General features: G+C 42.0%; 47 protein-coding genes and 1 pseudogene (2 of these 48 running past the window's edge). 21 read left to right on the forward strand and 27 right to left on the reverse strand.

Translation table 11 applies throughout. The annotated features are described in order from the left end of the window. The 8 genes from DYH63_RS17195 to DYH63_RS17230 all read left to right on the forward strand — a co-directional run. Nucleotides 1-270: the final stretch of an alpha/beta hydrolase gene (locus DYH63_RS17195; RefSeq protein WP_116789970.1), read on the forward strand. 576 nt of this gene lie to the left of the window's left edge; 270 of the gene's 846 nt are visible here — the last part of the coding sequence; the start codon falls outside the window, past its left edge; its stop codon occupies nt 268-270. 6 nt (nt 271-276) lie between these two features. Next, the gene (locus tag DYH63_RS17200; protein ID WP_116789971.1) at nt 277-615 is read left to right on the forward strand and encodes an avidin-fold protein; all 339 of its coding nucleotides are present in this window, start codon (nt 277-279) and stop codon (nt 613-615) included. A 143-nt stretch (nt 616-758) separates the two neighbouring features. Further along, nucleotides 759-1,499, forward strand: coding sequence for a hypothetical protein (locus tag DYH63_RS17205; protein WP_116789972.1), 741 nt, complete (start codon nt 759-761; stop codon nt 1,497-1,499). A gap of 180 nt (nt 1,500-1,679) precedes the next feature. Further along, complete coding sequence (locus DYH63_RS17210; protein ID WP_116789973.1) at nt 1,680-2,336, forward strand: hypothetical protein; 657 nt, start codon at nt 1,680-1,682, stop codon at nt 2,334-2,336. Between the two features lie 23 nt (nt 2,337-2,359). Next, nucleotides 2,360-3,136, forward strand: a complete 777-nt coding sequence (proC, locus tag DYH63_RS17215) for a pyrroline-5-carboxylate reductase (protein ID WP_116789974.1) — start codon at nt 2,360-2,362, stop codon at nt 3,134-3,136. 285 nt (nt 3,137-3,421) lie between these two features. Further along, nucleotides 3,422-4,195 (forward strand): Bax inhibitor-1/YccA family protein, encoded by a 774-nt coding sequence (locus DYH63_RS17220; protein WP_116789975.1) that lies wholly within the window; start codon nt 3,422-3,424, stop codon nt 4,193-4,195. 151 nt (nt 4,196-4,346) lie between these two features. Further along, nucleotides 4,347-4,793 (forward strand): T9SS type A sorting domain-containing protein, encoded by a 447-nt coding sequence (locus DYH63_RS17225; protein WP_116789976.1) that lies wholly within the window; start codon nt 4,347-4,349, stop codon nt 4,791-4,793. Between the two features lie 6 nt (nt 4,794-4,799). Further along, complete coding sequence (locus tag DYH63_RS17230; protein WP_116789977.1) at nt 4,800-5,801, forward strand: DUF8740 domain-containing protein; 1,002 nt, start codon at nt 4,800-4,802, stop codon at nt 5,799-5,801. Nucleotides 5,802-5,852: 51 nt separating this feature from the next. Here DYH63_RS17230 and dusB read toward each other — a convergent pair whose 3' ends face one another. Next, complete coding sequence (dusB, locus tag DYH63_RS17235) at nt 5,853-6,845, reverse strand: tRNA dihydrouridine synthase DusB (RefSeq protein ID WP_116790873.1); 993 nt, start codon at nt 6,843-6,845, stop codon at nt 5,853-5,855. Between the two features lie 209 nt (nt 6,846-7,054). On the opposite strand from dusB, the gene DYH63_RS17240 reads away from it, so the two are divergent. From DYH63_RS17240 to DYH63_RS17265, 6 genes are all read left to right on the forward strand, one after another. Next, nucleotides 7,055-9,706 (forward strand): RemA C-terminal-like gliding motility protein, encoded by a 2,652-nt coding sequence (locus DYH63_RS17240; protein ID WP_116789978.1) that lies wholly within the window; start codon nt 7,055-7,057, stop codon nt 9,704-9,706. 607 nt (nt 9,707-10,313) lie between these two features. After that, nucleotides 10,314-14,054, forward strand: a complete 3,741-nt coding sequence (locus DYH63_RS17245) for a RemA C-terminal-like gliding motility protein (protein WP_162927077.1) — start codon at nt 10,314-10,316, stop codon at nt 14,052-14,054. Nucleotides 14,055-14,260: 206 nt separating this feature from the next. Beyond that, nucleotides 14,261-14,554 (forward strand): hypothetical protein, encoded by a 294-nt coding sequence (locus tag DYH63_RS17250; RefSeq protein ID WP_116789980.1) that lies wholly within the window; start codon nt 14,261-14,263, stop codon nt 14,552-14,554. A gap of 226 nt (nt 14,555-14,780) precedes the next feature. Then, the gene (locus DYH63_RS17255) at nt 14,781-19,094 is read left to right on the forward strand and encodes a beta strand repeat-containing protein (RefSeq protein WP_162927078.1); all 4,314 of its coding nucleotides are present in this window, start codon (nt 14,781-14,783) and stop codon (nt 19,092-19,094) included. A 202-nt stretch (nt 19,095-19,296) separates the two neighbouring features. Beyond that, nucleotides 19,297-21,093: a translation elongation factor 4 gene (gene lepA / locus DYH63_RS17260; protein WP_116789982.1), complete on the forward strand. Its 1,797-nt coding sequence runs from the start codon at nt 19,297-19,299 to the stop codon at nt 21,091-21,093. Between the two features lie 102 nt (nt 21,094-21,195). Then, nucleotides 21,196-21,777, forward strand: a complete 582-nt coding sequence (locus tag DYH63_RS17265; RefSeq protein WP_162927079.1) for a hypothetical protein — start codon at nt 21,196-21,198, stop codon at nt 21,775-21,777. Between the two features lie 12 nt (nt 21,778-21,789). Here DYH63_RS17265 and porZ read toward each other — a convergent pair whose 3' ends face one another. Together porZ and DYH63_RS17275 are read right to left on the reverse strand one after the other, a co-directional pair. Beyond that, nucleotides 21,790-24,078: a type IX secretion system anionic LPS delivery protein PorZ gene (gene porZ / locus DYH63_RS17270; protein ID WP_116789984.1), complete on the reverse strand. Its 2,289-nt coding sequence runs from the start codon at nt 24,076-24,078 to the stop codon at nt 21,790-21,792. A gap of 168 nt (nt 24,079-24,246) precedes the next feature. Further along, nucleotides 24,247-25,392, reverse strand: coding sequence for a cystathionine gamma-synthase (locus tag DYH63_RS17275; protein WP_116789985.1), 1,146 nt, complete (start codon nt 25,390-25,392; stop codon nt 24,247-24,249). A 102-nt stretch (nt 25,393-25,494) separates the two neighbouring features. Between DYH63_RS17275 and DYH63_RS17280 the strand changes: the two genes are divergently transcribed. Further along, a complete protein-coding gene (locus tag DYH63_RS17280; protein ID WP_116789986.1) occupies nt 25,495-26,289 on the forward strand; it encodes a DUF3298 and DUF4163 domain-containing protein in 795 nt (264 codons plus the stop codon). 45 nt (nt 26,290-26,334) lie between these two features. Here DYH63_RS17280 and DYH63_RS17285 read toward each other — a convergent pair whose 3' ends face one another. Then, entirely contained in the window at nt 26,335-26,790 is a 456-nt protein-coding gene (locus tag DYH63_RS17285; protein WP_116789987.1) for a DinB family protein, read from the reverse strand. Nucleotides 26,791-27,043: 253 nt separating this feature from the next. Here DYH63_RS17285 and amaB point away from each other — a divergent pair, with 253 nt between their 5' ends. Then, nucleotides 27,044-28,591 carry an L-piperidine-6-carboxylate dehydrogenase gene (gene amaB / locus DYH63_RS17290; protein WP_116789988.1) on the forward strand — a complete coding sequence of 516 codons (1,548 nt, stop codon included), beginning with the start codon at nt 27,044-27,046 and terminating at the stop codon, nt 28,589-28,591. Between the two features lie 167 nt (nt 28,592-28,758). After that, nucleotides 28,759-30,216: a hypothetical protein gene (locus tag DYH63_RS17295; RefSeq protein ID WP_116789989.1), complete on the forward strand. Its 1,458-nt coding sequence runs from the start codon at nt 28,759-28,761 to the stop codon at nt 30,214-30,216. Between the two features lie 59 nt (nt 30,217-30,275). On the opposite strand, the gene DYH63_RS17300 is transcribed toward DYH63_RS17295, so the two are convergent. From DYH63_RS17300 to hemA, 17 genes are all read right to left on the reverse strand, one after another. After that, on the reverse strand, nt 30,276-31,841 hold the full coding sequence (locus DYH63_RS17300) for a hypothetical protein (RefSeq protein WP_116789990.1): 1,566 nt from the start codon (nt 31,839-31,841) through the stop codon (nt 30,276-30,278). A gap of 118 nt (nt 31,842-31,959) precedes the next feature. Beyond that, complete coding sequence (locus tag DYH63_RS17305; protein WP_116789991.1) at nt 31,960-32,742, reverse strand: enoyl-CoA hydratase/isomerase family protein; 783 nt, start codon at nt 32,740-32,742, stop codon at nt 31,960-31,962. Nucleotides 32,743-32,754: 12 nt separating this feature from the next. Next, nucleotides 32,755-34,263, reverse strand: a complete 1,509-nt coding sequence (locus tag DYH63_RS17310; RefSeq protein WP_116789992.1) for an ATP-binding protein — start codon at nt 34,261-34,263, stop codon at nt 32,755-32,757. A 3-nt stretch (nt 34,264-34,266) separates the two neighbouring features. Further along, entirely contained in the window at nt 34,267-34,818 is a 552-nt protein-coding gene (locus DYH63_RS17315; RefSeq protein WP_116789993.1) for a CopD family protein, read from the reverse strand. Nucleotides 34,819-34,825: 7 nt separating this feature from the next. Beyond that, nucleotides 34,826-35,518: a hypothetical protein gene (locus tag DYH63_RS17320; RefSeq protein ID WP_116789994.1), complete on the reverse strand. Its 693-nt coding sequence runs from the start codon at nt 35,516-35,518 to the stop codon at nt 34,826-34,828. A gap of 66 nt (nt 35,519-35,584) precedes the next feature. Next, nucleotides 35,585-36,925 (reverse strand): MATE family efflux transporter, encoded by a 1,341-nt coding sequence (locus DYH63_RS17325; RefSeq protein ID WP_116789995.1) that lies wholly within the window; start codon nt 36,923-36,925, stop codon nt 35,585-35,587. Beyond that, a complete protein-coding gene (gene hemH, locus DYH63_RS17330; protein ID WP_116789996.1) occupies nt 36,925-37,962 on the reverse strand; it encodes a ferrochelatase in 1,038 nt (345 codons plus the stop codon). The genes DYH63_RS17325 and hemH overlap by 1 nt, the downstream gene beginning before the upstream one ends. A gap of 105 nt (nt 37,963-38,067) precedes the next feature. Beyond that, nucleotides 38,068-39,027 carry a DUF4421 family protein gene (locus tag DYH63_RS17335; RefSeq protein ID WP_116789997.1) on the reverse strand — a complete coding sequence of 320 codons (960 nt, stop codon included), beginning with the start codon at nt 39,025-39,027 and terminating at the stop codon, nt 38,068-38,070. Then, nucleotides 39,018-39,920, reverse strand: coding sequence for an oxygen-dependent coproporphyrinogen oxidase (gene hemF, locus DYH63_RS17340; protein WP_116789998.1), 903 nt, complete (start codon nt 39,918-39,920; stop codon nt 39,018-39,020). Before hemF ends, DYH63_RS17335 begins: the two co-directional genes overlap by 10 nt. A gap of 22 nt (nt 39,921-39,942) precedes the next feature. Then, nucleotides 39,943-40,341 carry a DUF1801 domain-containing protein gene (locus DYH63_RS17345; RefSeq protein WP_116789999.1) on the reverse strand — a complete coding sequence of 133 codons (399 nt, stop codon included), beginning with the start codon at nt 40,339-40,341 and terminating at the stop codon, nt 39,943-39,945. Then, nucleotides 40,338-41,120 carry a DUF6896 domain-containing protein gene (locus DYH63_RS17350; protein ID WP_205528261.1) on the reverse strand — a complete coding sequence of 261 codons (783 nt, stop codon included), beginning with the start codon at nt 41,118-41,120 and terminating at the stop codon, nt 40,338-40,340. The genes DYH63_RS17345 and DYH63_RS17350 overlap by 4 nt, the downstream gene beginning before the upstream one ends. A 6-nt stretch (nt 41,121-41,126) precedes the next feature. Beyond that, on the reverse strand, nt 41,127-41,672 hold the full coding sequence (locus tag DYH63_RS17355; protein WP_116790000.1) for a GNAT family N-acetyltransferase: 546 nt from the start codon (nt 41,670-41,672) through the stop codon (nt 41,127-41,129). Nucleotide 41,673: 1 nt separating this feature from the next. Then, complete coding sequence (locus DYH63_RS17360; protein WP_116790001.1) at nt 41,674-42,039, reverse strand: hypothetical protein; 366 nt, start codon at nt 42,037-42,039, stop codon at nt 41,674-41,676. A 155-nt stretch (nt 42,040-42,194) separates the two neighbouring features. Continuing rightward, on the reverse strand, nt 42,195-43,220 hold the full coding sequence (hemE, locus tag DYH63_RS17365; RefSeq protein ID WP_116790002.1) for a uroporphyrinogen decarboxylase: 1,026 nt from the start codon (nt 43,218-43,220) through the stop codon (nt 42,195-42,197). Between the two features lie 78 nt (nt 43,221-43,298). Beyond that, a complete protein-coding gene (locus tag DYH63_RS17370; RefSeq protein ID WP_116790003.1) occupies nt 43,299-43,994 on the reverse strand; it encodes a uroporphyrinogen-III synthase in 696 nt (231 codons plus the stop codon). Between the two features lie 2 nt (nt 43,995-43,996). After that, nucleotides 43,997-44,920, reverse strand: coding sequence for a hydroxymethylbilane synthase (gene hemC, locus DYH63_RS17375; protein ID WP_116790004.1), 924 nt, complete (start codon nt 44,918-44,920; stop codon nt 43,997-43,999). Between the two features lie 30 nt (nt 44,921-44,950). After that, nucleotides 44,951-46,213, reverse strand: coding sequence for a glutamyl-tRNA reductase (hemA, locus tag DYH63_RS17380; protein ID WP_116790005.1), 1,263 nt, complete (start codon nt 46,211-46,213; stop codon nt 44,951-44,953). Between the two features lie 227 nt (nt 46,214-46,440). Between hemA and DYH63_RS17385 the strand changes: the two genes are divergently transcribed. The 3 genes from DYH63_RS17385 (at nt 46,441) to DYH63_RS17395 (ending at nt 49,049) form a co-directional block, all read left to right on the forward strand. Next, nucleotides 46,441-47,313, forward strand: coding sequence for a helix-turn-helix transcriptional regulator (locus DYH63_RS17385; protein ID WP_116790006.1), 873 nt, complete (start codon nt 46,441-46,443; stop codon nt 47,311-47,313). Nucleotides 47,314-47,455: 142 nt separating this feature from the next. Further along, nucleotides 47,456-48,451 carry a porphobilinogen synthase gene (hemB, locus tag DYH63_RS17390; RefSeq protein WP_116790007.1) on the forward strand — a complete coding sequence of 332 codons (996 nt, stop codon included), beginning with the start codon at nt 47,456-47,458 and terminating at the stop codon, nt 48,449-48,451. 205 nt (nt 48,452-48,656) lie between these two features. Further along, nucleotides 48,657-49,049, forward strand: coding sequence for a c-type cytochrome (locus tag DYH63_RS17395; RefSeq protein ID WP_116790008.1), 393 nt, complete (start codon nt 48,657-48,659; stop codon nt 49,047-49,049). An 18-nt stretch (nt 49,050-49,067) separates the two neighbouring features. Here the strand turns inward: DYH63_RS17395 and DYH63_RS17400 are convergent, their stop codons facing one another. The 6 genes from DYH63_RS17400 to DYH63_RS17425 all read right to left on the reverse strand — a co-directional run bounded on the left by DYH63_RS17400 (nt 49,068) and on the right by DYH63_RS17425 (nt 55,797). Further along, nucleotides 49,068-51,224, reverse strand: a complete 2,157-nt coding sequence (locus DYH63_RS17400) for a M12 family metallo-peptidase (protein WP_116790009.1) — start codon at nt 51,222-51,224, stop codon at nt 49,068-49,070. Nucleotides 51,225-51,503: 279 nt separating this feature from the next. Beyond that, nucleotides 51,504-52,166: an ACT domain-containing protein gene (locus DYH63_RS17405; protein WP_116790010.1), complete on the reverse strand. Its 663-nt coding sequence runs from the start codon at nt 52,164-52,166 to the stop codon at nt 51,504-51,506. Nucleotides 52,167-52,238: 72 nt separating this feature from the next. Then, nucleotides 52,239-52,598: a YraN family protein gene (locus tag DYH63_RS17410; protein ID WP_116790011.1), complete on the reverse strand. Its 360-nt coding sequence runs from the start codon at nt 52,596-52,598 to the stop codon at nt 52,239-52,241. Then, nucleotides 52,598-53,494, reverse strand: coding sequence for a S66 peptidase family protein (locus DYH63_RS17415; RefSeq protein ID WP_116790012.1), 897 nt, complete (start codon nt 53,492-53,494; stop codon nt 52,598-52,600). Before DYH63_RS17415 ends, DYH63_RS17410 begins: the two co-directional genes overlap by 1 nt. A gap of 366 nt (nt 53,495-53,860) precedes the next feature. Beyond that, nucleotides 53,861-54,517 (reverse strand): hypothetical protein, encoded by a 657-nt coding sequence (locus tag DYH63_RS17420; protein WP_116790013.1) that lies wholly within the window; start codon nt 54,515-54,517, stop codon nt 53,861-53,863. A gap of 95 nt (nt 54,518-54,612) precedes the next feature. Next, entirely contained in the window at nt 54,613-55,797 is a 1,185-nt protein-coding gene (locus DYH63_RS17425) for an OmpA family protein (RefSeq protein ID WP_116790014.1), read from the reverse strand. 230 nt (nt 55,798-56,027) lie between these two features. Here DYH63_RS17425 and metG point away from each other — a divergent pair. Continuing rightward, nucleotides 56,028-57,671, forward strand: a pseudogene (metG, locus tag DYH63_RS17430) (methionine--tRNA ligase) (it continues 518 nt past the right edge of the window).

Raw genomic sequence — 57,671 nt, forward strand, 5'->3', positions numbered from 1 at the left:
AACGGATCACTATTAAACACAAATCCTGAAATACTTGGCGCAGATTTTAAACACCCCACAGAAGTTTACATTGGCGTAGGCAAAGAAGGCCTAGCACCCACTACTGCTCCGCATGTAATGGAGGTAGACGCAAACCTCCTGGCCGAGAAGATAAAAGGCAGTAAGAGCAGTACTGTAAAAGTAATTTTCGACTACCTGCCATCAGAAGACCATGCCACGATTATGCACCAGGCTACATTAAATGCTTTTAAGCTACTAATGGCTAAATAAAAAACAATGATAAACTACAACAACAAAATATTTCGTCCCGTAAGCAATACCGAAAATGGAGAGACATCGGGTGAAACCGTATTTGTCTATAAGCAGGAAGGCAACATACTAACATCTGAATATTCGGGAGGTAAAATAATAAAAGGGCACTTAATAGGCCTTGTAGACACCGCCGGAAATATAAGCATGCATTACCACCAGGTAAACGACAAGGGCGAAATCATGGCCGGGTTTTGTAAGTCGGTGCCAACGTTATTACCAAATGGCAAGATACAACTACATGAAACGTGGGAGTGGATTACGGGAGACCTTTCTAAAGGAAATTCGGTTATCGAAGAACAGTAGCGCCATAGCGCAAGCCATTTTTTCGCATAATTTCAATTCATTTTTGTGGTTTTTCCTCAATACTTTTGTTAAATAAATTTTGTTTTTATTGGTTCAGAGTTATATTTTCGCTTTCAAGAAAAATGACACTAACCCTATTTAAGATGAAAAACAAATTCCTTACCGCGCTTGCGGTATTGTCATGCATTGCCTTTACGTCATGCAGCGACGATTCTTCAGACTCTTTTGATAATGCTAATGGCGATGTTGCTAAAAAGTATATTACAAAAATTACCACCACTACATCTGAGCAGGGCGTTGAACCGGCAACACTTACTGTAAATTATGACGCGGCAGGCAAAGTAAGCAGTGTTACAGATGGCGAAGAAACCAGCTACTTTGCTTACGAAAGCGGCAGCCTAAAAAATATAAGCGGCGACGGCGATGTGCTTAACATTCCTAACCTGCTCTCTACCCCGCAGGATGCTTATGAGGTGGGCGATGTACTAAATTATGACAGTAAAGGAAACCCTGTAAAAGTGCGTATTTATGAGCGCGATTGGGATGGTAACATTTACGAGCAATATACAGGCGAAATTACTTATGAAGACAAGCCAAACCCTTACTTTTATACGCTACAGGCTGCCGGTATTATTGATGTTCTTGATAACCTGGACTTAAACTTTAGCCTTACACCACAAAGCGAAGAGCTTATAAAAGCAAAGTTGCTATTACCGGTTAGCAATCCTAAAAAAGTAGTTATTAAGGATGAGAACGGCAACGTAAAGAAAACCATAGTTAATGATTATGTTTACGGTGCAGACAATTATCCTGTTTCTGCTACAGCTACCGAAACCAGTGAGTATGGTACATGGATCTATACTACCACATATACTTATAAATAGAATAACCCGGTAATTAATATCTAAGGATGCTGTAAAAGGCATCCTTTTTTTATGCACTTCAAAAATCTGTATTAGGACAGTTAAACTGGCAGATTTTCTCTTATCACTGATGTAGAAAATTATTATCTTAGCAATAATCGATTTGCATACATTACTTTAACTGCACAATACAAAAACTAAATGATATTAAATTTTAGACGTACAGCCCTTACTCTCGCTCATTTAGTTGTTTTTGTCTCTTTAGTCTCGTGTAATAACAGCAGTAACACTAATTCTGATAGCGCCATACCTAAAGAGGATAATTCCGGTGTTACTACAAACAGGTCATTAATGGTTGAGGCATTGATAAAGCTTAAAACAACACTTGCATCTAAAGAGAAAGAAAAAATTGCAGGTATTTTTGATTTTCCGCTCTCAGATTCTATACAAATGTATACTGAAAGCGAAGCATATCAAAAAGAACGGGAACAGAATGGCGATAAGGTATCAAAGGAACTATTCCTTAAATATTTTGAGGAAATATCTGATGACATTCAGATGGAGGAGGTCAACGAACTGTTTAAACACATAAATGTTGAGCGTCTTATAAAGCAGGACAAACTGGATTATGAGAACATCATAGCTACAGAACCGTGTTACAGTTTTTATAGCATAGAAATTAAAAACAACCTTATAACATTATCTGTTGGGTCAGGATCGAATAAAAATTACAAAAGCAAAGTATCTAGCGATGAAGTTCCAGAAAATTCATCACAATTTTGCGAAAGCGTACTTTGGTGGATTTTTAGTTTTAATAGTGGCAAGCTAGAGCTTGTAAGTATAAATGGTGCCGGGTAAGTATTAACTAATAAACAAAGCCAATGAACATCCATATAATAGGCGGGGGTAACCTTGGTGCAGCCATAGCCATAGGGTTGGCACAATTTACCACAGGTAATACCATAACTGTTACCCGCCGCAATATAAAACTGATAGCACATCTTAGCCAGTATGGCATTACAACATCGGCAGATAATACTGCGGATATTAGCAATGCAGACATTGTAATACTGGCCATAAAACCATGGCAGGCCGATGCCGTACTCGACGAAATACTACCGCACCTTAATGGTAAAACCATAGCCTCGGCAGCCAGCGGGGTAACGTTAGAGCACCTGCACAGTAAAGTAGCAGGTAGTAATACGGTACTGCGCATTATGCCAAACATTGCCGTGCAGTATGGAGCATCGGCAACCTGCGTTTCGGCAAAGCCGGAAGACATAAGCAAAACAGGTTCTGTAATGGAGCTTTTTGACAAAGTGGGTACGGCAGTACTTATTGACGAAAAACTAATGGATGCCGCCACGGTACTGGGCGCCTGTGGTACCGCGTTTGCACTGCGCTACATTCGCGCCAGTATGCAGGCAGGCATAGAAATAGGTTTTGATGCCAAAACCGCACTCGCCATAGCGGCTCAGACTGCCCTGGGCGCTACCGAGATGCTTTTAAAAGAAAATGCCCACCCGGAACAACTTATAGATAAGGTAACTACCCCACAGGGGTGCACCATTGCGGGACTTAATGAAATGGAACACGAAGGCTTTAGCTCATCGCTGATCAAAGGAATCAAAACTTCACTAAAGCAAATAAAAGGATAACAATACACCTTATAAATGTTAATCTTATAACTTTTAACAGGTTACAACGAAACCCATATTGCATTTCATCGGGTTTTCTGGGTGTATATCTGATTTATTTTGTTAGAAGCAATAAGAATACTATGTTTGCATCATAAAATAGCATTAGTAAAATTTAAGTTTTACGGTATTTTTGGGGGCCGAAAAAGGGAAAACTAACCGTTTTCCCTTTTTTATTTTACACAGGCATACTATTTGATTATTCTTCTGTAAATAGTATATTTGAAATCTAATAGAATCAAACCAATGGAATTTAAATCAAAAAACCCGTTACTTACAGGAAAGTCATACGAAAAAAGCGGACAGCAAAACGTTTACAGCGTTGACGGCTCTCATATTATAGATTATAACGATACCATGACGGTAAAAGGCACCATCAACAAAACCTTTATTTTGTTTGGCCTGTTACTTGTTGGCGCAGTGGTACCTTTTTATATGGCACTAAATGGCATTAACCCTTATATTCCTGGCATCGTATCGCTTTTTGTAGCACTGGGTATGGTTATAGCCTGTACACTTTCTCCTAAAAATGCAGCCTTTCTTGCTCCGGCCTATGCCCTTTTTGAGGGTGTGTTCATTGGATCTGTATCTATATTTTTCGAAATGATGTACCCGGGTATTGTACTACAGGCGGTTGCAGGTACGCTGGTTACCTTTGGCGTATGCCTTGCACTATACCGCTTTGGTATTGTAAAGGTTACAGAGCAGTTCAGGTCTATTGTTATTGGCGCTACTGCCGCTATAGGCACTTATTACCTTATATCAGCTTTATTTTACTGGATAGGTGGCGTAAGCTTCTTCCACCGCGGTAACTCTTTAATGAGCATTGGTTTTAGCGTAGTTGTTATCGTTATTGCTGCCATGAGCCTTATCCTTGACTTTGACATGATAGATAAAGGTGTAAAGCAAAGAATGCCAAAACACATGGAATGGTTTAGCGGTATGGGGCTTATTGTAACCCTTGTATGGTTGTACCTTGAGTTTTTAAGGTTGCTAAGCAAACTGCAAAGTAGAAATTAAGTTAAGATTTTACTCACAATATAAAATCCTTACATTTAATTGTGTAAGGATTTTTTTATGCTTGTTTGAGGTGTGAAAATTATTTAATAGCGTTACTTGAAACTCTCAATTGTTAAATTATCTTTGCCCTCACCAAGTAACTGTTATAATAATGAAAAAACTCCTGTTTATTTTGTTTTTGGGTAATGCTGCTTTTGCACAAAGCATTATAGGACACAACAATTCCGGATCGCTGGTAACGCCTAATTACAGCTCCAGCGTTGGCGAAATTTATGTTGTACCTCAAAACCCTGATCGTGCCTCATCCGGTACGCTGGGCGCTTCTACCCAAATTGTACTGGGCAGCCTGGGGCTACAGGACTATGCCGAGACAAACGGTATTACCTACTACCCTAACCCGGTACAAAACTACCTAACCGTTGACCTGCAACAACAGGCTGACCTTAAAAAGGCACAGCTTTTTGATGCTAAGGGAACACAAATCAAATTACCTGCACCCGATGGCAACATGCTAAACCTATCAGGGTTACAGGCCGGAACGTACTTTATTGTACTGCCGGATACTAAACTAAAACCCATTAAAATCGTTAAAAACTAACCTAAAATGAAACACTTTTACTTTTTACTGCTTTTTATTTCTGCAAGCCTTATGGCGCAGGTACCACAGGGCTTTAGCTATCAGGCGGTAGCCCTTAACTCAGCTGGCCATGCTGTAGCATCGTCTCCTGTTAAACTGCGTGTAAGCATCCTTGACGGAAGTGCAACGGGCAGCGCTGCTTATGTAGAAACACACAACCCTACTACAAACAACGTAGGCCTTTTTACCCTGACCATAGGCATGGGAACCCCAACCAGCGGTACTTTTAATACTGTAAACTGGGCAGAAAACTCAAAATTCCTTAAAGTAGAAATAGATGTGGCTAACGGTACTAACTACATTACTGTTGGTTCATCTCAACTACTGTCAGTTCCTTATGCTATGTATGCAGGTGCGGTAGCAGGTATGGGGTCTGGCAGCAATGCGGGTATGTTTACCAGCTTGTATATGTATGGAACATTTAACTCTTACAACGCATCTACGGCAATAAGAATGGCTGGTAGCGATGGCTTTACATGTTACAAGTATCTTACAGCGGGCACACAGGTAAAATTCATACCATCTCAAAGTTCTACCGTTGCCTATGGCGATGGCGGCGGCTATCAGTTAGCAACAAATGGTGCGGCTTTCCCTATAGTGTCTGACGGTATTTACAATGTATATGTAAGGGTTACAGGCTCAACAAATGATACAAATATTTATAGTGCATATTTTGAATCGATAGCTGTAAAAGTTACACCTAGCTTTACAAACACAATTACACCTATGACTTATAATGCAGGTACTAATACGTTAAGTTGCGTTATAAACGTGCCCACTTATGTAGATGCTACTGAGCGCAGATTCAGTTTTATTATTGGTAGCGGAATTTTTGGAGACAACTTAGGCAATGGTTCTATTGATGCCGGTGGCACTGAGATTAGTATTCCCGGTACAGGAAATTATCGTGTTACACTTAACCTGAACACTACCGGAGATGGCAGCCCTTACACGGTTACAGCACAATAATCATCAGTCACTATATAAAACAGCAAAGCCCCTTACGGGGCTTTGCTGTTTTTAGGCAGGCTGGCTTTCGCCAAATTTTTGCAACACTTCATCCAGCACATTGTACACGTCCTGTGGTTCATCGCCGGTAACAAGTTTTTGCCTGTATTCTTTAAAATTAGGTATCCCTTTAAAATAGTTAGTGTAGTGGCGGCGGGTTTCAAAAACGCCCACGCGCTCCCCTTTCCATTCTATGCTCCACTTCAGGTGGTTACGGGCAGCTTCTACACGGTCTTCAATGGTTGGAGCCGGCAGGTTTTCGCCAGTGGCAAAAAAGTGCTTTATTTCATTAAATATCCACGGATAGCCTATGGCAGCACGGCCTATCATAAGTCCGTCTACGCCATACCTGTTTTTATATTCCAAAGCTTTTTCAGGACTGTCGATATCGCCATTACCAAAAATAGGGATATTGATTCGCGGGTTATTCTTTACACGGGCAATGTGGCTCCAGTCGGCCTCACCCTTATACATTTGCGCACGGGTACGGCCATGAATGGTAAGTGCTTTTATACCCACATCCTGAAGACGCTCAGCAACTTCATCTATATTAATACTGTCGTCATCCCAGCCCAGGCGGGTTTTTACGGTAACGGGCAGGTGCGTACTGTTTACCACGGCTTTTGTAAGGCGCACCATAAGATCGATGTCTTTTAGAACCCCGGCACCGGCACCTTTACATACTACCTTTTTTACCGGGCAGCCAAAGTTAATATCTACAATATCAGGATTTACAGCCTCAACTATTTTAGCAGAAAGCGCCATGGCTTCTTCATCACCACCAAATATCTGGATGCCCACGGGGCGCTCATAGTCAAAAATATCCAGCTTCATACGGCTTTTCATCGCATCGCGTATCAGGCCTTCGCTCGATATGAACTCGCTATACATAAGGTCGGCACCATGCGTTTTACAAAGCCTGCGAAACGGCGGGTCGCTAACATCTTCCATCGGGGCAAGCAAAAGCGGGAATTCGGGTAATTCTATGTTTCCTATCTTAACCATCATACAACATTTTGTGCAAAAGTACGAATATTAAGCCATTAACACACATTTAGCCATATCATCGATGAACGGAATGGTTATTAAGCTAATTTAACTTAAATAGTTAAAACACACTTAGCAAAAGTTTTACTTAACAGTGTTTAACAAAGACGCAACAAAATATTGGTTTTTTAATAATTTTCTTTGGTTAAAATTAAAAAATAGATATTATGAGGGCCAGAAAAATTACTTTACTACAATGCCTACTTCCGTTATGCACACTGTTTTTACAGGTACCGGCACAGGCTAATACATTATCCAGCAAAAAATCAACTGAAAAACATATTGAAGCCGGCTTTACACAACAGCCTACTTCTCAAACTGCCTGCAACGGATCGTCGGTGCAGTTTAAGGTAACCTACAGCGATGCTACCGTACTTTCCTACCAATGGCAAAAAAATGGCAATGCCCTGTTAAACGATGGCAATATCAGCGGTGCTAATACATCTATCCTAACCATTAACCCTACTGGCGAGAACGATAACGCAGCTTATACTTGTGTAGTAACACATAGTACAGGTATAGCTACCTCTGAAGAAGCATGGCTTAACAACCGTATAGAATCGGTATCGGGCGCAACTACCTGCCTTAATACAACAGCATCTGTATCTGTAGTAGCAGAGGGCAACGCACCGGGCTACCAGTGGTACCGTGCCAATGGCAACAGCAACAACGGTGGAAGTATTATACAGGGTGCTAACCTGGCAACATATACCCCGGATACTGATTCAGAAGGCACTACTTACTACTATGTAGTAGTAACATCAAATGGTGAAGCGTGTACAGCAGTAACATCGAGCACAGTAGCATTTACTGTTATAGGCAGTGTAAGCGCCGGCCAGGTTTCAGAAAATACCGCAGTATGTCCGGGTACTGAGGGCACTGTAAGTATTAGCGGTTACAATGGTGTAGCCATACAATGGCAACAATCTGCAAACGGCTTATACGACTGGAGTGATGTTACAGAGGGTACGGGCGGTACTACAGATACGTATACCACCCCGGGCTTAAATCAAATCATGTATTATCGTGCGGTTGTAAATGGCGCATTTTGTGGAACAGACACGTCAGGCATCGTATCAGTAACACCTACTTACACTTATGTATGGACAGGTGCTGTAAACGGCAACTGGCATGTAGCAGAAAACTGGTCTTGTGGTGTGGTTCCTACCACTATAAATGATGTTATAATACCATCTGCCACTATTTATAAACCTGTGGTTGCAGAGGGTCAGGCCGACGCTAAATCTATAATCGTACAAAGCGGCACAAGCGTTACTGTAGAAACAGGTGCTACATTACACCTTGTTAACATTATTCTTGTTGAAGAAGGCGGCAAGATGACTGTAAACAATAATGCCGCTTTAGTGCAGGACAATAACACCGCAAATAATGGTGAGGTTACTGTACTGCGCGATAGCAATCCGCTCTTCAGGCTTGATTATACCTTATGGTCTTCTCCGGTAAGCGGTCAAAAGCTTCAGGATTTTTCGCCGGCTACTGCCAGCAACCGTTACTATGAATATAAATATGCAAATGGCACAAACGGATGGGTAGAAGGCTACTGGGCTGTAGACCCTACCAGTAATTTTAATGCAGGAAAAGGCTATCTTATCCGTATGCCAAACGGAGATGCTACAACAGGATATAATGAGGGAACCAGTGCCATTACATATAACGGTACATTTAAGGGCACACCTCTTAACGGAACCATAGAGGTACCATTATCTACACAAAATAACAGGTTTACTGCTGTGGGCAACCCTTATGCTTCGCCTATAAATTTAGAAGCATTTTTTGGAGCTAATAATGGCAAGCTGGAAAATGGTACAGGCATTTACCTTTGGAGAAAGAAAAACAATGCCGAGATATCATCTTATGTAACGGTTACCCTGGCTGCATTTACAGCTAATGCAGGTACTGTAACGGCAACAGGGGATGAGCCCGAAGATGCTTATGCTTATGGCGGTCAGGATCAGGCAGGTTATTTTGCAGGTAACTATAGCAACTGGACATTATCTCAGGGGCAGGGGTTTATTGTAAAAACTGCGGAGAATGCACCTTCTACACTACTTACCTTTACTAACGACATGAGAAGGCCTGCACCACAAAGCGGAGGCCAGGCATTTTTTAGGCAGGCGCAAAGTACAGCATCAAGGCTATGGGTAAACCTTACTAATACAACAGGCGGATTTAGCCAGGCTGCTGTAGCTTATATGGATAATACTACTACCGGCATTGATTATGGTTATGATGGCAAAAGCATTGCAGACGCATCTTCTATAGCGGTATATACTGTAGCGGCAAACAACAACCTTAGTATACAGGCAAGGCCGGGCTTTACTCTTAACGATACCGTGCAGTTAGGTTATAATGCTGTAACAGCGGGCACTTATACTCTAAAACTTGACCGTAGAGATGGTGTATTTGCACAAGGGCAAAAAATATATCTTAAAGATAACATACAGGGCATTACACGTGAGCTAAGCGAAAACGCATATAGCTTTACTACAGATGCAGGTGTATTTAACAACAGGTTTGAAGTGCTATACACAACAACTGAAGCATTAAGTATTGATGCGAATAACTTTTCTGCAAATGAAGTTATAATCTATAATGATAGTAATGGTATAAACATTGTATCTGATACTGCAGAAATTTCTCAAATAACGGTTTATGACATTAGCGGCAGACAGCTTTATACTAATGGCAGTATTAATGATATTAAAACTGTAATAGCAGGGCTAACGGTTAAGCAACAAGTTGTTATTGTAGAAGTAAATACTATAAAAGGAAAAGCAACTAAAAAGGTATTACTATAGCAGTTTAAAATAAGACAGGATTAAACAAAAAGGGCATACTATGTATGCCCTTTTTACATTTCATAATATTCCACAAATACTTTTTATCGTCAAAATACATATTAAAACGACCAAATGCATATTTTATCGACAAAGTACAAGGCTGACAAATAGCAAGATTTTATGAAAAGTGTTTAAAATCAGTAGAAAAAAATTCACATATCTTCAAAACAGCACTGATTTTTATAAACAAAACATATAAGTAACTGATGGACAATATTTTGCTTTGAATTATCAGATTTGCCTTATAATTTTGAAAGACAAAAAACAAACCATACCATGCCGTTTCTTAGCAAATGAAAAAGCCTGATTCTGAATTAAATAATATCAATCGACAACCATTAAATATACGGCATTAATTGAGTTAAAAAACAAAACAAATCAAAATAATGAATGCTTAAAAATAAATAATAAGCATTTCAACGATAAATTAACACATTTTAACGATTGTTAAAACTGTGTTTTGGCTGTTAGCCTTTTTCTTTGTAATAAACAATCTAATATAAATAACATGAGGGTTCGAAAAATTACTTCTTTAGAGAGGCTGCTCTTCTATTGCCTAATTTTAATGCAATCGGCAGCATTCGCCCAAACTGTTACATCAATCGCACCAAACAATGTTACACATCGTACAACAGTGCTTATTAATGGTAGCGGTTTTACAAACACATCTACAGTACGGTTATATACCGGTACTGATGCTACCACCGGAAGCACGCTTTATGTTGCCCCTACAACAACAACTTTTGTAAATGCAAACCAGTTAAGGGTAATTTTCCCTGCTGTAATTGCAGCAGGTAATGATGCCGCTATACGCGGAATACGTGTTTACAATGGTACTGTTACTCCGGCAGGCAATGCATTTACATATACGTATACTCCACCGGCAACCACCCCTACCAGTGCAGGAATTACGCGTATAATTACAAACTACAACGGCTACTGGAGCAGTTCTTCAACAGCTAACAGCCAGACACAGCCAGATACAGGACATAGCCTTATGGCTTTTCAGTACAACGGTACTCTTTACAGCACCGGTGGAGAAGCAGCTGTTACAAACGTTTTGTCTTCAAGCACACAAACCGGAACTTATACAACCGGTAACTGGAGAGCTTTACCTATAAACAACATAATTGGTACAGTACCTACATCAAGTTCTGACCCAAACCTTATTGTACTGGCAAACAAAGTAGATGGCGACTCTAATCGTGCAGTACCTACTTCTCCGGCTGTTGCAGGACTTTCAGTTCGCGATGTACTTATTGATGGTATCCGCGGTTTAAATATTGGTACAGGTGTTACAAACCTTCCTTCATCATCAGTACTTACATTTCAGGCCACACGCATAGGCTTTAACGCTGCTAACCTTGAAGATAATACCGTTATTACAGATAACGTACCGGATATCATGGTATCTCAGGTAGCAGACCCTAGTAATGGGTCATTTTCGGTGTATTGCTTTGTAGATGCCAGCGGCAACGTGGTGGGCAAGCCGGTACAGGTAGCCTTAAACGGCGTTAGCGCACTGGGTACTTATAAAGTAGACTTTTTTACCTTAAATGCAGGTTCAGAATTAAGCACAGCCACAGTTAATGGTTCTACTACAGTAGGCCTTGGCACAAGGCCAATAAGGATGGTTGCTTACAAACTGTCAGATTTCGGAATCACACCAGATAACAAAAACCAGGTAGTACAGTTTAAAGTAATGCCTAGCGGTACCAGCGACCCTGCCTTTATGGCTTACAACAGGGATTCTTTCGCTATACCTGCACCGGAAATTGCAAACCAGCCGTCGAGCGTTGCAAAATGCCAGGGAACAAATGCTACCTTTAGTGTAACTGTTACCGCTACCGGTACTGAGCTTACTTACCAATGGGAGAAAAACGGTGTTGCCATTACTAACCCGGCAGCTAACGTAACAGGCGCTACATCTGCTACGCTTAATATTACAAATATCACTGCCGCAGATTATGGTATTTACCGCTGTGTAGTTACTAACCCTTCAGGAGCTGCATTTAGTAATAGTGCTTATCTTAACACGGTAATACTATCGTCTACAACAAGCCCTACAACTACTTGTTTAAACACACCGGCAACTATCGAGGTTAATGCTAATGGCAATACACCACTATATAAGTGGTATAAAAACACAACTAACAGCAATGTAGGTGGCGAGTTAATAGCTAATGCTACAAGCAGCTCTTATTCTCCTCCTGTAAATACAGCAGGCACACTATATTACTATGCAGAAACTTACCCAACAGGTTATGAGTGTGCTATAACAAAATCTACACCAATAGCATTTGTTGTACAAACTGCCACAAACGCAGGCTCAATAACTCCTAACCAAACGGTATGCCCTAATACTTCAGGAACTGTTACCCTTAGTGGCTACAACGGCACGATACAGTGGCAGCAAACTACCCAAACGGACGGAACCACAGGATGGGCAAACATTGTTGGCGCCACAGGTGCATCTTACACAAATAATGCTGTAACCGGTATTACATATTACAGGGCTGTTGTAACAAACGGCACATGTAGTTCTGCAACTTCGTCAGTATCATCGTTAACTGCAAATACTACTTATATCTGGACAGGTAATACCAGTGCTAACTGGAACACTAACAGTAACTGGTCTTGCAACCTTATACCTACAAGCACAGTAGATGTTACGATACCGGCTAACAGGCCAAATCAGCCTGTTGTAAATAATGACGGTACTGCACACGCACGCACGCTTACTATAGATGCGTCTGCATCATTAAACATTGCTACAGGTGGTACACTGCAGGTGGTTAACGATATTGCCGTAGCCCCTACTGCATCTTTTGTAATAGATAACAACGGTGCCCTGGTACAGGATAACGAAACCACAGATAACGGATTTGTTACCGTAAAACGTAACAGTAACCCACTCTTCAGGCTTGACTATACACTTTGGTCTTCTCCTGTAAGCGGACAACAACTTCTTGCATTTTCGCCTAATACAATTGCAAACCGTTTTTACGAGTACAAGTATGCAAACGGCAGTAACGGGTGGATAGAAGGCTACTGGTCTGTAAATCCTAACACAAATTTCTCTGCTGCAAAAGGCTACCTTATCCGTATGCCAAATGCCGATAGTGCTTCGGGCTACAATGCAGGAACGGGTACACTTGTACACCATGGTGTATTTACGGGTACTCCGTTTAACGGAACAATAGAAGTACCTCTTTCTACCGTTAATAACAGATTTACCGCTGTGGGTAACCCATATGCGTCGCCAATAAACGTTGAAGCATTTTTTAATGCTAACACCGGCAAGATTGATACAGGATCTGGTATATACCTTTGGAGAAAAAAGAATGATGCTAACATATCATCTTATGTAACAGTAACACTTGCAGCATTTACAGCAAACAATGGTACTTACAACCCAACTAATACGACACCAAATTCTTACGCTTATGGCGGAGGTGACCAGGCCGGATACTTTGCAGGCCTAAGCAATACCTGGACTATTTCTCAGGGACAGGGCTTTATTGTAAAAACAACTGCCGGACTTACAAACCCTAAGCTTGTATTTAATAATAGCATGAGAAGGGCAGTACCGCAAACTAACGGGCAGTCGTTCTTTAGGCAGGCTCAGGATACAGCATCAAGACTGTGGTTAAACCTTACAGATAGCAACAACGGATTTAGCCAGGCAGCCGTAGCTTACATTGACGGTGCCACTACAGGGCTTGATTATGGATATGACGGCAGAAGCATGATTGATGAAAATGCTATATCTGTATACTCTATTGCAGCAGATAATAAGCTTAACATACAGGCAAGGCCGGGCTTTAATGCAACTGATATTGTACAGGTAGGATATAATGCTTCTAAACCGGGTAACTATACTTTGGGTCTGGACCGTGTAGATGGTGTATTTACCCAAGGGCAGGATATATACCTAAAAGACAATGATCTTGGGGTAATACGTAACCTTAGCGATGAAGCATATAGCTTTACAACAGCTGCAGGTACTTTTGACAGCAGGTTTGAGGTAATGTATGTTAATAACAGCACGGCTGATGTTACAAATCCGGAGCTATCGTCAAACAGCATTATTGTTTATAAGAACGGCAAAGACATAAACATCACATCAGGCACTGCCGAGATGACGGGTGTTACAGTATATGACATTAACGGAAGAAGGCTATACAGCAACAGCAAAATAAATAGTACCGAAACCGTAATTTCAGGTCTTGAAATACAACAACAGGTAATTATAGTAGAAGTAAATACTGTAAAAGGCACTGTGAGCAAAAAGGTTGTTTTTTAACGGCTGATAATTAAAATCCCAAAATAATTTTAGGCACGTACTCATCTGTACGTGCCTTTTTTTATTCGTAGAAAGAACGGGTAACCTTAAATACCTTTCAATTATGCTTTTCGCCTGTAGAACGAAGCCAACACTCCATTCGTCGAAATTTGGCCCTGAAAGCATTGCAACAGACGTTACTTTGTACTGTGTTTAAAACAGTTACCATGAAAGCAATTACAATTACTTTATTAAAAACAGCGCTGTTCATCTTCCTTTTAACAGCATCAGCATCGGCAACAGCCCAGTCTGCTAACAGCATTAAACAGGAGCCTAAATCAGAAGTTATTACAAATAGCATTGATACTGTTTTAGTTACAAAGTATTTTACAGAAAAACAAACACAGCCGGGCATCAATAAAAACGCTTTAATAAGAGGATATCGTAAAGTTTTGCGCCGCCAAAAAGATCTTTATCTTATACCGTGGGAGTTACGTAAAAAACACTTTCGTATTTGTTAAATCCATTTTTTTATTTTTTTTATACTCAGGGCAAGCCACACGGCTTGCCTTTTTCTGTTCATCGGGTTTCGTAAACTCCCGACGAATGGTAAAAACGCAATTACAACACCTTTAAAATACAGCAGTTTACCATTTGTCGACACATAACCGTATGCTGCCGATTAACAGCAATTTAACATTTACAATCGCCCTTTCTTTGCTACAGTATTTAAAAAGAAGTAAAAAGATGAGGGTTCAAAAAATTACTTTAAAATTCAGGTTACTAGCAGCTTTACTGTGTATGACTACAGTAATGATGGCTCAGAACACACCTACGGTTACAGTGGTAGCTCCCACAAATGCCACCTACCGTACCACCATGAACATTACCGGAACAAACTTTGGTACTGCTACATCGGTTAACTTTTATGTTAGCGGAACAACCGGAACTACAGTACCGGCACTGTCTACTACAGTTAACTCTTCTACTTCGCTTACAGTTGTAGTACCGGCAGTAGTTGCATCGGGCGGTGCAGCTGCTACAAAATACCTTAGCATATCTAAAATAGTATCTGGCACTACATATACCAGTACTGCAATATCTTATACTTACACACCACCTGCACATACACCTGCAAACGCTGTGGTAGACCGCATTATTACAAACTACAATGGTTACTGGAGCAGTGGCATAGGCGGCACCAGCGGCTATGCTACAAGCAACGTGCAGCCAGATAACCAGCACAGCCTTATGGCCTTTAAATATGGCACTACACTTTACAGCACAGGTAGCGAAGCTGCTATTACCAATGTACTTGGCTCAAATGCCGGCACCGGAGCATATACTGCCGGCGACTGGAGAGCTATACCGGTAAACAACATAGCTGGAAACAACCCAGGAGCACAAGTTTATCTTGTATTAGGAAGCCTTATAGATGGTAGTGCTACACAACAAATACACACAGCACCATCTGTACAGGGTCTTTCTGCACGCGATGTGCTAATTGATGGCGTTCGTGGCCTTGGCCTTGGCACAGGTATCACTAACCTGCCTTCCACAAGTCCGCTTAGTTTTACTGCAGGTAATATTCTTGAAAATAAAGCCGGTGATGAAATTCCGGACATTCTTGTAACGCAGGTTGCAGACCCAACACAAAGCTCATTCACAACATATTGCTTTACAGATGCTGCAGGAAATATTGTAGGTGTACCGGTTGAAATAAATATGTATTCTGTCGCAAGACTTGGAATTTACAAAAGTGACTTCTTTACTCTGCAAACACAGGCTTTCAATACGGCAGTTGTAAATGGTACAGGAACACCGGGTGGTACTACAAGAGAAATCAGGATGCTTGCTTACAAGCTATCAGACTTTGGCATCACTGAAACAAACAGGACAAGTGTAACACAATTTAAAGTACTTACCAACGGTACTGACGATATGGCCTTCATGGCTTACAACAGGCAGACATTTATAATACCGGCACCGGAAATTACAGGCCAGCCTCTTAGCCAGGCAGTGTGCCCTGCTGACACGGCTACATTTAGCGTAACGGTATCTTCTGTAAGTTCAGGCACAGAAACAAACACGTACCAGTGGGAAAAAAATGGTATTGCACTTACTAATGGAGGAAGGATTTCAGGAGCTACAAGCCCTACACTTACTATAACTAACATTACAGCTACTGATTATGCAATTTATCGTTGTGTTGTATCTAACAGTGTAGGTGCTGCATTTAGTAACAGTGCTTACCTTAACTCTGTATTTCTTACTACAACTACAAGTGCTGCTACCTGTTTAAACACTGCTACCACCCTGGAGGCTACCGCTGTAGGTAACACGCCGCAATACCAGTGGTACACTACTGCTAACAATGGCACATCTACTTCTACAGCCGATGGTTCTGCAATATCTGGCGCTACCGGTACAACATATTCACCATCTGTTGCAACCGCAGGCACAAAATACTACTATGTACAGGCATACCCTCAGGGTAAAGCTTGTGCACCTGCAACTTCTGCCGCAATACCGGTTACGGTTTACAGCACATCGTCAGCAGGAACAATATCAGCAAGCCAGTCTATCTGTACAGGCAACACGGCAACCGTTTCTATAACAGGAAACACTGGAGCTATACAATGGCAGTCATCTGCAAACAACAGCACATGGGCAGACATTAGCGGTGCTAATGCGGCTAACTACACTACACCTGCCCTTACAGCTACAATGTACTACAGGGCTAATGTAACTAACGGAACCTGTGGTGCAGCAACCTCATCAGTAAGCACGGTAACGGTAAGCCCGGCATCAGTAGCAGGAACAACATCTGCAGATCAAACAATATGTGTAAACAACACAGCAACTATATCATTAAACGGTTACACCGGTACAATACAGTGGCAGGAATCTGCTAACGGCACTACAGGCTGGGCAAATGTAACAGGCGGTACAGGTGCTACAACAGCAACTTACACTACAGCAGCCCTTACAGCTACAAAATATTACAAAGCAGTAGTTACCAGCGGCGCATGCAGCACGGCAACATCTGCAACGGTTAAAGTAACGGTTAATGCTGCAGCAGTTGCAGGTACTGTTAGCGAAAATCAAACAGTATGCTCAGGCACATCAACATCGGTAAGCGTTAGCGGTTACTCAGGTTCTATACAATGGCAAAAATCTGCCGATAACAATATTTGGTCTGATGTTAATGGCGCTGTAGCAGCAACGCTAACAACACCTGTACTTACCGCTACTACATATTACAGGGCTACAGTAAGCAGCGGCGTATGCAACGCAGCTACAACCGGAGTGGTTACTGTAACGGTAAACACTACCTACACATGGCTGGGTACAACATCTGTAAACTGGAACACAGCTTCTAACTGGTCTTGCAACCTTATCCCTACAAACGTAGTAGATGTAGTAATACCGGCATCGGCTCCTAACCAGCCTACTGTAAATAACGATGGTACTGCACATGCACGCACACTAAATGTAAACGAAGGAGCAGCTTTAAAAGTAGCAACAGGCGGTACAATACAAGTAGTAAACGAGGTTACTGTAGCAACTACAGGTTCATTTGTAGTAGAGAACAACGGTGCACTTGTACAGGACAACGAGGCGGTAAACAATGGCATCATCACAGTAAAACGCGACAGCAACCCATTATACAGGCTTGATTATACACTATGGTCTTCTCCTGTAGCAGGACAGCAGCTTCTGTCATTTTCTCAAAACACCAGCGCAACCCGCTTTTACGAATATAAATATGCGCTGAACACTTCTGGTGTGGGTGTAGAAGGTTACTGGTCTGTAGATGCAGCAACAAGCTTTACAGCAGCAAAAGGATTCCTTATCCGTATGCCAAACGCAGATAATACTCCGGGATACAATGCCGGTACAACAACGCTAACACACCACGGTGTATTTACAGGTACGCCTTTTAACGGAACCATAGAAGTACCAATGTCTGTAGAAAACAACAGGTTTACAGCTACAGGAAACCCTTATGCATCACCTATAAACATCGAAGCATTTTTTGCTGCAAACGCAGGAAAACTTGAAACAGGTACAGGTATTTACCTTTGGAGAAAAAAGAATGATGCAGTAGTATCTTCTTATGTAACTGTAACCCTTGCAGGTTTTACTGCAAACAATGGCACAGTAAGCACAACAGGCTCTACACCGGCATCTTATGCTAACGGCGGACAGGAGCAGGCAGGTTACTTTAGCGGCAACCGCAACACATGGACACTATCTCAGGGACAGGGCTTTATTGTAAAAACAGCAGCAGGCCTTACAAATCCTAAACTTACCTTTAACAATGGCATGAGGGTTGCCGTTCCGCAAACTAACGGGCAGGCATTTTTAAGAGAGGCTGCAAATACAACCTCAAGGCTTTGGTTAAACCTTACCAATACTGCAAATGCGTTTAGCCAGGCAGCAGTTGCTTATATAGATGGCGCTACTACAGCACTTGATTATGGTTTTGATGGTAAAAGCATTGCAGATGCTGCATCTGTATCAGTATACACCGTTGCAGCAGATACTAAGCTAAGCATACAGGCCAGGCCGGGCTTTGAAGCTACAGATATTGTTCAGTTAGGTTACAATGCAACAACAGCAGGCACTTACACACTAACACTAGACCACGTAGACGGTATCTTTGCCCAGTATCAAAAAATATACCTGAAAGATAAAGTAGAAGGCATTACCCGAGAGATATCTTCACGCAGCTATAGCTTTACTACAGAAGCAGGTGTGTTTAACGACAGGTTTGAGGTAACGTATACTAACGGTGTTACCGCAGGTGTAGATAACCCTACTGCTATAGCAAATACAGTTATGGTTTACAAAGATGGTAACAACATTAATATCACTACAGGTACAGCAGAAATGACAAGTGTAAATGTTTATGACATACACGGCAGAAAACTTTACAGCAATGCAAAAGTTAACGGCACAGATACAGTAATTACAGGCCTTATGGTTCAACAACAGTTAATTATTGTAGAAGTGAATACGGTTAAAGGCTCGGTAAGCAAAAAAGTGCTATATTAGCCCCTGTTAAATTTAAGCCTTCATAAGCTTAACTACTGTTTAATTTACTCCTTCAAAGCACATGTTCCCCAGACATGTGCTTTGTGTTTTTACATTTGCCACCAAACCCCTTTGCAACTCGCTAACTTTAACTATATTTGCCGATTAATTCGCGTACCTTTATAGTACCGCATTCCCTGAAAAAGACTGATAACAGACGAAGATGAAGCATATTAGGAATTTTTGCATTATTGCACATATTGACCACGGAAAAAGCACACTGGCAGACCGCCTGCTTGATGCCACGCAAACCGTTACCAAACGCGAAAGCCAGGCACAGCTGCTGGACAATATGGACCTGGAGCGTGAGCGCGGCATTACCATAAAAAGCCACGCCATACAAATGGAGTACACGTATAAGGGGCAGGAATATATCCTGAACCTTATTGACACCCCGGGCCACGTAGACTTCTCTTATGAGGTATCGCGTTCTATAGCCGCCTGCGAGGGTGCATTGCTTATTGTAGATGCTGCCCAGAGCATACAGGCACAAACTATAAGTAACCTGTACCTGGCACTGGAAAACGACCTGGAAATTATTCCTGTACTTAATAAAATTGACCTGCCAAGCGCCAACCCTGAAGAGGTAAGCGATGATATTGTAGACCTTTTGGGCTGCAGGCTTGAGGACATCATTCCGGCATCGGGCAAAACAGGCCTTGGTGTAGAAGACATACTTGCTGCCATTATAGAGCGCATTCCGGCACCTAAGGGCGACCCGGAAGAGCCGCTACAGGCACTTATATTTGACTCTGTATATAACCCGTTCCGTGGTATCGAGGTTATCTTCCGTGTTAAGAACGGATCGATAAAAAAAGGCCAGAAGATAAAATTCATGGCTACCGGCAATGAATATTATGCCGATGAGATTGGCACCCTGAAACTAAACCAGGTACCTAAGCAAGAGGTTAGCGCCGGAGACGTTGGCTACCTTATCTCAGGTATTAAAGAGGCTAAAGAAGTTAAGGTGGGCGATACGCTTACCGATGCTAAAAACCCTACCAAAAATATGGTAAGTGGTTTTGAAGATGTAAAGCCTATGGTATTTGCGGGTATTTACCCTGTAGATACTGAAGATTATGAAGAACTGCGCAACTCTATGGAGAAGCTACAGCTTAACGATGCTTCACTGGTTTTTGCTGCTGAAAGTTCGGCGGCACTGGGCTTTGGTTTCCGATGCGGATTCTTAGGGATGCTGCACATGGAAATTATCCAGGAACGTTTAGAGCGTGAGTTCGACATGACGGTTATTACTACGGTACCCAACGTATCGTACCTTGCATATACCAAGAAAGAGCCTGAAAAAGGCCTTATCGTAAACAACCCGAGCGACCTGCCTGAGCCGTCTAAACTAAGCCATGTAGAGGAGCCATATATTAAAGCAACGATTATTACCAAAGCTGACTTTGTGGGTAACGTTATGAGCCTTTGTATCGAAAAACGCGGACTGATTACTAACCAGACGTACCTTACTACAGAGCGTGTAGAGCTTACCTTTGATATGCCGCTTGCCGAGATTGTATTCGATTTTTACGACAGGCTAAAAACGGTATCTAAAGGATATGCTTCGTTTGACTACTCTCCTATAGGCATGCGTACTTCAAAACTTGTACGTCTTGATGTACTGCTAAACGCACAGCCTGTAGATGCACTGTCTGCCCTGATACACGAAGACAACGCCTACAACATTGGTAAAAAAATGTGCGAAAAGCTTAAGGAGCTTATCCCGCGCCAGCAGTTTGATATTCCTATCCAGGCAGCCATTGGTGTTAAGGTAATAAGCCGCGAAACCGTTAAGGCACTCCGCAAAGACGTTACCGCTAAGTGTTATGGTGGTGATATATCGCGTAAGCGTAAACTTCTTGAAAAACAGAAAAAAGGTAAAAAGCGTATGCGCCAGGTAGGCAACGTCGAGATACCGCAGGAAGCGTTTATGGCCGTGCTTAAGCTGAACGATTAAATTGTATTAAGTAGCGAGTATTAAGTAGTAAGACTTGCAGACATAAGATGATAGATGAAGACCCGGTACAGTTGTGCCGGGTTTTTTATTTATTTTAGCGGTATGAAAACCTATACCAAAGCCACAATAGTTATCGGGATAATGTTAGGACTAATCAGTATATTAAGGGAAACAGATGTACTTGACTTTTACCTTTTGAAATCCAACGTCAAAGTTAATATTCATACCGATTGGAAAAATAATACAGGCACAATCACTACCATATTAGCCCCCTTAAGGATTGAAGGCAAGAGGTTACCAAGTGAAGCTCCCATAAACGTAAAAATAGATGATGAAATAGTATACAAAATAGGCGGCAAAGGCGATACACTTACCATTAATGTAGCTGGTTTAAGCACTCTTTTTGCATGGGTACCGCTCTACAAAGCTTCAGAATTTAAGACGAAAGCAACCGTTAACTACCATTTACATGGTTTTAAAACCGATGGTGTATTTTATGATGGCGAACCCGCAATTTCACAGATTAACGGTACTGTTACGGGCACTATAGATATTACAGGGAATGTTACAATAAAAGGAATTTGCTCCCATAATGAAGCAAAACAAATCCTGGGTGAAGAAATAGCAAAAAGACTAGTCGACGTCGTAGAACAAAATCTCGTTTCTATGGATAACAATCTATAATTCTGGATCTAATTACCTTACCACCATTACCTTTTTAACGGCAGTTTCGGTAGCATCTTCGGTAGAAATAAAGATCATATAAACGCCGCTACGCACTTTATATTTACCAAAGGCCGTGGTATTCCACAACACCGTTCCACCTTCGCTGGTGGCCTCGTAAACAAGGTTTCCTTCAATGTCGGTAATCTTTACGTTAGCACTATCAGTAAGATTAGTAATTTTTACATCGCCGTTAAAGTTAGGGCGCACCGGGTTAGGGTACACATAAACACCGCTAAGGTCGCCTGCACCCTGGGTAGATGTGCCTTTAAAAGACACCATACCCTTATTTGTAGCAAAAAACACCTCACCTGTAGCATTATCTATTGCAATATCATTAACAGTGTTACTGGGTAGCGGAGAGTTATCTTTGGTAAAATGGTATAAGGTAGCCTGTCCGTCAGGCGATACAAGGAAAGCACCGGCATCGGCAGTAGCGATCCATTTATTATTGGCACCATCTACCTCTATATCTTTAATGGTCTGCTCATACATTAGCTCTTGTGCTACACCATCTTCCAGTATAATAATCTGCGAAGCCTCTAATTTGTCTTCGGTTTCAAAACGCGACGTACTATATATAACACGCAGGCCGCGCGCCGTACCTATCCACAGGCGGCTACTGTTATCCAGAGCCACACAGGTAACATAATCAGACGGCAGGCCGGTATCGCTGGTAATACGCATAAACTTAGGCCCCATATTTTCGTTATACGCTATAAGGCCCGAGGTAAAACCGGGAATCCATTTTGTATTGCTGCGGTCTATAACCATCTTGCCATACTCTTCTTTAGAAAGGTTTGCCTGGCCTATAACATCGGTAAAATCATAAGACGACCATTGGTTACTTGTGTTAAGCTTTTTTAATGGTTTTGCAATACGGGAGTTGGTCATCCATAGGTTACCTTCACTGTCAAAGGTACCGCCGTTAATCCTTATGCTCCTGCTATTGGGGTCTGCGGTTTGGTTTTCCAGGGCACTGTTTCCTATACGATACAACACCTCCGGCACCATATCATTAAGCTTTAGCATACCCGACCCAAAAGAGTTAAGGTAAACCAATTTTTCATCTTTAGGATTTACAGTAATGTCGCTAATACCCAAAACATCCTGTGTAGTAGTGCCCGTACGGGTAAGAAAATCATAAGAAAGGTTTTGCCAGCCTCCGGTAGCTGTATATTTGCTGGCTCCGTATTTTTCAAGCTTGGGCTCATAATCAAACGAATAACTCCCATACACCGCCCACATAGCCCTGGGCGTTTTTTCGAGCGAAAAAATACTGCTGCGCAGCGGGCCGTTTGGGGTAATATTCAGGAATGCGTAATTAGTCATATTTACAGAAAACACCCCTTTATCTGACGTGCCTATGTAAATTTTTTGCCCTACAATGCCCGAACAGGTAAAGGTAGCCGGCTCGCCAACCGTGTTTATCTGGGTGTATAAGGCTAAATCGCTGTTATACACATTTACACGTACCGGTGTAGTAGCAACCAGGTAGCCATTACTTTCACGCAGGTCTACCATATTAGATTCTGTAGTTCCAAAATATGCAGTCGCATTGCCATCTATGCGATATATGGTATTGAGGTTGTTACCATGCCTGCAAAAAAGTGTACCGTTATAATTTACAATATTAACCCATGGCCCATCTAAAAAAGTAGTCCATTGGCTATAATCATTAAGGTTAGGGTTATTTAATGCCCCCCTACGCATTCCGTTAGAGGTAGCGGCATATATGTAGCCATTTAATATAGCCGCCTGGCTTACGGCTACCTCTGCCCCATTGGGACCTAAATGGTAAGTATCTCCAAATTGTAATGTACGAAGGTTAAACACCGCAATTCCAAAATCGCAGCATAAGTAAGCCAAACCATCGTTTTCAAAAATGTAATTGATTTTTTTTATGTTACCGGGAATGGTAGCCTCCTGTATAATATCTATTTTATTATTAATGCTGCCATCAGGGTTTACAACCAGCAACTGCCCGTTACTGCTGCCTACAAGTATACGTTGTGTAGTAGTACTATAAAATATAGCGGTAACATCTTCTGCTTTAAGTCCGTCTACAGAGGTTATTGTTTTTAGCTCTCCCGATGTTACATTTTGAGAAAACATAGCATTTGACGAAGCAGCATAAATACGATTATTACTTTGTGCAATGTCTACAATGTTAGTGTACGAAAAATAACTCCCCCATTCCTGATTCTGGGCAAAGCTAAAACAGGTAAGCAATAAAAGGGCAACGGTGAGTCTCAGTTTCATGAAGGCAATTATTTGCGCAAATATAGCTAAAACGCAGTTATTGCCGTTTTTGTATATTTCTCTAAAAATAAAGCAAGGGTTTGAAAAAAACAAAGCCACGAATTACACGAATCTGCACAAATTAATTCGCGCCGATTCTTGTAATTCGTGGCAAAACTAAAACTTATACTAAGCGTTAAAAGCCTGCTCAATATCGGCAATAAGATCATCAATATCCTCAATACCTACACTAAGGCGCACAAGGTCATCTGTAATGCCTATCTCTTTACGCTTTGGCTCAGGGATAGAAGCATGTGTCATCAACGCCGGGTGGTTAGCCAGTGATTCTACACCACCAAGCGATTCGGCAAGTGTAAACACTTCAACACTCTCCAGAAATTTGATCGCATCGGCTTTTTCACCACCTTTAAAGGTAAACGATACCATACCGCCAAAACCGCCCGTCATTTGCTTTTTGGCAATTTCATAATATGGGTGGCTTTCAAGCCCGGGATAAAACACCTTGTCTACTTTAGGATGGCTTTGTAAATACTCGGCAACTTTTTGTCCGTTAAAGCTGTGGCGCTCCATACGGATGTGCAACGTCTTGATACCACGCAGTACCAGATAAGAATCCTGCGGGCCAAGTGTACCGCCTGTAGCAAACTGTGCAAAATGCAGTTTCTCTCCCAGCGACTCATCTTTAACAATAAGTGCTCCTGCAATAACATCGCTATGGCCGCCAAGGTATTTAGTAGCACTGTGCATTACAATATCGGCACCCATATCTAAAGGGCGTTGCAGGTATGGCGTTGCAAAGGTATTATCTACCGCAAACAGTATACTCTTTTCTTTGGTTATTTGTGCGATGGCTCCAATATCGGCCAGTTTCATTAACGGGTTTGTTGGGGTTTCTACCCAAACCAGTTTCGTATTCTCATTAATAAGGCTGCGAAACTTTTCGGTATCATTCATATCCACAAAGTGGAATTTAATACCGTAGTCCTGGTAAATGCGGGTAAACATACGGTAAGTACCACCATAAAGGTCGTCCATGGCTATAACCTCATCGCCGGGCTTTAGCAGTTTCATAACCGTATCTGTCGCAGCAAGGCCAGACGAAAAGGCAAGGCCTCGCACGCCGTTCTCTATGCTGGCAAGTGCATTTTCAAGCGCGGTACGTGTAGGATTTGCCGCACGGCTGTACTCATAACCGGTATGCACACCAGGGCTCTTTTGGGCAAAAGTAGACGTTTGGTAAACGGGTGGCATAACAGCCCCTGTAGAAGGGTCGTGATGCTGGCCACCGTGTATGGTTTTTGTGTTAAATTTCATATAAACTTGATTTTCTTTCTAATACTATCCGGCAAATTTACTGTAATTTAGTTACACCATTAACTGTTTTTAACCTTTACAAAACAAATAAAACAAACACCCATGAAACGCTCCCTTATACTCTTAATGGCACTTACACTGCTAAGTGCCTGTAAGAAAGACAAAGAAGAAAACCCGGAAACCACATCATCTCAGGACAGCATAGCCCAGCCAGAAGCAATGACCTTTGGCAGTAAGATGTACCGCGAAAAATCTAAACTACCCGGAAAAGAACCTGTAACCTATGTAAGCATTGATGTGCCTGAAGCAGATAATAAAGATGCAGTGTCTGACAGTATAAACAATAAGATATTCCATGTAGTGCGCAGCATTGTATACTTTGGCGAAAAGCCTACCAATGCCAAGAGCTACCAGGAACTGATGGATTCTTTTATAGGGTCTTACGACAACTTTAAAAAACAGTACCCTGATGAAGATGTGCCGTGGGAAGCAAAAATTAAAGCTACAATTGAGTACCAAACGGACAGTATTATAAACATAAAGCTGAACAACTATATGTTTACCGGCGGTGCTCATGGCTATGAAGGTAACCGTTCGTTATTGTTTGATGCAAAAACGGGACACTCGCTTACGCGCAAAGATATCTTTAAAGATGAAAAAGGCTTTACCGCCCTTGCCGAAAAGAAATTCCGTGAAAAGTTTAAGATACCCGCAGGTAAGAACATTAATGCAACAGGCCTGTTCTTCCCTAACGATAAATTTATACTACCGGAAGCCATCTTTATCAATAAGAATGGCATCCTGCTGTATTATAATGCTGTAGAAGTTGGCTCTTTTGCCGATGGTGCTAAAGAAATAGAAATTCCATACAGCGAAGCAAAGGCTTTTCTTAAGTAAAATTTACAGCCCGCTTGCCTATCCCGGCAAGCGGGCTGTAAATTTTTAAACAAACTTCCTCAACTGCATCATGATACCCAGATGCAGCGACTCGTGGTGGTTGTTAAAGGCTATGGCATCTTCAACCGTATCTAACGAAAAGCCCATTTCGCTCTTGCGGGCATTATAGGTGGTAAATAAGCTATTTGCATAATCCTGCTCTGTCTTTTCGGCTAAAGAAAATAACAATTCCCTTATTACATCGGCTTCAGCCTGTGTAATATCGCGCTCGGGCTTGGTGCCACGGGCATACATGGCTACAAGTTCATCGCTTACATTTAGTGGTGTATTACTCCCTTTATACACCAACGATTGCTGCGACACCAAAACATGACCAATATTCCAGATCAGGTTGTTGTTAAATCCTACAGGTATTTTATTAAGCTGCTCCAGCGTATAATCTTCAAAATATTTATCGAACAATTCGCGCAGGCGGCGTGTAATTTTAAATTCGGTTTCCATTTTAGAATATTTGTTTCGCAAAGATGCGCAAAGAAGCCACAAAGTTGCACAAAGAAATATAAAAAATTTCGCAAGGCTTTGTGGTTCTTTATGTACGATTTTCAATTTTAAACTTTGCGTTTCTTCGTGCCTTCTTTGCGTTACTTTGTGTTACAACCCGAACTAATACTTTCTTTGCGAATATTTCTGTAAACACACCTAAAAAAGATTTATATTTGTGTATTATAACAACAAACAGTAAAAAAGTTACAAAATGGCAACACTTACCGATGTTTTCGGCATACAAAAAGCCCTGACCCAACTGGGGATAACTGAAACAAATAAAGGCACATCTACCGGCCTTGAGAGTTTTGCGAACGGCGAATTGCTAAGTTCGTTTTCTCCGGTAGACGGATCGCTGATCGCGAAAGTACAGGTTTCTACACCGGACGATTACCAGGCTGTGATGGCTAAAGCCGAAGCTGCTTTTAAAACATGGAGGCTGGTACCGGCACCTAAGCGTGGCGAAATTGTACGCCAGATGGGCGACGAGCTGCGTAAGCATAAAGATGCCCTGGGACAACTGGTAAGCTACGAAATGGGTAAAAGCCTGCAGGAAGGCCTTGGCGAGGTGCAGGAAATGATAGACATATGCGATTTTGCCGTAGGATTATCGCGCCAGCTGTATGGCCTTACGATGCATAGCGAGCGCCCAAGCCACCGTATGTATGAGCAATGGCACCCACTGGGTATTGTAGGTATTATATCTGCCTTTAACTTTCCGGTAGCGGTATGGAGCTGGAATTCTATGCTGGCACTTATATGTGGCGACGTTTGCGTATGGAAACCATCATCTAAAACGCCGTTGTGTGGTATTGCCTGCCAAAACATCATCCAGAAAGTTTTAAAAGAAAACAACCTGCCTGAAGGTGTATTCTCTCTTGTAACCGGTGAAGATTGTAACGAACTAATCAATAACGACAAACGTATACCTCTGGTATCATTTACAGGCTCTACCCGCGTGGGCAGGCACGTAAGCCAGGTGGTGGCCGGCCGTTTTGGAAAAACCATATTAGAGCTTGGTGGCAATAATGCCATTATAGTTAGTGAACATGCAGATATTAGCATGGTACTTGTAGGTGCTGTATTTGGCGCAGTAGGTACTGCAGGTCAGCGTTGCACTACTACGCGCAGGCTTATAATACACGAAAGTGTATATGACAAAACCGTAGAGGTACTTAAGAGCGCGTACAGCCAGCTTAGCATAGGCAACCCACTGGATAGTAACAACCACGTAGGCCCGCTTATTGATAAGACTGCTGTTGAGGCATATCTTACTTCTATTGAAAAGGCTAAAGCCGAAGGCGGCAAAGTACTGGTAGAAGGCGGTGTGCTGCAAGGCGAAGGCTATGAAAGCGGCTGTTATGTAAAGCCATGCATTATTGAGGCTGAAAACCACTTTGAAATAGTACAGCACGAAACATTTGCACCTATTTTATATGTAATGAAATACAGCAATATTGAAGAGGCTATTGAAATGCAGAACGGTGTACCGCAAGGCTTATCGTCTTCGATATTTACAAACAATATGCGCGAAATGGAACTATTCCTTTCGCAGCAGGGTTCTGACTGTGGTATTGCCAACGTAAACATTGGTACTTCAGGAGCTGAGATAGGTGGTGCCTTTGGCGGCGAAAAAGAAACCGGTGGCGGCCGCGAAAGTGGAAGCGATGCCTGGAGGGCTTACATGCGCAGGCAAACCAACACCATTAACTACGGTACCCAGCTGCCATTAGCGCAGGGTATTAAATTTGACTTGTAATCATCTTACTTTTTTATAAAACGAATAGCTGCCCAACAAAAGGGCAGCTATTTTTTTGTGCTATGGTTTGAGTCGGCATATATTATCAATGCGTATTGATTTTGACCTAAACGCGCTGATTTTCAAAAAATAAGCTATCTTAGCCTCCAACATTAAAAACCAGCCACATGAAAAAAATTTTACTATTGCTGTTACTGCTTCCGGTAGCGGCGCTTTCGCAAAAAATAAAGATTAAAGGAGAAAAAGTCCTTTTTGATGAAAAGGAAGTCTGCCTGCTAAAAAAAACAGGTAGCGACTACGTTTTTTCAAGTCTTGACAAAACAAAGCAATTTACCGCGCGCTACAACCAGCTCATGCAGGATAAAGAAGTGTTATACCAATGGCTAACGATAAGCAGCCCGGACGGATCGCAAAGCAGCGAGATTCCGTATGAGGTATTGCAAATGTCGTTTGACTCTTCAAAAATCGTTACCAAACTGCTGTCTGAAAAATACGGACTTATAGATACTTCGGGAATCAATCAGGCTAAACTTCAGGAATTTTATGGCGTGCAGCGCGATAACCTGAGTGAAAAGTACATGAAAAGCATGACGGAAGCCAATGCCGATGCAAAAGTAAGCCAACAGGAATATGCCGCTAAGGTAGCTGCGGTACGTCCGTTTGTAAAAGGTGATAATACCGTAGTTGCAGGTGGGCAAATGGGTACTAAAATTATGGGTAAGGTGATTCCGATAAAGTACAACCATATGGGCAGTAACCAGCCTATAAGGGTTATTGACCTTGATAACATTACCGTGGCAAGCGCCGAGATAACCGGAAATGGGAATAATGACATTAATGTTACGCTATTTAATAAAAACACCTTTACTTACAAGGCAAAACGCCGCTATACCGATACAGACAATGCTCTGTTCCTGACCCAACTGGTTGAGGAGCTTGTATCGCGCGATATGGTACTGGGGCACCAGGCAAAACAGTACGAAAACAAACTGTATAACGAAAAAGTAAAACTTGCCAAAGAACGCAGTGCTAACATTTATAACAAGCCGGGCTATGCTATTGACGAAAAAGGTGTAACCTACAAAGGCGGTACTGTTACGGCACAGTTCCAGAAACTGGATATTAACGAAACCGGAAATACAGAAGTAGTAGATGCTATAGATAACTATGGCAAAAAAGTATCTGTAAAATACCTGAACGAAAAAGGCAAGGAACGCACCGCAACCTTAAACGCATCTGACGGCGCACGTTTTTGTGTAACTAATACCGATGGTACCCAAACCTGTTACCTGGGCATGAAAGTAAAGGGCGATGCCCTGAAAAAGCTTTCAAATGCCATGTCGTTAGGTTTTAGCAATGCTTACTTTTACCAAATCGTATATGAGAGTAATGGTAACCTGGTGCTTAAAGATCCGGTAGAGGGCGGTATCTATGTTGTAAAGATAAAAGACAAAAAAGAAGGCCAGATGATAGACAAACGCAGTAACGAAAAACTGTCTGTAGAGTTATCAGAATACCTTTCAAAATGTAAAAGCGTAGTGAGCGAACTCTCAGGAGGCAACCTCGACCTTAAGGTTGAAGATAACCTCATCAGCCTGATGAAAGAATACAACAGCTGTAAATAAATACAAAAATGGCTGCTCCAAATCATGGAGCAGCCATTTTTGTTTTAGATAGTATTGCACTATTCTACCGCTATTTTTAGAAGTTGCTTATTTCTGCCTTTACGACCTATAAAGTACAGTGAATTATTCTGTTTAGATATAGCTCCCAGCATTACCATAAAGGGCACCTCATTTTCATCATCAGCCAAAAGTATCTGATAATCAAAATCTCCATTTTGTCCTATGCGTATCACATTAAGATTAGACCTGTTAGGGCTCTTTTGGTTAAATTGTATGCGCTCATTTTTTAGCTTTTTAACTTTATCAGCAGTGTTAATAAAAAAGAATGTATTACCTCCCTTAATTATTGACGAATATGAGACATAAGGATTACTTCCGTCTGTACTTTGCCTCTTGTTTATATTGCGTGCCCATAAGAGTTCACCACCATCGCTTATCCTGGCAGATATAATATCATCATAATTAAAAAAATAATTAGCATACCCCATACTTCCGTTCATGCCCATATTATGCGATACGGTAACATAATGTTCTTCGGCATTAAAAACTATATCCCCGTTATCTGCAAGAAACATATCTCTAAAAGTAATATTTTTAAGCTCCCCGTCTTTATTCTTACCATACTTATCAACCATAAACTGTTCTGTAAAAGGGCTGAATTTGCTTGTTGCAATATCTAGATTAACGGGATCCATATCAAAGTAACATAGCCCTTTAAAACGGGTATCTTTACGATCACTGTAAAAACCTACACAGGCTATCCTGTCTTTTTTTACCAATACTTTTAATGAAGCAGCAAAATGTTCCTGAACATTAAACACCTGTGTTTTACTATCGCTTTTTGTTATACGGGTTAATTCATATCTGTATTTTCCACCCTCTTCCTTCTCTTTCGTTTCCTTTGTATACACCTTGCCTAAAAGATAAACGACATTGCCATCTGCACTTACATCTATATTTTCATGTTGAAATTTCCAGTCTTTTATATCCCTTTTAAACGTATGGTCAATTTTAAGATCGAGGTTAAAATCGTAAACATATATTTTATGTAACTTATTATGCTCTTCTTTATCATCCATATCTATAGAGATACTAAATGCTGTTTTGTTTTTGTTAACCAGCATTATTGCACGGTTGTCTTTATCATATCCGGCAAACATACTATTGACGCCCATGCGGTTCTTTTTTAGCTCCTCGCGTTTTAACCTGAAAAGTTCTTTAGGCGTAAATACAAAATCAGAAAGGTTGGCAGTATTTGCACTACACACATAGGCTCTATCCTCTTTATTATACATAAATGCAATAATATTAACCTTCGCACCTTTTACAGTAATACCTAACACACTACCGCGTTCTTCAAGAGGATATTCATATTCTTTTATAAGCTTCATATTCTTGTCATAATGCTCAAAATAGTAGCCTGACGAAGCCAAATGAAAAAGGCCTCCCTGATAGGAACGCACTATAACCACACCGCCCTCTTCATCCTCATCAACAGAAACGATTTCGGAATGCTTGTATTTATCTTCAAATACCTCGCTCTTTTGCAGCTTACAGGGAATATTCTGTGCGCTTGAGGTTAAAAAAAAAAGAGTGCATAAAACGCCCAGGAAAATCTTGTTCATATTCGTTTAGATTGGTTTCTGCCAAAAGTATAAAAATCCATTTTAACTTTAACATTTTATTCCTGTCCATAAAAAAAGCCCCATAACGGGGCAATTAAATTTTTCTGTCTACAGCTAATTACTTACCCGGAAAAACAGGTTTCCTTTTTTCAAGAAACGCTGTAGTACCTTCTTTAAAATCTTCGGTACCAAAGGCCTCTCCAAAGCCTTTAACCTCCTGGTTATAACCATTAACACCATCTTCAAAACCGGCGTTAACAGCCTTAATAGCTTTTGAAATTGCAACAGGAGAGTTTTTAATGATTTTACCCGCTATGCTTTTTGCAAGATCCAGTAATTCTGCCTGCGGCACTACGTGATTTACAAGACCCCATGCCAGGGCATCCTGTGCGGTAACCATACCGGCTGTCATTATCATTTCAAAAGCGCGGCCTTTACCTACAAGCTGCGGCAGGCGCTGCGTACCGCCATATCCGGGAATTACACCAAGCGATACTTCCGGCAAGCCCATCTTTGCATTATCAGACGCTATACGGAAATGGCAAGCCATAGCAAGCTCTAAACCTCCGCCCAGTGCAAAACCATTAATGGCAGCAATAACCGGCGTGCTAAGATCCTGCACAAAATCAAACAAAAGCGCCTGGCCAAGGGCAGCAAGCTTTTCGCCTTCATCTACATTAAAATCGGCAAACTCAGCAATGTCTGCACCGGCTACAAAAGCTTTTTCGCCACTGCCTGTTATGATTATAGCCTTTACATAAGAGTTCTGGTCGTATGCTTCAAAGGCATCGTGCAGCTCTACAATGGTTTCTTTATTAAGCGCGTTTAGCTTAGTTGGCCTGTTTATGGTAATGATGCCTATGTTATCTTCGGCAGTTACCGTAATGTTTTCGTATGCCATGTTTTTTGTTTGTTAGAAGTTTGTATGTTCTGTTTGTGTTTCGTTTTCTGACGTAGTTATGGGCAGCGATACATAAAAAGTGGTACCCACCCCCGCCGAACTTTTAAAATTAATGGTCCCGTGGTAACTCTCTACTATATTCCTTATGATGCTTAGGCCAAGCCCCATACCACTATTTTTGGTCGTGAACTTAGGTTCAAAAATACGGCTTTTATCTTCTACAGTAATGCCCTTACCATTATCTGTTACCGTGATTTTTGCCTGACCGGCTTCGCGGTACACGCGCACATCTACCTTAGGCTCCCGCTGGTGGTCGTCCATGGCCTGTGTGGCATTTTTAACCAGGTTGGTAATAATGCGTATCAGCTGTGTACGGTCCATACGGGTAATGATCTGTGGTTCATCGGCATGAAAGGTAATGTAGCATTCATTAAATATCTCCAGTGCCAGCTGCACGATCTTTACCACATTAAGCGTCTCATTTTGCTGCGCCGGCAACGATGCAAAGTTGCTGAATGCCGATGCTACCGCCGTCATGGTATCAATTTGCTGTATTAGTGTATTGCTGTATTCTGCAAGCTTTTCATGTATCTTAGGGTCGCTTGGGTCAAATTTGCGCTGGAAGCTCTGCACGGTAAGGCGCATCGGCGTAAGCGGGTTTTTAATTTCGTGGGCTACCTGTTTGGCCATTTCGCGCCAGGCCTCCTCACGCTCCTTTTGTGCCAGCAGTGCAGCACTTTCATCAAGGTCGTCTACCAGGTTATTGTAAGCATCTACCAGCAGGCTAATTTCCTGCGGGGTGTCGCCCATGTGTATCTTCTCATTCACCTCGTTAAGGCGCGTTTCCTTTATACGGTCGCTGACTTCTTTGATGGACTTGGTAATGTAACTGCTCAGGAAATAGGCAATGATAACCGAGATAAGCAGCATGAACGAATATACCTGTACAAAGCGGGCTATAAAATTGCTAATCTCTTTTTCGTAGTAGCCATCGTCTTCAATGTAAGGCAGGTTCAGGATGCCCAGCGGTTTGAACTTGGTATCTTTAATATAGCTGTAAGAAGACCTGAATTTCTTATTATTCAGCGTGGTCTTAAGGTCTACAAAGCGTTTTTCGGCAGTAGAACGAATAACACGCAGTACGGGCTCTGTAATATCCTGGTTGATGGTATCTACAGAAAATGCCGCCTTACTGGACTTTAACAGCTTACCATCGAGGTCGTAAATATTGATCTCGGTACCATGAATGTTTGCTAGCTCATGTATGCGGTCGCGAAATATAAGCGGCAGGTTCTCTGTACTCAGCGGATAGGTAGTATTAGCAAGTACATAGCTGATGTGTTCCTTTATGGAATTTTCTTTGCGCTCCAGGCGGTCTTCGTGGTATTCCTTAGCCTCTTTTTTAAACTGGTAAATAGAAACAAACGCTATCAAAAACGATGCGATAAGGGTAATAAGGATAAGCGATAAAAATATCCTTACCCGTAGCGACCAGCGTTTTATTTTAAATTTTTCTTTCATGCCTTAGGAGTTGTTACGCTCCCGTATCTTTTTATAAAATTTATAGCCCAGCATTAATAAAATGCTGAATGCCATAATGCCCACCACACCATAGATCCAGTTGATGGCATTTTTTAAAATTACTAAAAAAACCACGGCAAACAAAATAAGCGTGGCACCTTCGTTCCACAAACGCATAAAACCTGTAGTGTGTTTTACCTCATCGTTTTGTAATTGTTTAAATATCCTGTGGCAGTTGTAATGGTACAGGTACAGCAGAAACACAAAGCACAGCTTTACGTGCATCCACGGCTGGGTAAGCCAGGCATTACCCGTAGGGGTAAAGAAAATCATCCAGTAGGCAAAAATACTCGCCAGCACTGCCGATGGCCATGTAATGATATACCACAGCCTGTAACTCATAAGCTTATATTGCTTAATGAGTATTTCTTTTTCGGGCGAAGGCTTACTGTTTGCCTCTATGTGGTACACAAATAACCGCACAATATAGAACAGCCCGGCAAACCAGGTTATTACAAATATGAGGTGCAGCGATTTTATATAATTATAGTCCATTACTTTTTTAAAATTTATAAAACAATTTCAGGTCCATGTTGAAGTTAAAATTTGTTTCAGCACCAGATTGTTTCAGGAATTTATCTTCGCCAAACCATGCAAAATGTTCATCATCGCCACTATTATCAAAAGTTGTTTTATTAGTTACATTCCTGTAAGTTACATCGCGATTTTTTATCCCTAATCCTGTTTTCCAGATAAGGCCCACCGTTTCAGAAAAATAAAAGAACAGGTTATAGTTAATATTCAATCCCGTTTTAATGCGTTTAAAATCGGCTTCATCATACCGGTAAGCAGGATAGCCACCCGGGCCATAATATCTGTTATTGGTAAAATGGTCTGTATGATTGATGTAAAACACCTCTGCCGAAACCAGGTGCTTTATCTTTCCGTGGTTGCGAAGGCTGTAAAACACCTCGGGCCTAACCTCAAAAATACGGTAATCTTTATTAACACGGTTATCGCTTTGAGCTCCCATACCAAAAGAGCTGCCATAATTGCCATAGCCAGCTTCCAGCCCCACCCACCACCTTGGCGCTACCTTATGCATATACCCCACATTATATCGCGGAGCATAACTAAAAGTAGGGTTCAAAAGGCTGAGTGTAACAACAGAGGAATACGCCTCTTGCGGAGTTTCCTGTGCTTGCGCTGCATAGAGCACAAGACTGCATAAGAGTAAGGTAATTTTAAATTTCATAGCTTTTTATGTCGAATTTAGTATTAAAGCACTAAAAAACAACACTTCTCATATTTTAAATTACCATTAAATTTCTTTAAGATGCGTAGCCATTTCCTTTTTCAGAAAAATGCCTGTTACTATTGTAGACGATATATCTGCAATGGGAAATGCGATCCAGATACCGAAAAGGCCAAAATATTGCGGCAGTATGAGTACCAGCGGTATCAGGAAAAAACCCTGTTTGGTCAGGGTAAGCAAAAGTGCCTTAACCGTTTTACCCGCCGCCTGAAAATAAGCCGCCCCAACCAGCTGTACCGCAATAATGGGCGATGCCGCAAATACCCAGCGCAGTGCACCCGGCGTTTCTTTTATAATTTGAGCATCAGTCGTAAATACTGCCACTATGGGTTTTGCCAATACCATTATGACCACAAATATTAAAATTGCAAGTCCGCCAGCATAAAGTATAGACAGGCGAATGCTTTCGCGTACGCGCTCTTTGTTGTTGGCTCCGTAATTGTATCCGGCAATGGGCAGAAAACCCTGTGTAACGCCTAAAACAGGAAACAGCGCAAACATAAGCATACGGCTAACAATGCCATAAATGGTTATGGCCGCCTCGCCACCCTGCGCATACAGCGTATGGTTTAGTAATACATTAAGCACGCTGATAACCCCCTGACGGGCAAAGGTTACAAAACTCATGGAAATGATTTCCCACGATATTTTTTTGTCCCAGATAAAGTTGTGCCATTTTAGTTTCAGCTCGCTTTTGTAAATAAAGAACCACGCGATATAAAAGAACGAAAGTACAAATGATGACCCTGTGGCAATGGCAGCACCCAACACCCCCATACCCAGTATTTTTATAAACAGGATATCAAGCAGCAGGTTAGCCACCGTACTAATTATCATGGCTATCATAGCGTGCTTCGACTTATCTTCGGCACGTATAACGTTATTACCCATCATACTTAGTGCCTGAAACGGTACTGCAAGCAATATCGGGAAAAAGAATTCTTTAGCAGGCTGTACTATTTTTCCGGCTGCGCCAAAGGCATATAATATCTTATCGGTAAACAACAGCCCTGCAGCTACAAACAATGATGCTATAATTAGCGTCATCATAAGCTGGTGGGCAAAGGTGCTTATCGCCTTATTTTTATCATTTGCGCCTAATGCACGCGATAAAACCGAGCTGCCTCCTACCCCTATGGCCATGCCCAGCGACGATATAAAAAACGTAATGGGCATTACTACCGATAGTGCAGCTATGGCAAGCGAACCTATCCAGCGGCCTACAAAAATGGTATCTATAAGCACATTTACGCTCATAAACAAGATACCTACAGATGAGGGGATGCTCTGTTTAATGAGCAACCCTTTAATATCTTTTTTTGCAAGGTCTCTGGATGTTAACTCCATTAATTTAATACTTTACCTGTAGCGGCCCAGGTGTTTATCCATTTTGTTACGGTGGCTACCCACTGGGCATCATCATTAAGACAGGGAATTGTCTTAAAGTGCTCTCCGCCATTTTCTTTAAAGTCTTCATCGGCACGCATACCTATTTCTTCAAGCGTTTCCAGGCAGTCTGCCACAAAAGCGGGGGTTACCACAGCTATATTTTTAATGCCTTTTGCCGGCATTTTATTTATCTCAACATCGGTATATGGTTCCAGCCATTTATCTCCGGCCAGTCGGCTTTGAAAGGTTTGATAATATTTATCTTTAGGGATACCAAGCTTTTCTACCACAAGGCGGGTAGTTTCGTAACAATGGGTACGGTAGCAAAATGCCGCCGCAGGTGTACCCGGCGTACAGCACATTACATCTGTAGTGAATTTTTTATGCGATTTAGTAGCATCTGTCTTACGCACATGCCTTTCCGGTATACCGTGGTAGCTAAACACCAGCTTATCATAATCGTAGCCTTCAAGCCCACGCTTAATAGAGTTGGCAAGTGCATCAATATAATCAGGATTATTATAAAAGGCAGGCACATTGGTAAGCTTCATCTGCGGAAATTTCTTAGCCCTGATCTCTTCTGCCAAAACCTCTATGGTCATAGTACTCGCCATAGCATACTGCGGGTATAACGGAAACAGCAACACATCGGTAACACCTTTGTCTGCAAGCTCTTTTAGCCCTGTTTCTAAAGACGGCTTACCATAGCGCATGGCCAGTGCTACAGGCACATCGGCATTTGGCGCTACCTTATCCTGAAGCCTTTTGCTCAGTACAATAAGCGGAGAACCCTCATCCCACCATATTTTAGCATAGGCATGGGCAGATTCTTCCGGCCTCTTGCGCAGTATAATGCCACGTACCAGTAAAGCCCTAAGCAAAAAAGGGACATCTATAACGTACTTATCCATCAAAAATTCGTCGAGGTAAGGCTTTACATCCTTAGCCGTTGGGCTATCCGGTGAACCAAGGTTTACTAATAATACTCCTTTCATGGGTGTGTTTCTATTTTGCCGCCGCCTGCCATAGTCATCAAAAACCGTGCAGGAAAAACAGTGAATTTTATTTTATATGTTATTTCTAAATTGCCAAACGGCTAATTACAGTTCCTTTTTAAACTTCTCTTCTACTTTAATACGTTCCCTTTTTAAGAATTTGGGTTCATCAAATCTATATCCTATAAACCATGTGGTATAGCCTATAATATCGCTTAGCTGTACATTACTCTGGCTGCCGTGCGTAAAAAATGATGCACGCGCATTGAGCCCGCCAAACCAGCGCTCGCCATTATAGCCGGGCGCAAGGAGCAACGACCCGTTAATAAGCAGGTTTGTAGTAGTGTTATCATCTACCGTTGTGGTAAAGCCTGCGCCAAGTGATGCTCCTGACGACAACAAAAAGTTTTTACCAATAACCCAGTTGTAATAATAAGCCGGCGCCAGGGCTACGTCTACATAATACATTTTATCGTCTGCTATAAGCGGCTCGCCTGCCGAATTAAATTCGGTGTAGTAATAAGACAATACAGGTGCAAAACTGCCGGCGCTTTTTAGCTGTTTTGCATTTTGGAACGACGATGCGGTAAACGAATAATTTTTATTAAAAAAATAAGAGGTACTCCCGCCCACCTTTAATGTTTTTAGGCCGGGTAAGTAAATTCCAGCGCCATCATCCTGAGATACCGTAATACCTTTTTGATAATACAGGTCAAAGTGCTGCATAAACCTGCCGGGAAACAGGTTAAAGCTGAACGACCTCATTTTAGAATCTTTATTGTCGCGGTTCTCATTAAAGAACTTTGGCGAAAAGCCAAGGCTGAACGAAATGATATCGTATTGTACTGCCACACCCAGCGTAGTCTTAGAATTAGGATTCATGCTTAGCGTGGTATCATCCTGAATGTAATCCAGGGTAAAACTATTAGAGGTGCTCAGGGTAAATGCCTGTACTGCTATTACATTGTCATATTTTTTATAATAAGCATTACTTAGTGTATCGGTTTGTGCTATACAGGCACCCGAAACAGAAAACAATGCTGTTATAAAATTTTTTATACCCATGCCTTTGGTTGTGCCAAAATATTTATCAGGCGTTCCTCCTCGCTTCCCGGTTCAGGATGATGGTCATAGACCCACTGCACGTGTGGTGGTAAGCTCATTAGTATACTTTCAATGCGCCCATTGGTCTTAAGACCAAACAACGTACCCTTATCGTGCACTAGGTTAAACTCTACATAGCGCCCACGGCGAATTTCCTGCCAGGTGCGTTGCGCCGGCGTGTATGGCATATCTTTTCTTTTTTGCACTATGGGCACATACGCCTCAAGGAAACTATTACCTACTTCGCTCACAAAAGCAAACCATTGTTCCATGCCAAAATCTTCCGTTGCCTTGCAATGGTCAAAGAACAGGCCGCCTATACCGCGTGCTTCATTGCGGTGGGCATTCCAAAAGTATTCATCACATTGCTTTTTAAAACGTGGATAGAATTCCTGGTCGTGCTTGTCGCAGGCTGTTTTACAGGTTTGGTGAAAGTGCGCGGCATCTTCATCAAACAGGTAGTATGGTGTAAGGTCCTGCCCTCCGCCAAACCAGCTATTTACAACAGCTCCGGTTTTATCATACATTTCAAAATAGCGCCAGTTGGCATGTACCGTAGGCACCATAGGGTTAACCGGATGCAACACCAGGCTAAGCCCGCAGGCAAAAAAATCGACATCGCCCACACCAAAATAGGCCTGCATGGCCTTTGGGAGTTCGCCATGCACGGCAGAAATGTTTACCCCGCCTTTTTCAAAAACGTTGCCGCCTTCTATAACACGGGTACGCCCACCGCCGCCCTCGGGGCGTTGCCAAATATCCTCACGGAATTTAGCCTTGCCATCTGCTTCTTCTAATTTAGACGTTATGGTATCCTGTAACTGTTGTATGTATGCGTAAAATGTATCTTTCATTGTCCTTGTCTTAAGCGGTATGCTATTTTATACGTATAAGCACGCCTTTGCGCTTTACAATATTTTTATAATCCCACTGAATTTCCGTTGCCTTTCTAAGCCAGCGATTAAGGTCTTTAATGTTTATCTGGCTCACATGGGTATAGGCTATGGCAGCATCTTTAAACTTTTTACCGTTAAGGTTCAGTAGCTCTTCATCAAACGACTGCCCACTCCAAAACATCAGCCTCATGTTGTTTTTTAGCTTACTGTAACCCACAACAGGGTTGCCATCTAAAAACCAAACCGGGTGCGCATGCCATATCTTGTTTTCGGCACCGGGTAAATTTTCAGTTATGGTTTGTGCTAAAAAATTAGCAATAGCGGTATCTTCAGCAGTTAGCGCATCGTTGTAAGTTTGTATTTCCGGGGTGTATTTCATTTTTTTAAACCTAAGAATTTTAGAGTATTAAACTTTGGTTTTTGTATATAATCTGTTGAAGAGTCAAAGATTTTAACTTCAACTCTTTCTTTGTCTTTTACAACAGTGCCGTACCTGTTTGGCCAGTTTGAAGGAATGCGTTCAAATTTACCAAGTGCCAGCATTTTTTCTAATATTCTTTCTCCATCATGATATAGTTCATATATTTTGAGAGGTAAAGGCCAATATTCCTGCGTAGATAAAATATATCGTGTAAAAAAATACGAGTCAAGTTCGCCAAATTCATTCCCGCACATTATTGATGCTTCTATTTCTTGTTTCGTTTTTTCATTATAAAAACCACAATGAAATCCATGTACATAATATCTCCAACCATTAAATGTACCTGTTACTTTTTTTCCAGACTTCAGCGGGTTGAAAGTTAGCGATGGAAAATCCTTGTGAATTTCTAATTTCAGGCAGCTTGCTAATTCATAAATTAACTTAGTGGCGAGTACCCCATAGTCTATAGCACATTGCTCAAAAAAATCGACATTTTCCTCTATTTCCTTGTAAGAAAGCAGCTTTACGATGCCTATTATTGGTTCAATTCCATGTATTCCAACATTATGATTGGGTAGTTTTTCTTTTAGATTCTTACCTGTAGATTGCCGAAAAGATTCCAAATCAGTATCAAACTGTAAAAGCACTTTATATTCATTGGAATCTGCACATACAGCTTCTTCCGAAGGTAAATCTTCAGGTTTGCTAATGATGTATTTCTTTATCGGTAGTTCCAATTAAAACTATTTAATTTTTGACGTGTATTCTGATTTTAATAACCCGAAATAAAAAATGTCCTCCATTACGCCATCGCCATTTTTAAACTCCTGCTTTAGCACACCCTCCTGTATAAACCCATTTTTTAAGGCCACCTTCTGGCTTGCAAAATTTACCGGCGAGGTACAGATGTACACTTTATTAAGATGCAGCGTATCAAAACAAAAGGCCACCGTTTTTGCAACCAGTATTGATGTAATGCCCTGCCCCTGAGAGTCTTTATCTACAAAGTAACCCAGTTCGCATTTGAGAATATATCTATTGATGTTCTTAACTACAATGTACCCAATCAGCTTTTTGCTTTGTGTATCGCGCAGGTAGAAATAATAGTACTCTCCTTTTTCCTGATTTTCTGCACCCTGTGCAAGAAAGGCAGCCGTACGCTCTAAATTGCTGCACCCTGAAATTGTAACGGGAAACGTATTGACAAGATTTCGCCTGTTTCGCTCTATAAGAGCGAAAAACTCCTCCGGCAGGATCGCATCAATGGTATTTATTTCCCAATTGCTCATGCTATTTTAAGGCGTTGACTTTATTCATAATATCGAAAGAAAACATTTTGCTTTCTGCCTGTATGTAATTGTACAGTGCAACCGCCTTATCCTTTAACGATTCCAGCCCCGCTTTCGCGGAAAGCTTCGCCAGCACATCGGCAAACTGCTCCATATTGGCCCAGTCAAAATGATAGCGCGTTATAAAATCGATCAGCTCGGCAGGCGTTATGCTTTGCAGCGTATTCAGCTCAAGGCCAAGCGTTTTGAGTTGCTGGTTTACCTCGGCTTCTTCCCAATCGGGCACAAAAACCAATGCAATAACTTTTTGCATGGCGCTGTTAATGCGTTCGTTCTCTTCGTCGCGTAATCCTAAGCTTAGTGGCATTTTTTAATTGTTAGTTGTCGGTTGATGGTTGTCAGAAGCTTTTGTCATGCTGACGAAGGAAGCATCTCTGTCGAGATCCTTCGACTCCGCTGCGCTGCGCTCAGGATGACAGGACTTCACAGTGAGTAAATCCGTCAACCGACAACTAACAACCTTTATTTATATTCTTTAACCGCGTCTATAAACGCTTTGGCATGGTCTACCGGAATGTGTGGTAGTATGCCGTGACCTAAATTTACAATATAATTGTCTTTACCAAACTCATCTATCATTTGGTGTACCATTTTTTTAATGGTAGGGATAGGGCTTAGCAATCGGCTTGGGTCAAAGTTACCCTGAAGCGTAATGCGGCCACCACTAAGGTAACGTGCATTGCGCGCAGAGCACGTCCAGTCTACACCAAGTGCAGAAGCCTTACTTTGTGCCATGTCGCCAAGTGCAAACCAACAGCCTTTACCAAACACAATTACATGCGTTTCAGTTGCCAGTGCCTCTACGATCTGGTTGATGTATTTCCATGAAAATTCCTGGTAATCTACCGGGCTTAGCATACCGCCCCAGCTGTCAAATACCTGCACGGCATTTACACCCGCCTTTACTTTTTCTTTAAGGTAAGCAATGGTGGTATCGGTTATTTTTTGAAGCAGTACGTGGGCAGCCTCAGGCTGGCTAAAACAGAAACCCTTAGCAGTATCAAAACTCTTAGAACCTTTACCTTCTACCGCATAGCAGAAAATCGTCCACGGGCTGCCTGCAAAACCTATAAGCGGCACCTCATCGTTAAGCATTTCTTTAGTCAGCTTTATGGCATCCATTACATATCCCAGTGTTTCATGGATATCCGGAACAATAACTTTCTCTACATCCTGCACGGTGCGTATAGGGTTGGGCAAAAATGGCCCAACGCTTTCTTTCATCAGCACCTCAATGCCCATAGCCTGTGGCACCACAAGTATATCACTGAATAATATCGCGGCATCAGGCTTCACAATACGGATGGGCTGCACCGTAATTTCGGCAGCAAGCTCAGGCGTCTGGCAGCGTGTAAAGAAGTCGTATTTATCTCGCAGTGCCCTGAATTCCGGCAGGTAACGCCCTGCCTGACGCATCATCCATACCGGTGGTCGCTCTACGGGTTCGTTACGTAATGCTTTTAAAAAAAGGTCGTTTTTTATGCTCATGTTTTTTCAATTGTACCACAAAGTTTCACAAAGAAGTCGCAAAGATTCGCAAAGTCTTAGAGCCTGTAGTAGTTGTTTTTATTCTTTGTGTTGCTTTGTGCCTTCTTCGCGTGCCTTTGCGAAATATGTCCTTGTTTGCACAATAACATTCTCCACACTTGGCTTATGGGCAATGATAATCTTATTTGTTATACCCTCTAATGCAGCGGCTGTTGTGTTGCCAATGCAAAAGCAGGCTTCATCTGTAATGGTATTTTCCTGCATATAACTCTGCACAGCAGACGGACTAAAAAAGAGTATCCCGTCTACGGGTGTGGTTATCTTTTGCGGTGTAAGCACGGTGTCATACACTTCAACTTCGGTAAAAGCTACTTTGGCATTTATCAATACCTCCGGAAGGATATCCCTGCGAAGGCTGCCGCTGTAAAATGTAAACTGTTTATCTGCGTGGTCTTTAATAATAAATTCAGCCAATGCCTCAGCATCATTCGCCACAGCGATAACTTCAAATCCGTGGCGCTCTATCAGTTCTTTGGTTTTATAGCCTACACAAAATACTTTATTACCAGAGAGCAGCCCGCTTGCTACATGCTTTAAAAAACCCTTAAACCCGTTAGCACTCGTAAAGATAAGATTATCAGCGGTGTCATTAAGTTCAAAAGGCTTGTACTCAATACCTATAAAATCGGCTTCTACCACGGCAAGCCCTGCATTAAGCAGATACAGCTTTTGGTTGGGCTGCAACTTTTTAGTAGAAAGCACGCGGTATGCCATTGTTATTTATTAAGTTGATTACGAATTTCGGCCATTAGTTCAGCACCACCGTTTTGCAACAGTTCTTCGGCACACAGGTTGCCCAGATTATCTGTATCGCCATCAGCGGAGATTACTTTTTCGATGTGCAGTTTCTGCTTCCCGTCGATAGAAAGCAATACACCCTCAAAACGTATTTCATCATCTATAGAGCTTACCAATGCGCCAATGGGAGCGGTACAGCCGCCCTCCAGTTTTTTAAGGAACTGGCGCTCTATGTGTGTGGCAACTTCGGTAGGCTTATGGTTTAGCTTTGCAAGCGCCTCACGGCAAAAGCTGTCGTTTTCCATAGCGACTACCACCATGGCACCCTGAGCGGGTGCGGGTATCATCCAGTCAAGGGTTATATGGTTATGCGGTAACAGGTTAATACGTTCCAGTCCGGCTTTGGCAAACACTGCACCGTTCCACCCGCTTTCTTCGAGCTTTTTAAGCCGGGTGTTTACATTGCCGCGAAGGTATGTTACGGTATGGTGCGGGTAGCGGTTGAGCCACTGCGCCTGGCGGCGGAGTGAGCCTGTAGCAATAATGGCTGCATTGGCATAAAAATCAGGATTGCCTTTGTGCACCAGTATGTCGTCTACATTGGCACGCTCTAAAACAGCGGCCTGCACAATGCCTTTTGGCAATGCGGTAGGTACATCCTTCATGCTGTGCACGGCAATATCTACTTCGCCGCGCAGCATGGCAACGTCGAGTGTTTTAGTAAAAATACCGGTAATGCCCAATTCGTATAGCGGAACGTCCAGTATTAGGTCGCCCGTGCTTTTTACAGCCACGATCTCGGTAGCATAACCCAAATCGTTCAGTTGCTTTTCTACCGTATGAGCCTGCCACAGCGCAAGTTCGCTATCGCGGGTACCAATCCTTATTGTTTTTTGTTCCAAGTTTCAGGTTTAAAGTTGATCCGACTAAGGTTAAGTCGTCTGTGCCTTGTTTTCTATTTTAAAGACTTTTTCTATCCACTCTATGCTTTCATCAACCACGGTATCGCGGTCTTTAAGATGGTTTGCAAAATGAGATGTAATTTTATGAATAATGCGCTGGCTGATGATCTCGGCCTGCTGCTCATCAAAATTACTTATTTTTTTGCGCTGAAAGTCCAGCTCACTATCTTTAATAGAGTTAAGTTTCTCTTTTAATGCATTTATGGTGGGTGCAAACTTGCGGGAATTTGTCCACTCGTTAAATTCCTCGGTTACTTCGCTTATAATTGCCTCAGCTGCCGGAATGTGCTTTTTACGGTTTTCCAGTGTGCTGTCGGTTATTTTACTCAGGTCGTCAAGGTGTATTACGGTAACATTTGGCAGGTCCAATACATTATCGTGTACGTTTTTAGGTATCGAAAGATCAAGTATCAGCAGTGGCTTGTTAAGCGCCAGAATATCTTTATCGATGGTAGGCAGCTGCGCACCGGTAGCAACTACCAGTACATCTGCCTGGGCTACTTCTAGCGGAAGCAGGTCGTAGTCTTTAACCAGCAGGTTAAACTTGCCGGCTACTTTTTCTGCCTTTTCCCTTGTGCGGTTTATAAGCACAATATGGTCGTTCTTGGTATGCTTAACCAGATTTTCGCAGGTATTGCGGCCTATTTTGCCGGTACCAAAAAGCAGTATGCCTTTGTTTTGCACATCGGCAACGTTATCTATAATATACTGCACCGCAGCAAAAGATACCGATGTGGCACCACTGCTCAGTTCGGTTTCATTCTTTACGCGTTTGCTGGCCTGTATTACACTATTTACCAAACGCTCTGTAAACGAATTGACGAGGTTATGGTTCTTGCTTTCTGCAAAGCCATTCTTTATTTGCCCTATAATTTCAAAATCTCCCAGTATCTGGCTGTCCAGCCCTGTACCCACGCGAAAAACGTGTGCCATGGCCTCGTTATTTTTATATATAAAAGCAGCACGCTGAAACTCCTCTACAGAGCCGCGGCTATTTTCTACCATTAATTTTATAAGCTGAAACGGATGCTCTGCAAATCCATAAATTTCGGTACGGTTACAGGTAGATATTACGACAAGGCTTTCTATACCTTCGGCGGCGGCCTGCTCTAAAACAGCAGTCCTGGCAATAGCATCAAGGCTAAACTTTCCCCTTACCTCAGCGTCTGCTTTACGGTAACTGATTCCCACAGCATAAAAAGTAAGATGCCTGTGCATGTTGTGATTTTCCATATACACTTTTCCTAAAAAGTTTAACAAAAGTATAACAAGCCACTTTTAAAAAGTAACGCTACAGGTCCTAATTATAACGCTGTGGGATATTTTGACCCTCTGGCGTTGTTTTTTGCCGAAATACGCTAACTTTGCACTAAAATCAATGCTTTACAAAGTTCTAGTTTAGAAACATTCTAAATAAAAATAAGCAGCTTTGTGTTTTTGGCATTCAAAAAAATACCGCTATGGGTTCTCATGAGGAGATAATGATTGAAGACGGTTTTTATGTACTGAAGTATGAAAACAACAGCGACGAAACCACCCATTTTACAAGGGATGTAGATACCGAACTAATACAATTTCACTTTGGCATTAAAGGCCGTGGCAAGTTTATTTTTAACCAGGGCCGCTATGCGCTGGACATCCGCGAGGAGGTATCGCTCTTTTTGTATAACCCACAAACTAACCTGCCACTACACCTGGAAATTGCCCCGCACAGCTGGGTGATATCGATACTTGTTTCCATAAAAAAATTTCACGGCTTTTTTTCAGAACAGGCAGACCATATTCCGTTTTTAAGCCCAGGTAATATTGACCGTAAATACTATAAAGACGATAAAATAAATCCGTCAATGGCCATTGTACTAAGCCAGCTGTTTCACTTTAACCTGCACCAGAGTATTAAAAAACTCTATTTTAAGGGCAAGGTATATGAGCTGCTGAGCCTGTACTTTAACCGTACGGAAGACCCAAATGCAGAGCAATGCCCATTTTTGATAGATGAGGAAAACGTAATAAAAATACGCAAGGCAAAAGATATTGTAATTGCCAACATGGCTGAGCCGCCGGGACTGGAAGAACTTAGCGAGCAGGTAGGCATAAGCCTTAAAAAGCTTAAAATGGGCTTCCGCCAAATATATGGCGACAGCGTGTACAGCTTTTTGTTTGATTATAAGATGGACTATGCCCGCAAGCTGCTCGACAGCGGATCGTATAACGTAAACGAGGTAGGGCTACGCATAGGCTACAGCACTGCCAGCCACTTTATAGCGGCTTTTAAAAAGAAATTTGGCACTACGCCTAAGAAGTATTTAATGAGTATTAACGAGAAGGTATAGGCACGCATCGTACAACTTGCCATGCGATTTGTCATCCTGAACGCAGCGATAGCGCAGTGAAGGATCTCAAAATAATCGAGATTCCTCCTATCGTCGGAATGACAAAGCACACCAGTAGAAACACACACATAAATTTAGAACTATGTTCCCGATACACAGAAACAGACGACTAAGAACCAATGAATCAATACGCGCCCTGGTGCGCGAAACCGTACTTACCCCAAACGACTTTATGTTTCCTATGTTTATTGCTGAAGGCACTAACGTAGAAATTCCCATTCCATCAATGCCCGGTATTTTTCGCCGCTCGTTAGACCTGACGGTCAAGGAAGTAAAGGAATTATGGAGCCTGGGCATAAAAGCGGTAAACATTTATGTAAAAGTAGACGACAGCCTTAAAGACAATACCGGCAAAGAAGCGTGGAATAAGAACGGGCTGATGCAGCAGGCTATTAAAGCCATAAAAGATGCTGTGCCCGATATGATCGTAATGCCCGATGTGGCACTTGACCCATATTCGATATATGGCCACGACGGTATTATTAAAAATGGTGCTGTTGCTAATGATGAAACCGTAGATGCACTGGTAAAAATGGCGGTATCTCATGCAGAGGCGGGTGCCGATTTTGTTGCTCCCAGTGACATGATGGATGGCCGGGTTATACGCCTGCGCGAAGGGCTGGATGGTTCAGGATTCCACAATGTGGGGATTATGAGCTATGCGGCAAAATATGCCTCTTCATTTTATGGTCCTTTTAGGGATGCCTTAGACAGCGCCCCAAAACAGGCCGGCATAGCAGTACCAAAGGATAAGAAAACCTACCAGATGGACTATGCAAACCGCACCGAAGCCATTCGCGAAGCGATACACGATGTAGAAGAGGGTGCCGATATTGTTATGGTGAAGCCGGGCATTGCTTACCTGGACATTGTACGCGAAGTGAAGAATGCGGTTAACGTACCGGTATCAGTTTACCAGGTATCCGGTGAATACGCCATGGTTAAGGCCGCTGCCGAACGTGGCTGGCTGGATCATGATAAGATAATGCTGGAACAACTGTATTGCATAAAACGCGCAGGAGCCGATATTATCAGTACCTATTTTGCTAAAGAAGCGGCTATATTGCTAAACGAATAACGACTGGAGAGAATTTACCACAAGGGTCACAAAGCTGTATGTAATTATAGTGCTTAAGTTCACATAGCTTTGTGTCCTGCCACTGTGAGGTGGTTTTCATAGTGTACTTAGTGAAAACTTCGTGCTCCTGGTGGTAAAATCAAAAGACAAAATTTCCAGATATTTGTGCTTCTATAACCCAGAGGTATACCTCCCAAATTATATCATGAAAAAACTACTTATCTTAATTACCACACTATCTCTCTTTTCCTGTAAAACTGAGGAAAAGAAAACCGACAACCAATCTTCTGTAACCGTAAATGAAGGCGCCACCGCTAACCTTACACCAGAACAGCAGTTGGGCAAAGAGATATTTGAAGGTAAAGGCAATTGCTATACTTGCCACAAACCCGAAGAAAAAGCCATAGGCCCTGCTATCATGGAAATATCAAAAATCTACAAAACCCGGAAAGGCGATATGGTTACTTTTCTTAAAGGCGAGGGCACACCTATTGTAGACCCATCACAATATGATGTAATGAAAACAAACTTCTACATAACCAAAACCTTTACTGATGAGGAATTAAAGGCTGTGGAGGCCTATATCTATTCGCATTAAAATTGTAAAGGAGTACCACTACTCCTTTACAACCCTGATGTTTGCACTGTTTTCGCTATTTGTAACTCTAAAGAAGTAGATGCCGGCAGCATAATTGCTCATATCAGTAACATCTGTTGTGCTGTTAACCTTCTTCTGTAACAGCAATTGCCCGGCTACGTTGTAAACAGCAATATCTGTAAGGCCTTGTGGCGCGGTAATGGTAATATTGCCGTTAACCGGATTAGGATAATAGGTAAGATTAGCAAAAGTATTGTGTGCAGTGCCTAGTGTGCAGTTTGCTGTAGCGCGCCATCCGGCATAGTTAAGCGCTTCATCTGATATAAACTCAAAGGTTAGTGCACCATCTGTATTAGAAGCTGTGTAGGGGTCCGGTATAACATTACCACTTACCATATCAAGCATTGGCGCACCAGTTCCTATACCGTCATAAACATACATAAAATCATAATCCGGTTCGGTCTGGAAAACAGTAAACGATACGTTTACTGTCTGCCCCGCAGCCGATGGCTTTATGATGCTTATAACATGAAGACTGTCAGTATAGTTTCGGTTACCCGAAGGATCCATCCAGATAGCGCCATTACACCATTCTGCCGCCGTGCCAAAAACAAGATCAGTTGTTTGCGGTGTTTGCCCTTCATTACAAACCGGCCTAACCCCAAAGTTATAATATGTATTTGCCAGTAAGCCTGTTATGGTAGCAGTATTAACAACTACCTGCTCCCAGTTGGTTATTGTACTTCCATAAGCAGCATATCCTACCTCCCAGGGGCCATTGGTACTGTCTTCCCAGTTAAGGGTAGCAGCATCTAAGGCAGCATCAGTAAGGGTAATGCTGGCTACTGTATTTATACAGGTATTTATACAATCTGTACTAAGGCATGATGCCGATTCTACGGTATCTAATATTAGCGCAGCCGGTTGCGGGCCAAATCCATTAGCAAAATTAATCCCTACGCCGCCTACAAGGTGGCAGTAACTCATTATCGTTCCACCTACATTTCCGTCAGGTATGGGACCAAGTTCGCATTCGCCTTCTGCAAAGCCTGCCGATGTACCACAACCGTCTATAGAAGTGCCGTTACCATTCCAGTAGCAGCCGTGCGTATGCGGCGAGCCATAAAGGTGACCTAGCTCGTGGGTTATAACCTGAACTGTCCATGAAAAAGTAGGCACATCATCATACCACAAATCAACATCGCTGTAACTTACATTGCCATCGGTACAAAAACCATTTATACTAATGGCTACACCGCCAAGGCCACCTTCGTCTATACCTAAAAGCTGTCCTACATCGCCATCAAAAGTGGGCCTCATATAATAGAATTGCTCCAGATAATCACCGGAATTTTCTCCGCTGTAAGGGTCTGGCTCTGTCCAGATATAAACTGACTTTATTGCTGTGGTAATGCCATCATTATCATAAAGCGTCTGCACATTGTTAAACACCGAAGTAATCCAGTTAGAAGCCAGCGCAGTGTCTGCACCATTTTCAAGAAACAGCTCATAATCAAGTTCAAAATATACTGTAACACAACGTGTGCTTTGTGTATCGCGCCTTACAACATTAGCAGGGTTAAATACTGGCAGTTCTTTATTATCGGTTACCGCACAGCTAAAGCTTGAGGCAGCCTTAAGGTTACTGTCAGAATAAATGATATAGTTACTCAGGTTTCCGGGCTGCTTAAGCCTGCCTACCACAAGGTTATGCAGTTTAGCAGACGAAGCCACACCATTCATTTCTTTACCAAAAAAATTAAATGATGCGATAGATTTTGGGTCGCCCTTTACAATGCCACGGTAGTAGGCACCCTGTGTGTAAGATATATTTTCGTTTTTATTAGTATCTATATGAAAACCTTTTGCCACAACCTCTACACGGTAAAGCTGTAGCGTTACGGTGCTGTTGTTGTAAGGCAGGGTAAGCTCTATTGCTTCATATTTTTTTGTAGCAACATCCCTAACCACATTAGTATTTAGTGTAGCAAATGTAGCATTGCTCACCGTAGCGTCTATAGCCGGGCTATAAGCCTTATCAGATACTGAGAGGGGCGCTACAGCCCTGAAATTTGTATTGTTGCTAACCAGTTGCTGTATATGCTGTGGTACACGTTGTTGTCCAAAAAGTGTTATGGTGCATAGAAACGCCATAACCAGAGTAATTTTTTTCATTCAGGTAAAGTAATTATCCTGGCCGACTTATACGGGCAGGTGTGCAAATGTATTATTATCAACAATATATTTAATCTTTTTAGAGATTTTGTTTCAAAACAGCACCGTATATCGTTAGACAGTATTGATAATGCCGTAAAACAAACAATCACAAAAAAAATCTTTTACACTTTAATACCGCCCTGTAAAATAGAATTTGCAGGATATTACTTAGTATTGATACACTCTGGTTTAGGAATAAAAAAATCCGGATTGTTATATCCGGATTATCTTTATGTTTTAGTTACTTGTCTTTAAGTCTTTAATAACCTTAAAGGCCAGGTCTACCTCATCTTCGTTTACCAGTATGGTAAATTCATAAGAAGTGGAAATTACCTCAATAATGGTAATACCTTCCCATGCCAGCCTCTGAAAGATGTAATAGTAAATACCCGGTGTGCTAATGTTGTCTTTGGGTAATTTTACCGTTATAGAAGCCAGGTTATCGCTGCGCTCTATCTTCTTTTCATCTGCAAAAAGACGGTCTACAAGATGATTCATGCTCGAGCTAACTACAATATTTGTTTCGTTTACTCCACGTGATGATGTATAAAACACATCAGGGTTCATGTTGATGTTTGTAATAAGCTCTGCCTGCCTGCTTAGTATGGTATCGCTCACGGCATAGGTAAAATCAGTAAGCGACGATCGTACCGTAATCTCCCCAATGCCTTTAAGTACTTTTACGATTTTATGGTTTACGCGAAAATCAAGGTCTTCACTAAGCCTTTTAAGAGACATAACCACCGCACCCTGCTTAATATCCTTACCAAGCTCCTGCTCCAGTTCCGGCATCATGGTACGTGCTAAAGAGGTAAGGTTAATGATTCCCTGAGAAAGTGCACTTAATAGAAAAGGTTTTGTTTTAATGTAGTGTTCTACTACCGAAGAAATTGTTTTCATACCTAAATAGTTGTGTGTGTTGTTGTTTGGGGGTCAAATATACAAAATAAAACAAATTGTTACGAATTTAACTTAAAAGTAAAAAAACGCATCAGTAAGATGTTCTATGTCATAGCCGTCTCTTTTTTTATGCACGGCTACTATGTCAAAACGCACCTCAGCATCAAGGTCGTTATCTTCTACAAACTGGTTAATCGCTTTTACCAGTAGTTGTATTTTTTTTGGCTTTACAAAATCCTGTGGTAACCCAAAATCGAGTGTAGATCGTGTTTTTACCTCTACTACAGCAAGTATGTTTCCTTTTTGGGCTATGATGTCGACCTCTGCCTTCTGAAAAACATAATTAGTATGCAAGATAGTATATCCTTCCTTTTTTAAAAAATCTGCGGCTACTTTTTCGCCTTCTTTACCCAGCTCATTATGCTCAGCCATTATTCAAACACGATCTTAGTGCTTGTTGCCGTTACATCCATGCTTATTTCTTTACCAAAAACCAGTGCACGATTGTCCTGTATGTGCCCGGCCGGAAAGTTAAAGCAAATGGGTATCTTATATTCTTTAGTAATATCCTGAATAATTTCCAGGGCATCGTGCCCCCAGGGGATGTCGTTATCGCGCATTTTTGTAAATCCGCCAATTATAATGCCCTTTACATTCTTAAAATAACCGTTGCGCTCCAGGTTCATCATCATGCGGTCTATATGGTACAGGTACTCATCAAGGTCTTCTATAAACAATATCTTGCCTTTATAATCTACCTCAGACCTCGACCCAATGATGCTAAACAGCACAGAGAGGTTTCCCCCTACCAGCTCTCCGGTGGCTTTTCCGGGCTTATTAAACTTATGCGTTGGAATGCTGTAACTTAGCTTTTCGCCAAATAACGATTTCCGGAATGTTTCTATCGCCTCGGGTGTGGCATGGGCAACACTTACACACATAATACCGTGCAGGGTAGCAATATCCATATTATTAATGTGGCTGTGCAGTACGGTGGCATCGCTAAAGCCTATAAACCATTTGGGCTTCTTTTTAAAATGAGTAAAGTCAATACGGTCTATCATGCGCACGGTACCATAGCCGCCTTTAGCACACCAGATCGCTTTTATAGTAGGGTCGTCTACCATATTCTGAAAATCAGTAGCACGTTGCCAGTCGGCACCGGCAAGCTGGTTGTTGTCCAGCCCCACGGTTTTGCCTACCACTACATTAAGCCCCCAGCTTTTAAGCAGCTTAATGGCCGGCTCTAAAGGTTCGTGATCTATTTTTCGGGCGGTGGCCAGTATGCCTACGGTATCGCCCTTAGTAAGGTAAGGTGGTATCTTCATAATTCCGGTTTGCGGATAAACAATGCTACAACAAAGTAACGAAAGAAATAAAAAAAATCGTACAACCATTAGTGGGTAATTTTTGAGGCACTATAACGATGCCGCTAAAAACAAAGATAAGGGTTGTAACAATGGAATGCAATAAGCGTGTTTAAAGCTAAGGCAAACGTATCATTTCATCTGCTTAATTTTTTTTGCCGCGAATTCCTCGAATGTTCACAAATTTTAGAAATCATTAAATTCGTTATATTCAATGTGATTTAAAGCTGCATTAGGATATTTGTGAAAATTCGAGGAATTCGTGGCTTATTCTACATTGAGACTTTGCCATGTATAAAAGCACCTTTTGCAGCAAAAGCGAATATTTTAATCGTAGTATTTTTTATGCCAGCCCCAGCCCCAGGTTATTCCGGCACCTACAAACGTTGTGGTAGAAATATTGCCCATGAGCTTAAAGCCAAAGCTGTGTCCCAGCCCGGTAGGCGGCCCCACCGGTATAAGGTAATAGATATGATACGGAATTTTGCGCGGCTTAAACCATTTTACCGAAACCTCAAAAGGCAGCCCAACATGTTTGGTTGCATTATAATGGTAGCGATTAGTAGTAGTATTAAATACGGGCAACTCCCTTTGATTAAAGGACACACCTGCTGAATAACTAAATGCCATGTTTCCTTCAGCAATGCGCCTGCCGTAAAGCAGGCCATATTCTTCTATCGACTCACGGACCGAAATAAACGGAAATGGGACGATGGGCGACACAAGTTCTACATTATAGTTTGTTACATTAGAAACGCGTGCCGTAATCAGGTTTTTGCCAAACTGGTAATTTGCTGAAATGCTTGCCATAAGTCCTTTAGAACTTCCTCCTGCACCACCAAAAAGAAAATCGGCAAAAATTATGGGATTTGTTTTTCTTGGCTTAAGCAGTGTATCAGGATTGAAATCGGGAATCTGGTTTTCTACCTGAGCCTTGGCAGCATAGCAAAACAAAAGCAGCGCAGCTAAAATAAAGTTTTTCATAGCAGGTGGTTAGGTTACACAAACATACAACTATGCCGTGTATAACAGATGCTTAAACATTATTTTAGTTGCGCCGCAAAGAAGAATTATTTGGCTTAAAACAAATTATCCCACCAGCCTTTAAATCCTTTTTTCTTTTCTTCCTGTGCTTTTGGCAATCCGGCAAGCAACGCTTTTTGGGTAATATAATAATGGTGGTTGCGCTGCCTATCTACCTTATGGCGACATTTGCGAAGCTGCACTCCTATCTCTTTACTCCTGCCATATTTATTTGAGCCCTTAAAAATAGCACCGGCTAACGTGGCACGGTTAGATGCTGCAAATGCCCAGGTGGTATCATTAATTTTTGCCGAGAAGAAGATATCTCCATTACGGCTATCCATCTTTGCGGTTGTAAAATTATACGGCTTATCTGTATACAAATACACAACACGGTAGCCATTAGCCCTGTTAGCCAGCATATCGAGGTTTATCTTTATGCACTTGGCAGGTTTTGCAGGAAGCACAATGGTGTACATCTTTGTCTTTTCATTGGTCGTTACTTCGATATCAGTGTTTCTCCATGAAACTTTTCCGTTACCATCTTCTACCGAAAGCCAAACGCTTGCTTTTTTATTAATGACACCCCTGTTTGCAGAAATCTTAATTGTAAATGTGCCCGTACTGTCTATGGTTTTGTAGGTGTTACATACGGTAACCATGCCATCGGTCTTTAATATTTGTCCGTCTTCGGCTATGCCATACATTCCTCCGGCTATCATTTCGTCGTCAGAATAAAATTCATCTACCGTCACACGCCCGGGACCCGAAGCGCCCGTAAGGGTTACGTTAGTACCCGCCTTGGTAGCAATAAATGGTTCATTATAATTTTTTACAGGCATTGCTACTACATTGCCATACACTTCTATCCTCTTATAATGGTATTCAATGCGCACCCTTCGCTTCTTTACCGCAGATAGTGCCGCATTGCGCAACTGTGGGGTATCTGGCTCTGATGCCGAAATTGTAAATCCTGACAGCTGAAAATAAGCAGCAACACTATCGGCACGGCGCTGCGCCAGGATGTTGTTGTAAGCATCGGTACCCGCATCATCGGTAAAGCCGAAGACTTTTATGCTGTAATTTTGAGTCCCTTTTATTTCAGATGCAATACTGTCGAGCGTTTTTCGGCCTTGTGCCGTAACCACATCGCTGTTAAAATCGAAATAAGTAAAGGCAGTTTTTTGTTGTGCCTGCACTGCAAAGCAACTCAATAATAGTAGTAAGAGATATTTTTTCATGGCCTTATGGTTTTACTGTTTAATGGTAAGATGCCGGTGGTTGTATAGAGGGTTGGAATTGTATCTCTTTTATTTCACAAAGTTTCGCAAAGAAGGCGCAAAGTCTCGCAAAAATTTTCCGGCTTCCCGCTTTGAGTACCTTTGCGCCTTCTTTGCGAAACTCTGCGAAATGGCTCTGAGTACCTTTCTATAATTTTCGTACTTTTGCATACAAATTCACAAAAGCAAAGATGTTACAAGACCCGAACCGAGGCAAAGCCGAATCGAGCGAAGCTAAACGATATACTGTTACCGCCGCATTACCTTACACTAATGGTCCTATTCACATAGGGCACCTTGCAGGCGTATATGTACCCGGAGATATTTACAGCCGTTACCTGAGGCTTCAGGGCAAAGACGTTGCATTTATCTGCGGAAGCGATGAGCATGGCGTAGCCATTTCTATGAAAGCTAAAAAAGAGGGCATCACCCCGCAGGAGGTTATTGACAAGTATCACCACATCATTAAAACTTCGTTTGAAGATTTCGGCATCTCGTTTGATAATTATTCGCGTACATCGGCTAAAGTGCACCACGATACGGCTTCAGAATTCTTTAAAAAACTGTATAGTGAAGGTAAATTCATAGAAGAAGTTACCGAGCAGTTGTATGATGCGCAGGCAGACCAGTTCCTGGCTGACCGTTTTGTAACCGGCACCTGCCCTAAATGTGGTAACGAAGGAGCCTATGGCGACCAGTGCGAAAACTGCGGATCATCGCTTAACGCTACCGACCTTATAAACCCTAAGAGTACCATTACCGGTACTACCCCGATATTAAAAGCGACAAAACACTGGTTCCTGCCGCTTGACCAATATGATGCATTCCTGCGCGAATGGATTATTGAAGGTCACCAAAAAGACTGGAAACCTAATGTATACGGCCAGGTAAAATCTTGGCTGGATGATGGCCTTAAGCCACGCGCCGTAACCCGCGACCTGGACTGGGGTATTCCTGTACCTGTAGAAGGTGCAGAGGGTAAAGTGCTTTACGTTTGGTTTGACGCGCCTATTGGCTATATATCGTCTACTAAAGAGTGGGCAGCCCGCGAGGGTAAAGACTGGGAGCCGTACTGGAAAAGCGAAGACACCAAGCTGGTACACTTTATAGGTAAAGATAACATTGTGTTCCACTGCATTATATTCCCCGCCATGCTTAAGGCCGAGGGCTCTTACATTATGCCGGATAATGTTCCTGCTAATGAGTTCCTTAACCTTGAGGGCAATAAGTTATCTACCAGCAAAAACTGGGCGGTATGGCTACACGAATATTTACAGGATTTCCCGGGCCAGCAGGACGTACTGCGTTACTCGCTTACGGCTACAGCTCCTGAAACTAAAGACAACGACTTTACCTGGAAAGATTTCCAGGCACGTAATAATAATGAACTGGTTGCCATTTTTGGTAACTTTATAAACCGTGTAGTGGTACTTACCAATAAGTACTACAACGGCGAAGTTCCTGCACCAAACGAGTACAGCGATGTAGACATTGCTACTCTTACCGAAATGCGTGCTTACCCGGCCGTGATTGCAAGCAGTATAGAACGTTACCGCTTTAGGGAAGCCCTTGTAGAGCTTATGAACCTGGCGCGCCTGGGCAATAAGTACCTGGCCGACGAAGAGCCATGGAAAACTATTAAGGAAAACCCGGAGCGTGTAAAGACCCAAATGTATGTTGCGTTGCAAATTTCAACCGCACTATCAATACTGAGTGAGCCATTCCTGCCATTTACCGCAGCAAAACTTAAAGGCATACTGAAACTGGACGAAAGGCCGGAGCCGGTAATCTCATTAGGCATTGTAGACGAAACGCTAAGTTTTAACGATGCCAAG

It is taken from the genome of Flavobacterium psychrotrophum (assembly GCF_003403075.1).
In the GTDB taxonomy this organism is placed as follows: Bacteria; Bacteroidota; Bacteroidia; order Flavobacteriales; family Flavobacteriaceae; genus Flavobacterium; species Flavobacterium psychrotrophum.

What these genes read in the sequence shown, in the direction of transcription:
- DYH63_RS17200 (WP_116789971.1), top strand. Translation starts at nt 277, where the DNA reads ATGATAAACTACAACAACAAAATATTTCGTCCCGTAAGCAATACCGAA.
- DYH63_RS17205 (WP_116789972.1), top strand. Translation starts at nt 759, where the DNA reads ATGAAAAACAAATTCCTTACCGCGCTTGCGGTATTGTCATGCATTGCC.
- DYH63_RS17210 (WP_116789973.1), top strand. Translation starts at nt 1,680, where the DNA reads ATGATATTAAATTTTAGACGTACAGCCCTTACTCTCGCTCATTTAGTT.
- proC (WP_116789974.1), top strand. Translation starts at nt 2,360, where the DNA reads ATGAACATCCATATAATAGGCGGGGGTAACCTTGGTGCAGCCATAGCC.
- DYH63_RS17220 (WP_116789975.1), top strand. Translation starts at nt 3,422, where the DNA reads ATGGAATTTAAATCAAAAAACCCGTTACTTACAGGAAAGTCATACGAA.
- DYH63_RS17225 (WP_116789976.1), top strand. Translation starts at nt 4,347, where the DNA reads ATGAAAAAACTCCTGTTTATTTTGTTTTTGGGTAATGCTGCTTTTGCA.
- DYH63_RS17230 (WP_116789977.1), top strand. Translation starts at nt 4,800, where the DNA reads ATGAAACACTTTTACTTTTTACTGCTTTTTATTTCTGCAAGCCTTATG.
- dusB (WP_116790873.1), bottom strand. Translation starts at nt 6,845, where the DNA reads ATGGTTAAGATAGGAAACATAGAATTACCCGAATTCCCGCTTTTGCTT.
- DYH63_RS17240 (WP_116789978.1), top strand. Translation starts at nt 7,055, where the DNA reads ATGAGGGCCAGAAAAATTACTTTACTACAATGCCTACTTCCGTTATGC.
- DYH63_RS17245 (WP_162927077.1), top strand. Translation starts at nt 10,314, where the DNA reads ATGCAATCGGCAGCATTCGCCCAAACTGTTACATCAATCGCACCAAAC.
- DYH63_RS17250 (WP_116789980.1), top strand. Translation starts at nt 14,261, where the DNA reads ATGAAAGCAATTACAATTACTTTATTAAAAACAGCGCTGTTCATCTTC.
- DYH63_RS17255 (WP_162927078.1), top strand. Translation starts at nt 14,781, where the DNA reads ATGAGGGTTCAAAAAATTACTTTAAAATTCAGGTTACTAGCAGCTTTA.
- lepA (WP_116789982.1), top strand. Translation starts at nt 19,297, where the DNA reads ATGAAGCATATTAGGAATTTTTGCATTATTGCACATATTGACCACGGA.
- DYH63_RS17265 (WP_162927079.1), top strand. Translation starts at nt 21,196, where the DNA reads ATGAAAACCTATACCAAAGCCACAATAGTTATCGGGATAATGTTAGGA.
- porZ (WP_116789984.1), bottom strand. Translation starts at nt 24,078, where the DNA reads ATGAAACTGAGACTCACCGTTGCCCTTTTATTGCTTACCTGTTTTAGC.
- DYH63_RS17275 (WP_116789985.1), bottom strand. Translation starts at nt 25,392, where the DNA reads ATGAAATTTAACACAAAAACCATACACGGTGGCCAGCATCACGACCCT.
- DYH63_RS17280 (WP_116789986.1), top strand. Translation starts at nt 25,495, where the DNA reads ATGAAACGCTCCCTTATACTCTTAATGGCACTTACACTGCTAAGTGCC.
- DYH63_RS17285 (WP_116789987.1), bottom strand. Translation starts at nt 26,790, where the DNA reads ATGGAAACCGAATTTAAAATTACACGCCGCCTGCGCGAATTGTTCGAT.
- amaB (WP_116789988.1), top strand. Translation starts at nt 27,044, where the DNA reads ATGGCAACACTTACCGATGTTTTCGGCATACAAAAAGCCCTGACCCAA.
- DYH63_RS17295 (WP_116789989.1), top strand. Translation starts at nt 28,759, where the DNA reads ATGAAAAAAATTTTACTATTGCTGTTACTGCTTCCGGTAGCGGCGCTT.
- DYH63_RS17300 (WP_116789990.1), bottom strand. Translation starts at nt 31,841, where the DNA reads ATGAACAAGATTTTCCTGGGCGTTTTATGCACTCTTTTTTTTTTAACC.
- DYH63_RS17305 (WP_116789991.1), bottom strand. Translation starts at nt 32,742, where the DNA reads ATGGCATACGAAAACATTACGGTAACTGCCGAAGATAACATAGGCATC.
- DYH63_RS17310 (WP_116789992.1), bottom strand. Translation starts at nt 34,263, where the DNA reads ATGAAAGAAAAATTTAAAATAAAACGCTGGTCGCTACGGGTAAGGATA.
- DYH63_RS17315 (WP_116789993.1), bottom strand. Translation starts at nt 34,818, where the DNA reads ATGGACTATAATTATATAAAATCGCTGCACCTCATATTTGTAATAACC.
- DYH63_RS17320 (WP_116789994.1), bottom strand. Translation starts at nt 35,518, where the DNA reads ATGAAATTTAAAATTACCTTACTCTTATGCAGTCTTGTGCTCTATGCA.
- DYH63_RS17325 (WP_116789995.1), bottom strand. Translation starts at nt 36,925, where the DNA reads ATGGAGTTAACATCCAGAGACCTTGCAAAAAAAGATATTAAAGGGTTG.
- hemH (WP_116789996.1), bottom strand. Translation starts at nt 37,962, where the DNA reads ATGAAAGGAGTATTATTAGTAAACCTTGGTTCACCGGATAGCCCAACG.
- DYH63_RS17335 (WP_116789997.1), bottom strand. Translation starts at nt 39,027, where the DNA reads ATGGGTATAAAAAATTTTATAACAGCATTGTTTTCTGTTTCGGGTGCC.
- hemF (WP_116789998.1), bottom strand. Translation starts at nt 39,920, where the DNA reads ATGAAAGATACATTTTACGCATACATACAACAGTTACAGGATACCATA.
- DYH63_RS17345 (WP_116789999.1), bottom strand. Translation starts at nt 40,341, where the DNA reads ATGAAATACACCCCGGAAATACAAACTTACAACGATGCGCTAACTGCT.
- DYH63_RS17355 (WP_116790000.1), bottom strand. Translation starts at nt 41,672, where the DNA reads ATGAGCAATTGGGAAATAAATACCATTGATGCGATCCTGCCGGAGGAG.
- DYH63_RS17360 (WP_116790001.1), bottom strand. Translation starts at nt 42,039, where the DNA reads ATGCCACTAAGCTTAGGATTACGCGACGAAGAGAACGAACGCATTAAC.
- hemE (WP_116790002.1), bottom strand. Translation starts at nt 43,220, where the DNA reads ATGAGCATAAAAAACGACCTTTTTTTAAAAGCATTACGTAACGAACCC.
- DYH63_RS17370 (WP_116790003.1), bottom strand. Translation starts at nt 43,994, where the DNA reads ATGGCATACCGCGTGCTTTCTACTAAAAAGTTGCAGCCCAACCAAAAG.
- hemA (WP_116790005.1), bottom strand. Translation starts at nt 46,213, where the DNA reads ATGGAAAATCACAACATGCACAGGCATCTTACTTTTTATGCTGTGGGA.
- DYH63_RS17385 (WP_116790006.1), top strand. Translation starts at nt 46,441, where the DNA reads ATGGGTTCTCATGAGGAGATAATGATTGAAGACGGTTTTTATGTACTG.
- hemB (WP_116790007.1), top strand. Translation starts at nt 47,456, where the DNA reads ATGTTCCCGATACACAGAAACAGACGACTAAGAACCAATGAATCAATA.
- DYH63_RS17395 (WP_116790008.1), top strand. Translation starts at nt 48,657, where the DNA reads ATGAAAAAACTACTTATCTTAATTACCACACTATCTCTCTTTTCCTGT.
- DYH63_RS17400 (WP_116790009.1), bottom strand. Translation starts at nt 51,224, where the DNA reads ATGAAAAAAATTACTCTGGTTATGGCGTTTCTATGCACCATAACACTT.
- DYH63_RS17405 (WP_116790010.1), bottom strand. Translation starts at nt 52,166, where the DNA reads ATGAAAACAATTTCTTCGGTAGTAGAACACTACATTAAAACAAAACCT.
- DYH63_RS17410 (WP_116790011.1), bottom strand. Translation starts at nt 52,598, where the DNA reads ATGGCTGAGCATAATGAGCTGGGTAAAGAAGGCGAAAAAGTAGCCGCA.
- DYH63_RS17415 (WP_116790012.1), bottom strand. Translation starts at nt 53,494, where the DNA reads ATGAAGATACCACCTTACCTTACTAAGGGCGATACCGTAGGCATACTG.
- DYH63_RS17420 (WP_116790013.1), bottom strand. Translation starts at nt 54,517, where the DNA reads ATGAAAAACTTTATTTTAGCTGCGCTGCTTTTGTTTTGCTATGCTGCC.
- DYH63_RS17425 (WP_116790014.1), bottom strand. Translation starts at nt 55,797, where the DNA reads ATGAAAAAATATCTCTTACTACTATTATTGAGTTGCTTTGCAGTGCAG.